Below are 56,620 nucleotides of genomic sequence, written 5' to 3'. Positions count from 1 at the left end.
TGTGCGCCCGGCACCGCGTGTTTGCCATCCACGATGAAGGTCGGGACCGACGAAATCCCCATCTCGCGCGAATGGGCATCGCGCGCGCGGATGTCTTCGATATCTGCATCCGATTGCAGCAGGCGCATAACAACAGACGCGTCCATGCCGATGCCATCAGCGATATCGGCCAGAACTTCGGTGTCGCCAATATCCGCGCCATCGACAAAATAGGCCTGAAACAATTGCGAAACCGCCGCAGTCTGGCGGCCTTCTATACCGGCCCAATGGATCAGGCGGTGCGCATCCAGCGTGTTGGGCGTGCGCTCCATCTTGTCCAGATTGATCACAAGACCGGCTTTTTGCGCATGTTCAACCACCGGTGCATAGGCTGCAGCGGCGCGTTCCTTGCCGCCAAACTTGCCCTCAAGATAGGCGCGCCGGTCCATACCCTCGCGCGGCATGTCGGGGTTCAGCTGAAAGGGGTGCCATTCGATGGTGAACGGATGGTCAGGGTGTTGCGCCAGTGCCTGATCCAGATAGGTCTTGCCAATATAGCACCACGGGCAAATCGGGTCGGACATGATATCAAGCTTGATCATCTGAAACCTCATAATAGGCGCGCAAGGCGCGGCGCAGCAATTTTCCGTTGGCCCCTGTCGGCAGCTGCGGCAGGTGCACAAAAGCGCGCGGTTGTTTGTAGCGGGCGAGTTTGGACCGGGCATACCTGTCCAGCGCCGCATCGTCCAGTCGCTTTGGCCCGGTGTAAAATGCCGCGATCAGTCGCACGTCCTGTTTCACCTCGACATCGATGACGCCGATCGCGTCGATGCCCGGCATGTCAGACAGCGCTGCCTCGACCTCAAGCGGGGACACACGATAACCGCCCGCGTTCATCATATCATCGGCGCGCCCCAGATAGGTGATCTGACCGTCAACCGCCATCGCGCCCTGATCACCGGTCATGAACCAGTCGCCGTGAAACCGCGCCGCCGTATCCTCGGGGGCGTTCACATATTCCAGCATCAGCCCCGGATCATCGCGGCGAATGGCAATGGTGCCTTCCTGTCCCTGTGGCGCCGGGCCGTCATCGCCCAGTATCGCAACGCAGCGCCCGACCTGCGGCGTGCCCAACGCATCTCCGCGCGCCGGACGCGCCGGACCCGATGATATAAAAGTGGAACATTCCGACATGCCGTATGCCTCGTAGACCTGCGTGCCGGTGGCCACATGCCACGCCTCGCGCACCCGTTGCGGCAGCTTTTCCCCCGCGCTCAGCCCGTGGCGCAGATCGGGTGCCACGATCACCGGCGTTTCCGACAGGATTTTCCGGTAGACCCCGGGCGCGGCCGCGAAAATGGTCGCGCGATGAACAGCGATCAAATCGGACAGGTCGTGCAGGGCCACGTCGGAACCGGGGATCAGGGCTGTGGCGCCAAGGGTCCAGGGATCCATCAGGCCGGTGCCCAGCGTATAGGTCCAGTTAAATGCGCCCGCGTGCAGCATCCGGTCATCCGGTTTCAGAGCATACCAGTCACGCATCATCATGCGCCGCGCCCAGATCGCCCGATGCGCATGTGCCACCGCACGCGGCTTGCCCGACGTACCGGAAGTGTAGATGATATATGCGATCCGGTCAGGATCAGCCATGTCAAAGGCGAATTTCCCGGCCTCGACCGGATTGTCAAAAAAAGTCTTTACCTTCTCCAGAAGCACTGTGCCGGAATGATCCGGGCAGGCAATTGCAGGATCACGCAGCACCGCCTGCGGTTCCAGATCGGACAGGATCGCCGCAACCTCGGGTTCGGTCAGCTGGCTTGAGGTTGGCACCGGAACCAGACCGGCGGCGATCGCACCCAGATAGACAATCGGGAAATCAACCGAATTGCCCAACCGCATCAGCACGCGTGCACCCGGTGCAAGACCTTGATCGCGCAACCCCTGTGCAACACCCAGAACGGCCTGTTCCAGTTGCGCATAGGTCCAGTCCTGCGATCCCGACAGCGACAGGATCGACAGGGCGGTTTTGTCCGGGACATCGCGGGCCGCGCCCAGAACATAGGCAGCAAGGTTGAACGGGGCGGGGCAGGGCGGCGGCGGCCCGTGATCAAAGACAGACAACATGCCCAACCGCTAGCCCGCAGGCGCGCCCGTTGCAAGTACCCCGATGCAGTTCTATAGACGCACGCATGAACGCAGATGACCCCAAAAACCTGATCCGGATTGCCCGTGAAAACGGCCAGGACGAGACCGCCGAACCTTTGGATCTGGGCGCGCGCGTGCGTCAGTTGCGCAAAGCCCGCGACTGGACGCTGGAACAGGCTGCCCGTCAGGCCGGGCTTGCCCGTTCGACACTCAGCAAGATCGAAAACGGCCAGATGTCCCCGACCTACGAGGCGTTGAAGAAACTGGCGACTGGTCTGGAGATATCGGTGCCGCAATTGTTCACCGCCCCGCAGAAAAGCCGCGTCAACGGGCGCATGGCCGTGACCAAATCAGGCAGCGGCGCAGTGCGTGCCACCACCACATACGAGCACGAGCTTTTGGGCGACACGCTGACCAAGAAACAAATGCTGCCCTACCGCGCCCGGGTGCGCGCCCGCAGCATGGATGAATTCGACGGCTGGGTGCGCCACGATGGCGAAGAGTTTCTGTATGTGCTGACAGGCGTGATCCGCCTTTACACCGAATTTTACGAACCCGTCGAAATGCGCCGTGGCGACAGCGCCTATTATGATGCGGCGATGGGGCATAATGTTGTTTCGCTCAGCGACGAGGACGCTTCGATTTTATGGGTGACATCGCTGTCCTGATGGCGCAGGTGGCCCCGCGTTGTGCGCGTGCGCCCTAGCTTGGATCGTACCACCAAACTTCGGGCATGAAATTCGGCCCGTCGCCATAGACAGGCAGGCGATCGGGAAAACGCAATTCCCTGACATGCGCGATGCGCCCGACCGTGAATTGCCAGAACGGAATGACATATCGTCCCGTCGTCAGCACCCGATCCAGCGCGCGCGCCGCTGCGACAAAATCATCGCGGCTTTCCGATGTCAGCAACACATCAATCATCGCGTCCGCCGCGGGCGATTTCATCCCCATCAGATTGCGCGATCCGGGCGCGTCCGCATTGGCAGAGCCCCAGTAAAACCTTTGTTCATTTCCCGGTGACAGGGACAGTTCGCGCCGGAACGATGTCATGTCGAAATCAAATTCGGTGGTGCGCCCGGTGAACTGGGCATTGTCCACGGTTTCGATATCGGCCTGAATACCCAGACGTGCCAAGGCCGAAACATAAAGTTCGGCAATCGACTGGCTTTCCGTATCCCCCTGTTTCAGAAGAATGGTGAATGAGAACGCGGCCCCTTGCGCATTGCGCAGCACACCGTTCTGCACGGTCCATCCCGCGCGTTCGAACAAATCGGTCGCCTTGCGCAGGTTGACACGGTTACGGGCTGATCCATCACCCTGGGGCAGGGCATATCCATCCAGCGCGTCAGGCGGCAGAGTGCCTGTAAACGGCGCCAGCAATTCGGCCACACGGCCAGTTGCCGCGCCCGATTGCATCGCCAGTTCGGAATTCGAGAAATACGAGGTGATGCGCGGCTGCGCGCCACCGGTAAACGTGTCGTTGATGAATTCGAAATTGAACGCGTGGATTAAGGCATCGCGCACATCCAGATTGTCAAATGGCGCACGCCGCGTGTTCATGACAAATCCCGTCATCCCCGATGGTTTGGAATGGGGAATTTCGGATTTCACCACATCACCGCGCTGCACCGCCGGAAAATCATACTGGCTGTCCCACTTTTCGGCATTGAACTCGCGCAAGACAGTCAGGTTGCCGGCCTTGAACGCCTCGAACAGAACGGAATTGTCGCCGAAAAAGTCGATCCGGATTTCGTCCAGATTATGGGTGCCGCGCCGCAACGGCAGATCCTTGCCCCAATAATCAGGGTTGCGGGTCAAGATGACATAGCGCCCCGCCTCGTACCGGCTGACGGAATAGGGCGCGCTGCCGATGGGAATGGTGTCCAGCGCCGCTTCGGCAAAATCAATGCCATCCCATTGCGCTTTTTTCAGAATGGGGCGAAGTCCGGCGATCAGCGCCAGTTCGCGGTCCGCGGTGTTAAAGGTCAGGCGCAGCGACCGGGGGCCGGTCTGTTCGATGGTTTCGATCTGGGATCGCAAACCGTGATAGCGCGGGTGGCCCTGGGTGCCCAACACCTCGTAGGACCAGATCACATCCTCGACTGTGACGGGGCTGCCATCCGAAAACCGCGCCTCGGGGCGCAGGGTGTATTCCACCCATTCGCGATTCGCTCCGACCTCAATCGATTCGGCCAAAAGACCGTAAAGCGTGAACGGTTCGTCCCAACTGCGCCCCATCAGAGACTCGTACGCAAAAAACCGAAGTTGCCAGGGCGGCGTGCCTTTGCGCACGAACGGATTGAGTGAGTCAAAGCCGCCGGTGTTGCCCAGAACGATACGCCCGCCTTTGGGTGCATCTGGATTGGCATAGGGCAGCGACACAAAATCAGGTGGTAGGTCGGGGGTGCCATACATAGCTATGGCATGTTGCGGCGCACCATGCCCGATGTTGGCGAATAACATAGCGGCAAGAATCAGCGCATAAAGACGCAGAAAACCGCCGACGGGTTGGAAATAAACTGATCGCACTTTGGCAACAATCCTGCTCTGCCCTTGTTTTGTTTGCGCAGACGGTAACGGCAGTTTCATGTCTTTTCAAACTTTTAGCTTGGATGCAGGCTCGGAATTGCTTATAAGGAAGGCACTGCTCGATAGGTTTCTTGCCTGTATGAAACCTGCCTCAATAACTTAACGCCCGCTTCGTGCGGGCGTTTTTTTTCGCCCGGACCTTTTGTTTACTGGCCCATCATTCAAGGGGCGGTTCTACACATACCGGCACGACACACCACAGAAATCGGACCTGCAGGGGCGCACAATACCGATTCTTTTTGCGACCCTGTGAGGCGCAGAAATCAGAACCGCGGCCCGCGCTGTGGTTCTGTCACGGTCTTTTGGGTTTATTTCGCATCTGCAGCATGACAGATTGCGGCAAACGCCACCGGCCCCATCCAAAGGAGAGATCGAATGACCCTGTCAGGAAAAACCGCTGTGATCACCGGATCAAATTCAGGCATCGGGCTGGGCATTGCCATCGAACTGGCAAAGGCCGGGGCCGATGTGGTGCTGAATTCCTTTACCGACCGCCCCGAAGATCGCGCCATCGCCGACGGCATCGCGCAGGATCACGGCGTAAAGGCGCGTTACATACAGGCCGATATGTCCAAGGGAGATCAGTGCCGCGCCCTGATCGAACAGGCGGGGGCCTGCGATATTCTGGTCAACAACGCCGGCATCCAGCATGTCTGCCCGATTGACAGCTTTCCGGTCGACAAATGGGATGCCATCATTGCCATCAACCTCAGTTCGGCGTTTCACACAACCGCCGCGGCCCTGCCGGTGATGCGCAAGGCCGGTTGGGGCAGGGTGGTCAACATCGCATCGGCACACGGACTGACGGCCAGCCCTTACAAATCGGCCTATATCGCCGCCAAACACGGCGTTGTCGGCCTGACCAAAACCACCGCACTGGAAACCGCAGAAGAACCGATCACGGCCAATGCGATCTGCCCCGGTTACGTTCTGACCCCGCTGGTCGAGGCGCAAATTCCCGACACGATGAAGGAATACGACATGAGCCGTGAAGACGTGATCAAGAACGTCATGCTCAAACGTCAACCGTCCAAGGAATTCGCGACCGTCGAACAAATGGGCGGCACGACGGTGTTTCTGTGTTCCGACGCCGCCGCACAGATTACCGGCACCACCATCAGCGTCGATGGCGGCTGGACCGCCTTGTAGAATGCACCTTCTCCTCACCGCCAACCCGGTCACTGACCTATTCACCGCGTATCGCGGCAGATGACCAAATTGCGCATCAATCTGGCGCTTCAGGGCGGCGGCGCGCATGGTGCGTTTACCTGGGGCGTGCTGGATCGCCTGTTGCAGGATGATGATATCGAAATTGCGGGCATTTCCGGCACGTCGGCAGGGGCGCTGAACGGCGCCGCGCTCAAAGCCGGAATGCTCAAGGGCGGCAAACAGGGCGCGCGCGACAATCTGGACTGGCTGTGGGGCAAGGTGGGTGCCGTTCAGGATAATGCGCTGACCGGCTGGATGTATTCGTCGGGCCCGCAAGCCTATTCGCGCATGATCGAAAATTCCCTGCCGTTCATGATGGCCGACACATGGTCGCGCATGGTGTCGCCCTACAGTTACGGCCCGTTCTATTCCAATCCATTGCGCCCGATTGTCGAAACGTTCGATTTCGCCTCTGTGTGCGCCCACGAAGGTCCGGCCCTGTTCATCTGTGCAACACGCGTGCGCAACGGGAAAATCCGCGTCTTTGACGGCGACGACATCACAACCGAAGCGATCATGGCTTCGGCCTGCCTGCCGACGCTGTTCAAGGCGGTTGAATTGTACGACAGCGAAACCGATCAGAACGAGGCTTTCTGGGACGGTGGATATACCGGAAATCCGGCGCTGTTTCCTTTGTTTGCCGATGACCTGCCCAGCGACATCGTGATCATCAACATCAATCCGCTGGAACGCAGCGGCGTACCGCGCACCCCGCAGCAGATCCAGAACCGCATCAACGAGATCAGTTTCAATTCATCGCTTTTGCGCGAATTGCGCGCGATTTCTTTTGTCCAGCGCCTGCTGGAACGGGGCACGCTGGAACAAAGCGAGATGAAGCGCGTGCTGATCCATATGATCGCCGACGACGCATTGATGAACGATCTGTCAGTGGCCACGAAACTGGTGCCGACACCCTATGTGCTGAAAACCCTGAAAACGGCGGGGCAGCAGGCGGCAGAGACATTCATCGCCAGCCACAAGTCAGCGCTGAACAAACGCAGTTCGGTGGATATGAAGGACATGTTCGGCTGACAAGCGGGCAAGAGCGCCGGACGTAAAAATCCCGATCAGACGGAATTTACACCGTAAAGTCCTGAGTTGCATCAATGTCATCTTTTTTTCCAGTCTTAAGGTGATCGACAGACCGCATGTTTACTCTGGATAACGGCAATGCCCTTTTCTCGTCGTACCTTTATCTATGGCGCAGCCGCATCTTGTGGTGCCCTGCTGTTTGGCGGCGGCTATGTCTGCGGTTCTTATGGCGAAGCCGTTCCAGCCGCGCATGCTCGGGTCGGCCAGAAAAGTAGGCTGATTTCCACCCGTTTCGGCGATCTTGAATATGCTGTCGAAGGCTGTGGCGCACCTTTTCTCATGATTCATGGAACAGGCGGCGGGTTCGATCAGGGCTTACGGTTTGCAGGTCGATTGATTTCATCGGGTTTCCAAGTGATCGCGCCTTCGCGTTTCGGATATCTGCGAAGCCATATTCCATCCGAACCGACGCCAGAAAGCCAAGCGGACGCTTTTGCCGAATTGCTTGATGCGCTCCGCATTGACAGGATTCCCGTTGCCGGTGGGTCCGCAGGCGCATTGACCGCGTCGCAGTTCGCCCTGCGTCATCCTGACCGATGTTCACATCTGATCTTGCTTGTTCCCGCCATGAACCTGAGCAACCGGGATCCGGTCGAGTTCACCCGGCTGCAACGGTACTTTGTCGGAAAACTATTGACGTCAGATCGCTGGTTCTGGACGGCTTTGAAGCTGGCGCCAAACCAGTTGATCCGCACGTTGCTGGCCACAGATCCGGCCCTGCTGGATAAGGTGGAGCTATCCGAGCGCAACCGGGCGCACCTGATACTTGGGGATTTGATGCCAATCAGCCGGCGTTCGATCGGGATGGTCAATGATGCCAGATTTTCGGGTCATCCGACCGAAATTGATTTCACGCAACTGAAAGTTCCCACTCTTGTCGTGTCAGCCCAGGATGATTTGTTCGGGACTGCGCAAACGGCCCGCACCATTTCCGAACGAACACCTGACGCGAGACTGGTTGTTTTTCCTTCGGGAGGGCACATTTGGCTGGGCCATGATCAGGAGTTATCCGAGTTGATCACAGAATTCGTGGCGCAACACTGATCTTCAATTCATGGGGCAGCGTGCCTAACGCGCTTACCTCTTTCCGCTTTGACCCAAAATTGCCATTTAATACCGCCGCCTGATGGCTAACGTTTATCCACAGGCGGCACTGTCGGATCTTTTCCGTTGGGATAAACCAGCCCTGCGGAAATCACCAGTTTGGCGGCATCTTCCACGGTCATGTCCAGTTCGATCACGTCCTCTTTGGGAAAGAACAGCAAAAAACCCGATGTCGGGTTTGGCGTTGTCGGCACAAAGATCGACATCAGCGCGCCACTTGTTTCCGCCCGCCGCGCCACTTCGCCCTTGGCGGTGGTCGAAACAAAGCCGATGGCCCAGATACCCTTGCGCGGGTACTGGATCAGACAGGCTTTTTCGAACGACCTTTCGGATTGCGCGAACACGGTTTCCGAAATCTGTTTGATGCCAGAATAGATCGACCTGACGACAGGCATCCGGTCAACCACACCTTCGCCAAAGCGGATCAGCGACCGCCCGATCAGCCCCTTGGCAACCCAGCCGACAATGACGGTGAACACCAGAAAAATGAATACGCCAAGGCCGCGCAGGTTGATCCCGATATATTGTTCCGGTCGCAGGTTGGCGGGCACCAGCGGCAGCACGAAACCATCAATCCAGCCCACGACGGACAGGATCAGCCAGATGGTCAGCCAGATCGGCGCGATCACCACGATGCCCGTCAGGAAAGACGCCCTCAGACCCGCAAAGCGCCCGGCTTTGCGCGGCTTTTCTTCATCATCGAAAGGGGTGTTCATCTTTGACCCGTTCACTTGGTTTGCGGGTAATTCTTAGGGTGTTTGGTTTCACGCTACAATGGGCGAGATTGCATATGGCTGATCAGTCTGTTTTGGCGCTGAAAGCTTTGGCAATCTCTGCGCCAAGGCGTGCATTGTTCAGCACCAGTGCGATATTGGCATCAAGCGAACGCCCGTCGGTCAGTTCGAAAATCCGTTGCAGAAGATAGGGCGTCACCGCCTTGCCGGTGATGTTGTGACGTGTCGCATCCTGTAATGCGGTCGCGATCAGCGGGGCCAGAATCTCTGCCGGTATTTCGTCCTGTTCGGGTATCGGGTTGGCCACCAGCTGCCCGCCCGGCAGGCCCAGGGCCGCGCGCAAATCATGAGCGCGCGCGATATCGGCAGCGCTGTCCAGCCGCAACGGCGCGGCCAGATCGGACCCGGCCAACCAGAATGCTGGAAACATATCCTGACCATAGGCAATCACCGGCACACCCAGCGTTTCCAGCACCTCAAGCGTTTTGGGGACATCCAGAATGGCCTTGGCCCCTGCGGCAACCACCGTCACCGGAGTTTGCGCCAGTTCATGCAGGTCGGCCGAAATGTCGAAATCCGCTTCGGCCCCGCGATGCACGCCGCCAATGCCGCCGGTGGCAAACACCCTGATCCCCGCCAGATGCGCCGCAATCATCGTGGCCGCCACAGTGGTCGCGCCGGTTTTACCGGATGCAAGGCACACCGCCAGATCGGCGCGTGACAGTTTGGCGACGGATCTGGCACGTGCAAGCGTTTCAAGCCGGTCGTCATCCAACCCGATGTGAAGCTGGCCCGACATAACGGCGATTGTCGCCGGAACGGCGCCATTCTGGCGCACGGTATCTTCAACCTTGCGCGCCACGTCCAGATTTTGCGGATAGGGCATGCCGTGGGTGATGATCGTGCTTTCTAGCGCCACAACGGGCGCGCCACTGGCCCGCGCCGCGGCAACTTCGGTTGAAAAGTGCAGATCAATCATGACGGTGTATCCCCTGAAACATAGACAGCAGCCGCCCGCAGCGCGCGCGACAGCGCATCGGCGCGATCCGATCCGGCATATTCGGCGGCAATGTGAGCGGCCATAAACGTATCGCCCGCACCTGTCACCCGCGTTACCAGAACCTCTGGCGGGGCCTGCGTGATCACGCCTTCCACGCTGCCGTCAGACGCGTCCTGACCGCCATTTGTAACCAGCGCGCGCATCGCTCCGCGCGCGACCAGCGCAAGGGCGGCCTCGTTCGAACTGGAAAATTCCGTGTGGCACAGCAATCCGGCTTCTTCCAGATTGACATATAAAACACCGCGCCGCTGCGCGATGAACGGCGCCAACCGCTCGGCCTTGCCCGGAGACGCGGGCGCCACCCGCAAGTCAGCGGCGCCAAACAGACCAGACGCCGCGATATGGGCCAGTAATTCGACGGTCAGGTTCCCGTCCAGCGCCACGGGGCCGCGATAGGGTGTGGCGGCCGTGCCCAGCGGCCCCACGATCAGCGGGCGCAGGATCTTGTCGCCCGCGGCCTCAAGCGAATGGGCATCGGCAATGGCGGCAATCAGGCCGTTCGCCCCTTCTACTGCCATATAGCGGTCTGTGGGCAGATCATCGGACCGGTAGACATGATCCGTGATCATACCGCGCGACGTGCATGCGGCGATCATTTCATCGCCTTCGGCATCGCGCCCGATCGCTGTCAGCAGCGCTGGGGTCATGCCAAAGCGCGCCAGCGTCATCGCGATGTTCATTGCCACGCCACCGGGCAGGCGGGTGATACGGCCGGGCACATCCGATCCCTGACGCATCGCACTGGGCGAACGCCCGATCACGTCCCAAAGAACGGACCCGATGCACAGGATGTCAGGCGAAACTGTCATGGCGCGTTTGTGGCGGGGATCAGGGCAGGGCGCAAGTCACTCTGGCACGGCAAATGTCAGCGCCGCCCACAATGTTTCCCAAACCGTTCCACTGTCCTTGGGCGCTTCGCGCAATACCACCGCATCCAGCAGATAGCTGTGCCCGTTTGTCACCGGCACCGTGGCAATGCCGGACGCGTCCGTTTGCGTGATACTGACCGTAACGCTGCCATCCGGCGACCGGTCAAAGATTTCGACCTGCGCATCTTCGCGCGGCAGCCCCTGATACAGGGCCTGCACACGCATGCCCCCATCCAGAACATCATTGTAAGGGTTGGTCAGCGCGACAAATTCGGTTTCCATACCTGTCGGTGCATCCTCGCCGGCACCGTCCCCGACCGCGACAAGCGCCTTGGCATAGCGGAAATAGGTTTCCTTGAACGTGTCGGTGGGAAATCCCAGCGCCTCGTGCCGCGCGCGCATGTCGCCAAAACCCTTGTGATTGGCAAATTCCTGGAATTTGTCCCATTCCGTATAGGTCAGCCGGCTGGCAGTGGTTTCATGCACGATGACCAGCAAACCTTCACCTTCCACCGGCTGTTGCAATGCCGGAGAATCGCCCATGCGACCCGCAACAGGGGCAACCACGCCGTTCAGGATCATATCAAATCGGGCGAACCGGTTTTCGAAAAACGCAAGGTCTATTCCTTTGAAATTCTGCCCGTTTTTCAGGTCGGCCTGCAGGATTGTGCCGTTTTCAACTTGAAAGTTTTGTGGTTCAATCCAGAATTCATGAGCAGACACAGCGCTGATGGAAAACATCAGCGCCAGAACGGACAGGGCAAGGCGGAACATGCAGAATCTAACCTTCTTTCGGATGTTCCATAAGCTGCGCCTGATCCTGATGTTGTCAACCCTCTTGGCACTGCTGTCGACCGCGTTAAGCGCGCATGAAGTGACACCGACCATCGCTGATCTGAGCGTGGAAGGCGGCGAAGTCACGCTGGTTTTGCGCCTGAATGCCGAGGCGTATCTGTCCGGTATTGATCTGGACGGCGTCGAAAATACCAATGATACCCCGCAATCCAATGATTACGATGCCCTGCGCGCCCTGACACCCGCAGAGCTTGAGGCGCGATTGGCCGCTTTTGTGCCCGGCTGGGCCGAAACGATCGAAATAACGGCAGACGGGCAGACAGTGCCCCTGACACTTGCCAGTGCCGAGGCCGGAGAGGTGGGCGATATCGAATTGCCGCGCATCACCCAGTTAACCTTGCGTGGCCCGATTGCAGAAAATGCAAAGTCCCTGACCTTTGGCTGGCCCAGGGGCGCTGGCGCGCTGGTATTGCGCCAGCAAGGCGTGGAACAGCCGTTTACGGATTATATCGAGGCCGGCTCCACCAGCCCCGATATCGACCTGCGCGGCGGCGGCGGGCAGGGGTCCTGGGCCACGTTTGGCACCTATATTCCAATTGGTTTCGATCACATCCTGCCCAAGGGGCTGGATCATATCCTGTTTGTGCTGGGGCTGTTTTTCCTGTCCACCCGCTTGCGTCCGCTGATCTGGCAGGTCAGCGCGTTTACGCTGGCCCACACGGTCACGCTGGCCCTTGGGGCGCTGGGATGGGTCGCAATTCCGGCCAGCATTGTCGAACCGCTGATTGCGGCCTCAATCGTCTATGTCGCTGTGGAAAACATCCTGACAGACGGGCTTAGCCGGTGGCGTCCCTTGGTGATCTTCGGGTTCGGGCTGCTGCACGGTCTGGGCTTTGCATCGGTGCTGGGCGAATACGGATTGCCCGACAATCAGTTTTTTCCAGCCCTGATCGGGTTCAACATAGGGGTGGAACTGGGGCAGCTGACGGTGATCGCCATTGCCTTTGCCCTGCTGGGATACTGGTTTCGTGACAAACCGTGGTACCGTGCGCGCATCGCGATCCCCGCATCGGTTCTGATTGCGCTGGTCGGCGGTTACTGGTTCGTGGAGCGTGTGTTTCTTTAACCCATCGCCGCCTGCATGGTCTTCAACATCGCGACCGGATCATCCGTGGACCAGATTTCATCGCCGATGCCGAAAAAATCGGTGAAAGGCGCAAGGCCGCGCACCAGATCAAGATCAAGCGCGCCCTCGGCAACGCAGGGTACCTCGACCACGTCGGACCACCATTCAAAGATTTCCTGTTCGGCGCGTGATCCATCGCCGAGCGCGGTTTCCCCGACAGGGCCGAAACTGATGTAATCCGCGCCCGCTTCGCCCGCAATCAGCCCGTCATGACGCGACGTGCCGCAAAAGCTGCCGATGATCGCATCTTCACCCAGTTGCTTGCGCGCATAACGCACGGATTTCGACGCATCCAGCAAATGCACACCGTCCAGCCCCAGACGTTCCACCAGAACCAGATGTTCCGACAGCACCAGTGCAACATCGCGGGCATGGGTGATCTCGCGCAGCGTGTCAGCGGCGCGGGCAATCGTATCTTCGGACTGACCAGCCATCGCTAGGCGCACGCAAGCGACAGGGCACTGGTCCAGCACCTGCGCCAGCAGGGGCGGAAAGGCCGACAATTCGAAATGGGCAGGGGTGATCAGATAGGTTTGTGGCTGCTCTTGTTCGGCCATGGTGAAACGTCCCTTTGGTCTTTGAAAACCGCATTTACCCTGTCTGGGCGCAAATGCAAACGGGCAGGTGAATATTGCGGCTGTCATTGAGGGTTCGGATTGCATGATACCGACGGGCCGCGTAGAGCAGGGGCGCATTTCTGGGGATTTCGCGATGCCGACCGACACGCCACAACCTGTCTTTATTCTGGTGCGCCCGCAAATGGGCGAAAACATCGGCGCGGCCGCGCGCGCGATGTGGAATTTCGGGCTGGACCGGATGCGGATCGTTGCGCCGCGTGACGGCTGGCCTAATCAAAAGGCGGTCGTGATGGCCAGCGGCGCAGGCCGCCTGCTGGACGAGGCCGGTGTTTTTGACAGCGTGGCCGATGCCGCGGGCGATTGTACCTATGTGTTCGCCACCACCGCGCGCCAGCGCGACCTGACGAAAACGGTCATGTCGCCCGAACACGCGATGCAGATCGCCCGCGACAGGATCGCAGGCGGGCAAAAAGTGGCGGTGCTGTTCGGGCCGGAACGCGCAGGTCTGGAAAACGAAGATATCGCCCGGGCCGATGCGCTGATCTCGGTTCCGGTGAACCCTGAATTTCCGTCGCTGAACCTTGCGCAATGCGTTTTGCTGACGGGCTATGAATGGCGCCGCCATGCCGTGGACGTTACGCCGCAAAGCGTGGAACTGGCCGGCACTGACTGGGCACCGGTGATCGAGATTGAAAAACTGGCCGAGCATTACGAGAACCGACTGGAAGAGGCCGGTTTCTTTTTTCCGCAGGACAAGGCCGCCAGCATGAAAATCAACCTGCGCAATCTCTGGGCCCGCATGGCGCTGACCCGTGCGGATGTGCAGATGTTGCACGGCATCCTGCGCCAGATGGTCCGCTGGAAAGAACGCGGGTCGTAACCGCTTGAAGCGGCCCTGACAGCGCCCTAGTCTTAGCCCCAACACAAGAGGTCGTCATGAGCGGTAAACGAAATATTTTTGAAGAAGTAGGCACGTCTGACGCAACTCGCCCAGCAGCGCAGACAGGCGTGATCGATCAGGGCCGGGGCGGCGCGCGCGGGGGCATCCGCATCTGGCTGTTGATCCTGTTCGCGCTTGTCGTGGTGATGATTGCCGTGGGCGGTCTGACCCGCCTGACAGACAGTGGCCTTTCCATCACCGAATGGCGCCCGCTGACCGGCGCGCTGCCCCCGATGAACGAAGCGGCGTGGCTATCGGAATTTGCAAAATATCAGGCGATACCGGAATTCCAGATCCAGAACCAGTGGATGCAACTGGATGATTTCAAAGTCATCTACTGGTGGGAATGGGGCCACCGCCAACTGGGCCGTGTGATCGGTCTTGTCTGGGGGATCGGGTTCTTGTGGTTTTTCCTGCGGCGCCAGATTCCAACCGGATGGACCGGCCGTTTGCTGCTTCTTGGCGGTCTTGGCGGGCTTCAGGGGGCGATCGGATGGTGGATGGTGTCATCGGGGCTAAGCGGGTCGATGACGGATGTGGCCAGTTACCGGCTGGCGATCCATCTGGGCCTGGCCTTTGCCATTCTGGGCATGATCGCGTGGTATGTGTTCCTGCTGGGGCGCAGCGAACGCGACCTGATGCAGGCCCGCCGCGGCAAAGAGGCAAAGCTGTTTTCACTGTCCACCGGCCTGATGCATTTCGCGTTCCTGCAAATCCTCATCGGCGCGCTGGTGGCGGGTATTGATGCGGGGCGATCCTATACCGATTGGCCGCTGATGGGCGGGCAGGTGTTTCCGGCCAGCGCGCTGGTGCTGGAGCCTTGGTGGCGCAACTTTTTTGAGAGTCCGGGTCTGGTACAGTTCATCCACCGGATTGCCGGGTATCTGTTGCTTGTGTTCGCCGTCATCGTCTGGCTGCGCGGGCGCAAATCGGCCCATGCAACCACACGCTTTGCCTTTAACGCGGTGATGGCGGCCCTGTCGCTTCAGATGGTGCTGGGCATCGTGACCGTTCTTTACGGCGCGCCCTGGCAAGTCGCCATTCTGCACCAGTTGCTGGCGGTGGCCCTGTGGGTTCTGATCCATCGCGCGCGCTACCTGTCGGCCTATCCCGTCGCAACCTCTCTCAGGACACAATAAATGACAGCCTATGATGAATTGATGGCGTTCCAGCGCGACACCGAAGCGTTGGGGCAGGTCGCGGGCCGGTTGGGCTGGGATCAGGAAACCATGATGCCACGCGGTGCAGCCGCACAGCGCAGCGAGGAAATGGCCGCGATGGAAGGCGTGTTGCATGCGCGGCGCATTGATCCGCGCATGGCCGACTGGCTGGCCAAGATCGATGATGCCGCACTGGGGCCGGTGGAACAGGCGCAAATGCGCGAAATCCGGCGCAGCTATGCCCGCACGGTCAAGGTGCCCGCCGCATTGGCCGCCGAAATTGCCCGCGTCACATCCCGTGCCCAGGGCCAGTGGGCCGAGGCGCGCAGCAATGATGATGTTGCAGCCTTTGTGCCGGTTCTGAAAGACGTGCTGCGCCTGAAACGCGAAGAAGGGCAGGCGCTGGCGGCTGGCGGCAATGTCTATGACGCGATGCTGGACGATTACGAACCGGGTATCACCGCCGATGATCTGGAAACGATGTTCACCGCAATGCGTCCACGTCTGGTGGCCCTGCGCGCTGCCGTACTGGACCGGCCCGCGCCCGCCGGTCTGACCGGCACCTTTGACGAACCCAAACAGATGCAGCTGACCCGTAAACTGGCCAAGGCATTTGGCTATGACATGGCGACAGGACGCGTGGACAAGGCGGTGCATCCGTTCAGTTCGGGCAGCGGGCAGGATGTCCGCATCACCACACGCACCTCTGAAACCGATCCGTTCAACTGTTTCTATTCCACCATCCACGAGGTCGGGCATGCCTGTTATGAACAGAATATCGCCCCCGATTTCCTGCTGACTCCGCTGGGGCGGGGCGTGTCGATGGGTGTGCACGAAAGCCAAAGCCGGATTTACGAAAACCAGTTGGGCCGCAGCCGCGCCTTTTGCGGCTTCCTGTTCGAACAGATGCAGGCGCAATTCGGCGATTTCGGCGTTGCGGATGCCGATGCGCTTTACGGGGCCGTCAATCGCGTATCGAACGGCTATATCCGTACCGAAGCGGACGAAGTGCAGTACAACCTGCATATCATGCTGCGCTTTGATCTGGAGCGCGCGCTGATTTCCGGCGATCTAGGCGCCGGCGATCTGGAGGCGGCGTGGAACGATCGCTTCAAGGCCGATTTCGGATACGAGGTTGATCGCGCCTCGAACGGGTGTTTGCAGGATGTGCACTGGTCTGTCGGTCTGTTTGGCTATTTCCCGACCTACAGCCTTGGCAATGTCTATGCCGGATGCCTTTATCAGGCGCTGCGCGCCGCCGTGCCCGATCTGGAAACGCAACTGGCCCAGGGCGATCTTGGTCCCGCAACCGGCTGGCTGGCGCAGAACGTGCAATGCCATGGCGGGCGGCATCTGCCCCGCGAGGTGATCGAACAGGCCAGCGGTATTGCACCTAGCGAAGGGCCGTTACTGGATTATCTGGATGGAAAGTTCGGCGCGCTTTACGAGCTTTGAACGAACAGCACCGGAGTTTGCGTAAAACTCCGGTGCCTTCTTTTTACCAACGTTTACTCTGTCCCGCCGTCTGCGATGTCGCCCACGACATCCTCATCGCCCTGATCGGCGATACGCGCAACGCTTACGACCACTTCGTTCTTGCCGGTGTCAAACACCTTGACGCCACCCGCGCTGCGCGAACGGAATGAGATCCCCTCGACAGGCACGCGGATCGACTGGCCCTTGGATGTCGCCAGCATGATCTGGTCATCCATATCCACGGGGAAGGATGCCACCAGCGCGCCGCCGCGCATGGCCTTGTCCATCGCGGCCACGCCCATGCCGCCGCGTCCGCGCAGCGGATAATCGTGGCTGCTGGACAATTTGCCCGACCCTTTGGCAGTGATTGTCAGGATCAGGTTTTCAGCCGCCGACATCTGCGCATAGCGTTCGGTCGAGAAATTGGGATCGGCCACGCCGTCTTCATCATCGGTTTCGCCATCATCGGCCAGTCCGGCCATGGCGCGACGCATTTTAAGATAGGCCACGCGTTCGTCCGCGGTCGCTTCGAAATGGCGGATCACCGACATAGAGACAACGCGGTCATCCCCCGTCAGGCGAATTCCTCGCACACCGGTGCTGTCGCGCCCCTTGAACACCCGAACATCCGTGCTGCGAAAGCGGATGGCACGGCCGGAATCGGTGACCAGCATCACATCTTCGTCTTCAGAACAGATGCGCGCATTTACCATTTCCACGGTTTCGGGCAGCTTCATCGCAATCTTGCCGTTGGATTTCACATTGGTGAAATCGCTGAGCGCGTTGCGCCGCACATCCCCAGCGCTGGTGGCAAACACGATTTGCAGATCGGCCCAGTTTTCTTCGGGCACATCCACCGGCATGATCGCCGCGATCGAGGTTCCGACCGGAATGGGCAGGATATTGACCACAGCCTTGCCCTTGGACGTGCGCCCGCCCTGCGGCAGACGCCACGTTTTCAGTTTGTAAACCATTCCATCGGTGGTGAAGAACAGCAACTGGGTATGGGTGTTGGCCACGAACAGGGTGGTCACAACATCCTCCTCCTTGGTCTGCATCCCCGACAGGCCCTTGCCACCGCGGCGCTGGCTGCGGAAATCGGCCAGAGGCGTGCGTTTGATATAGCCACCCGATGTCACCGTCACGACCATGTCTTCACGTTCGATCAGGTCTTCATCGTCCATATCGCCGGACCAGTCGACAATTTCGGTCCGCCGCGGCACGGCGAACTGGTCGCGCACTTCGCGCAACTCGTCCGAAATGATGCCCATGATCCGTTCGCGAGATCCAAGAATTTCCAGATATTCCCGTATCTTGCCTGCCAACTCCTGAAGTTCGTCCGTCACCTCTTTGACACCGATCTGGGTCAGGCGTTGCAGGCGCAGTTCCAGAATGGCGCGGGCCTGTGTTTCGCTGAGGTTATAGGTGCCATCATCATTGGCCGTATGGGTCGGATCATCGATCAGCGCGATATATTCCAGAATGTCACGCGCAGGCCAGCGGCGCGTCATCAGTTTTTCGCGCGCTTCGGCCGCATCGGCGGACTGGCGGATCGTCGCAACGACTTCGTCGATATTGGTGACGGCAACGGCCAGACCGCACAGGATATGGCTGCGTTCGCGCGCTTTGCGCAATTCAAAGGCCGTGCGTCGCGCAACGACATCTTCGCGGAAATCGATGAATGACGTCAGGAACCGGCGCAGTGTCAGCTGTTCGGGCCGTCCGCCATTCAGCGCCAGCATGTTGCAGCCGAAATAGGTTTGCATCGGGGTAAAGCGGAACAGCTGGTTCAGCACCACTTCGGCTGTGGCATCGCGTTTCAGTTCCACCACCACGCGCACGCCGTTGCGATCCGATTCGTCCTGCACGTGGCTGACGCCTTCGATCTTCTTTTCGCGCACCTGTTCGGCGATCTTTTCGATCATCGACGCCTTGTTCACCTGATAGGGAATCTCATCGATAATAATGGCATAGCGGTCTTTCCTGATCTCTTCCACGCGGGTCTTGGACCGGATGATCACCGATCCGCGCCCTTCAAGATAGGCTTTGCGCGCGCCGGACCGGCCCAGCATCATGCCGCCGGTCGGGAAATCGGGGCCGGGGACATATTCGATCAGTTCTTCGCTGGTGAGGTCGGGATTGTCGATCAGCGCCAGGGTCGCATTGATCACCTCGCCCAGATTGTGCGGCGGGATATTCGTGGCCATACCGACGGCAATACCGCCCGCACCATTGACCAGCATATTGGGAAACCGCGCCGGCAACACCGTGGGCTCACGGTCTTTCCCGTCGTAATTGTCCTGAAAATCGACCGTTTCCTTGTCGATATCAGCCAGCAAAAAGGCTGCCGGCTTGTCCATGCGCACTTCGGTATAGCGCATCGCCGCTGCGTTATCGCCATCCATCGACCCGAAATTGCCCTGTCCGTCCAGCAGCGGCAGAGACATCGAAAAATCCTGCGCCATCCGCACCAGCGCATCATAGATCGCACTGTCGCCGTGGGGGTGGTATTTCCCCATCACATCGCCGACGGGACGAGCGGATTTCCGGTATGATTTGTCGTGCGTGTTGCCGGTTTCGTGCATCGCGTAAAGAATGCGCCGGTGCACCGGCTTCAGGCCGTCGCGCAGATCGGGAATGGCGCGACTGACGATCACCGACATCGCATAGTCCAGATAGGACGTCTTCATTTCGTCTTCTATCGAAACCGTAGGGCCATCATAAACCGGGCGTTCCGGTGGCATTTCGTCTTCGTTTTCAGGTGTTTCTGGCGTGTCGTTCACGTAATTTTGTCCGTCTGTCACTGCGCGCTATATTTTGTGTTTCAGACTATATCAGAGGCAGGATGTAGGGTGCAATGGGTGACGTCCGATTGCTTTGGCAGCCACATCAATCAAGTGATAACATACTGTTTTTATTGAAAAGTAATTCGGATCAGGCATTGTAGGTTTCAGGGGGGGGTCGGAAAGGACCAAAGATGGATCGTCAGGAAACCGAATTGATGTTGCGGGGATACGGGCTGACCACGGCAGAGTTTTTCTATCGCATGCCCGATTACACCCATGTGCTGAACAGCTTTGTCTGGCAGGACTATGATATCGCACCGGATCACCCGAAACTGTTCGAGTTTGTCGAATTCTGGCAGTCGGAAATCGAAGGACCGCTGCATTCCGTGCGGTTTTCACACCGCAAATTGCTTCGCTCGGGCGAGTGGCGCAATGTCGTCGGAGAGTTTACCCTGCATTAGGCACAGGGCGAGACGTTCCGGGGCGCGCTGGCGGGCCGCTCGGGCCAGCTGACAGCCAGTTTGCGGGCAATATCCTTGTTGAACAGCGCACTCAGCGCGTTTGACAGACGCGGCGATTTTTCCATCAGGGCGGTCAGTTGATTGCGTTCCCACTGCACATAATGCGCCCCAGCCGGCGCGATTACGGTGGCCGTTGCCGGACCGTCGATCAGAAACGATATTTCACCGAGAAAATTGCCCGCACCGATATTAACGCTTTTGCCGTCACGGCCCAGCTTGATGGTGCCCGATGACAAAAGATAAAGATGCGTCGGCTTGACCCCCTGAGTGCAGATTTCGGTGTCTTGCTCTGCCACGATCCAGTCCCCAAGGCGCATGATCGGGCGAAACTGACCGGGGTTCAGCGTAGGAAAGGACTGGTACAAGGTCAGCATCTCGGGCGACATGCCCAAGGTTGAGCGTTCGCGCAAAATAACAACGATCATCAGCAAATTGGACGCTGCGATCGCGGAGCTGGCCCAGATTGCATCCCACAAAGGCGCGTCGGATGCGTTGTAGTAGTAGATGATGTAAAATCCCGAGCCGACCAGCAGAAAAAGCCGCAGGCGCAGCTCATTCCGTGTCAGCAACCCCAGAATATAAAACAGCAGTGCGAGCTGTACGAAGACGCCAGCGCCGGAAAAGTATGAAAAATCCATGAAATACTCGGGTCAAATAAAACGTAACCCTAAAAGCAAGTTTCGCTTATTTCAATCGGCAGCCTGTCCGGTACGAAATTTTGGCAATCCGGTTCACGCCGAACAGCTGGCGCCGCCAAGAACACAGAACTTTGCGCAATGGGGATGGTTCAGATACACATTGCGTTCCGCTGCTTCCAGCGTATCGCCCAGTTCGAATTCGGGCGCATAGGGCAGCAGGGTACAGGCCAGAACGGCCGGTTTTTCCGCACCCTTGCGTTTCACCACCATGCGCGAACTGGAACACATCACGTCACAAGGCGACTTGCCCAGAATATCCCAGCAGGCGGTGGTGATTTCGGGCACCGGCACGGTTGCGTCCATTTCCGGAAACAAGACCGTCTCGGCCGGGTTTTCGGCGTCAATATCAAACACGTGGCGCGCATAAAACGCGCCGTAGCCCTGCCGTGAACTCGCATCATCATCCCCCCAGACGGTGCGCCCGGCAACGGCCATCCTGATCCCCTGATCCCGCAGCCATTTCATTCCGGCCACGGTTCTGGAAAAACTGCCCGCGCCGCGTTCCTTGTCGTGAAAGGCGGCGGAATGGTGATCTACGGAAATCCGCAGCGTCAACATATCACCGAAACGGGTATTCAGATCAATCAGACCGTCATGAACACGGCGGCGCATCATCGGTTGCATCGCATTGGTCAGGATCAGCACCTTGTAGCCCCGTTCCAGCGACACGCGCGCCATGTCGATCATCTGTGGATTCATGAACGGTTCACCGCCGGTAAAGGCGATTTCCCTGACCGGCCAGCGCCGTTCTGTGATCTGGTCCAGAAACGCCGTCACCTCTTGTGCGGTGATGTAAACCAGACTGTCGTTTTCCGGGCTGCTTTCGATATAGCAATTGGCGCAGGTGATGTTGCACAGCGTACCGGTGTTGAACCACAGCGTTTGCGGGTCGCGCAGTGTCACGCTGGCACGCGGCGCACCCGTTGCCGTAACCAACGGGTGTTCGAACTTGCCGTCATTGCCCGATGTAGAAACATCTTTCATTGCGCACCTTGATTGAATTTGCCTGTTCCCCGTTCCTAAGGACTGAAAAAACCAAGGGAAAGTGCTACCTCGCGGTTTGACACCATTGTGATGCAGGCAGCAGATGCTAGGGTCGGCGCACATCATTCCGCAATGAGGGCGCACATGGTTTCTCGTATCATACCGGTCGAACCGTTCGATCTTGTCATTTTCGGCGGCACCGGTGATCTGGCGCGGCGCAAGATCCTGCCCGGCCTGTTCCGTCGCTATTGTGATGGTCAGGTCTTGCCCGGTGCGCGGATCATCGGCGCCGCCCGCAGCGAACATGACGACACCGAATACCGCCAGTTTGCGGCGGATGCGATCCGCGAATTCGGCGGCGGGCGCGCCTGCGAAGACGGCACCTTGGAGGCATTTCTTGAAAACCTGTCTTACGTCACAACCGATGCACGCGGCACCCAAGGCTGGGACGAACTGGCCAGCCGGATATCGAATGACGGGCGGATCAAGGCATTCTATTTCTCTGTCGGGCCCGGTCTCTTCGGCGATCTGGCCGAACGGTTGCACAGCTATGGCATGGCCGATGCGGACTGTCGCATAGTCGTCGAAAAACCCTTTGGCCGCGATCTGGCATCAGCCCGCACGCTGAACGCGACGCTGGCGGCGCATTTCAACGAAAGCCAGATCTACCGGATCGATCATTATCTGGGCAAGGAAACCGTGCAGAACCTGATGGCGGTTCGTTTTGGCAACATGCTGTTCGAACCGCTGTGGAATTCGCAATATGTCGATCACATCCAGATCACCGTGGCCGAAACCGTGGGTGTGGGCGGCCGTGGAGAATATTACGACAAATCAGGCGCCATGCGCGATATGGTCCAGAACCACCTGATGCAACTGCTGTGCCTGATCGCGATGGAACCGCCGGCCAAATTCGATCCGGACGCGGTACGCGATGAAAAGCTCAAGGTGATCCGCGCGCTTGATCCGGTGGAACCCCACCATATCGTGCGTGGCCAGTATGATGCGCATGCCGGACAGGAAGATGCCCACCCAAGCTATCGTGACGCCGTTGAAAACCCGCGCAGCAGCACCGAAAGCTTTGTCGCGTTGAAGGCCCATATCAGCAACTGGCGGTGGGCCGGCGCACCGTTCTATCTGCGCACCGGCAAACGGCTTGCAGCGCGGTCTTCGGAAATCACCGTCGTGTTCAAGGATACGCCCCACAATATTTTCGGCGCCGATGCGGGGCGCCACCGCAATGTCCTGTCGATCCGCCTGCAACCCAACGAAGGCATCACATTGGGTGTGACCATCAAGGAACCGGGACCGGGCGGCATGCGTCTGGTGGATGTTCCCTTGGATATGTCCTTTGCCGAAGCGCTGGCGCCGGATGGCGAAGATCCGCCCGACGCCTATGAACGGCTGATCATGGATGTTATCCGTGGCAACCAGACCCTGTTCATGCGCGGCGACGAGGTCGAGGCCGCATGGGCTTGGACGGACCCGATCATCGCAGGTTGGGAAGCGCGCAAGGAATTTCCCAAACCGTATGAAAGCGGCAGTTCTGGGCCAACGGATGCAGATCTTTTGATGCAGCGCGACGGACGCAAATGGCGAGGAGTGAGCCCATGACCATGATCGAGTATCCTGACCGTGATATGTTGGCCATCGATGTTGCCAACAAACTGGCAGGAGAGCTGGAAAACTGCCTGTTCAACCATGACCACGCATCTTTTGTCGTGCCCGGCGGAACAACGCCGGGGCCGATTTTCGACGTGTTGTGCGCCGCCGATCTGGATTGGTCACGCGTGCATATCTTCCTGACCGACGAACGCTGGGTTCCCGAGGATCACGACAGATCGAACACCAAACTGGTGCGCGAACGCCTGCTTGTGGAACGGGCGGCAGCCGCGCGGTACCTGCCGCTTTACGTCAAGGCCGACACACCCGAAGACGTTCTGCCCGAACTGGAATCCGAACTGGTGCCGGAATTACCAATCTCGATTGCGCTGTTCGGGATGGGCGCGGATATGCACACCGCATCCCTGTTTCCGGGCGCGGACCAATTGGCTGCCGCGCTGGACCCGCAAGCGCCGATCCTTGTTCCCATGCGCATTGATGGCCAGCCCGAAACCCGCGTCAGCCTGAGCGCGCGCGTGCTGGACGGCGCATTATCTAAACATCTGGTGATCTTTGGCGCAGAAAAACGCGCCGCACTTGAACGCGCGCGATCCCTTCCCCCAGAAGACGCGCCGATCAATGCGATCATGGATGACATGACCGTGCACTGGGCGGAGTAGGGACCGTGTGGCAAGACCTGAAATCGGAATACACGCGCGTCAGGGACCGCCCGATCCTTGATCTGTTTCAGAAAGACGGGCGCGCGCAAGACTTCAGCGTGACAGCGGGTGACATGCTGTTCGACTATTCAAAGACCAACATTGATGAAAACACCCGCGCCGCCCTGATCGATCTGGCAGTCACCGCCCGCGTTGCTGAAAAACGCGGCGCAATGTTTGCCGGCGCCCCGATCAACGACACCGAAGCGCGCGCGGTCTTGCACACAGCCTTGCGCAATCTGGATGGCGGAGCGGTTCTGGTCGACGGGCAGGATGTGATGCCCGAGGTCAGGGACACGCTGGCGCGGATGGCAGAATATTCCGATCAGGTCCGCTCCGGTCCCGTGACCGATGTGGTCAACATCGGCATCGGCGGGTCCGATCTGGGGCCCTCCATGGCCGTGCAGGCGCTGTCGCCCTATCACGACGGACCACGCTGCCATTTTGTATCAAACGTGGATGGTGCGCATATCGCCGACACTCTGCGCGGACTGGATGCAAAAACCACGCTGATCATCGTGGCCTCGAAAACCTTTGGCACTATCGAAACCATGACCAACGCGCGCACGGCGCGGGCGTGGATGCAGGATCATGGCGGCGATCCGAAGGCGCAGTTTGTGGCGCTGTCCAGCAATCTGGACAAGACCGGTGCCTTTGGCATACCGCGTGAACGCGTGTTCGGGTTTCAGGATTGGGTGGGCGGGCGTTATTCCCTGTGGGGGCCGATCGGCCTGTCCTTGATGATCGCCATCGGCAAGGATGCGTTTGGGGCATTCCTGCGCGGCGCACAGGCGATGGACATACATTTTCAGGCCGCCGACTGGCATGAAAACATGCCGGTTCTGCTGGCGCTGGTTGGGCTGTGGCACAATCAGGTCTGCGGCTATGCCACCCGTGCCGTTTTGCCCTATGACCAGCGGTTGGGGCAGTTGCCCGCCTATCTTCAACAGCTTGAAATGGAAAGCAACGGCAAGCGTGTGGCGATGGATGGCAGCGATCTGACGGTACCGTCGGGGCCGGTGGTGTGGGGCGCGCCCGGAACCAACGGACAGCACGCGTTTTACCAGTTGATCCATCAGGGCACGCGCGTGATCCCCTGCGAATTCATGATCGCGGCCGAGGGGCACGAACCCGAATTGCGCCATCATCACGATCTGCTGGTGGCCAATTGTCTGGCCCAGTCCGAGGCCCTGATGCAGGGCCGATCCCTGCAGGAAGCGCGCGCGCTTATGCAAGCCAAAGGCTATACCGGTGCCGAACTGGACCGGCAGGCCCGACACCGCGTCTTTCCCGGCAACCGCCCGTCGGTCACGCTGGCCTATCCGCAACTGACACCCTTTGTGCTGGGCCAGCTCATCGCACTATATGAACACCGCGTGTTCGTTGAAGGCGCGATACTGGACATCAATTCATTTGATCAATGGGGCGTCGAACTGGGCAAGGAACTGGCCACCTCGCTGGGCCCGATAATCGAAGGCCACGCATCCGCCGAGGGCAAAGACGGATCAACCCGCGCCCTTGTCGGTTTTGTCCACCGCTGGCGCGATTAGGCCTTATTCGGCGATCGCGCCATCCACGTCCAGAAACCGCTGTTTCAGCGCGTCCGGCAGCGGCATCCGGCCCGAACCATCGGGCATCAGCAGGACGCTGACACAGGTAAATACGGCCCGCAGATCACCTGACCACAACTGCTGTTCCATGGTGCAGGAGGTGTTGCGAAACGCCTTGACCCGGCAGGTGGTCACGTAATCCTCGCCCATCAGCATTTCCTTGATGTAGCGCACCGTGCCCTGTCCCAGAACAATCCGGGGGCGTGGCTGGTCGTCATCGTAATAAGGGCGCGCCAAACGGTTGAAATACTCGACCCGCAAAGTTTCAAACCACGTCATATACGCCTTGTTGTTGACGTGGTTCAGCACGTCCAGTTCGGCAAACCGAACGCGATCTGCAATGGCCATTGGCTGCGGTTCCTGCAAACCGGCGGCGCGTTGTTGATCGGGTGTAAGCGGGGTGTGATAGGGCAAATTCATGGCGGCAGGGCTAACCGTGTCCAAGGGGTGATGCAAGTGCAGTTCACAGCCGGTGCCGGGAAACGTGACGTCGTGAAGATGCCGCCAACTTTTCCGGAATTCGCCTTAAAGAAACCACCGGTGCAGCGCAGGGTAGTGACAGTCACGTAACCAGTCCCGATTTTGAAAGTATGTTCGTATGGCAAATGTGCGCCCCAAAACGCAGAATGATCTGCACCTTGAAATCATCGAAACCCCACCCGGTTCAAAACCGGCGCTGACCGCACTGGTGTTTCTGGAATTCGTCGCGGTGTTCTGCGCGATCTTTACAGTTGCGATGGTTGTCCTGACCTGAACGTCGCCGACGTCCTAGTCGCCGTCTGCAACCCCCTGCGCCCGCAGTCGGGCGCGCCGTGCGCGGTAACTGGGCAGGATGACCAGCAAAACAGCGACGCCCAGCAGGCCCATCGTCATCGGGCGTTCAAGAATGAAGCCAATTCCATCGTAGAGTTGCATCGAACGCGCGAAATTGTTTTCCAGCATCGCGCCCAGAATGAACCCGATCAGCAACGGGGCCAGCGGATAATCTGCAAAGCGCAACACCGTCGCGCACACGCCAAGGCCAACAAGGATCAACAATTCGGTTGCATTGTTCTGGCCGATATAAGCCCCCATCAGCGTGAAAAACAGAATGAACGGGATCAGGAAGGTGCGCGGCACGGCCAGAACCTTGGCGATATAAGGTATCAAAGGCAGGTTCAGGATCAGCAGGATTACATTGCCCAGATACATCGAAATGATCACCGCCCAGAAAATTTCGGGCTGGTCCACCATCAGGCGCGGCCCCGGTGATACATTCAACGCGATCAATGCCCCCAACAGAATGGCCGTAGTCCCCGATCCGGGTATGCCCAGTGTCAGCAGCGGTACAAACGATCCGGTGCAGGCGGCGTTATTGGCGCTTTCGGGCGCGGCCAGCCCTTTCAGGCTGCCTTTGCCGAACTGTTCCTGATCCGCCTTGGATGCGATATTGCGTTCTACTGCATAGCCCAGAAACGACGCGATTGTTGCACCGGCCCCGGGCAATACCCCGATCAGAAATCCCTGAACCGACTGGCGGCCGATCACAGGGGCGATGCTGCGCGCTTCATCAGCGGTAATTCGCAAATCCTTGATTTCGTTGGTGCCACCTTCGGTCCTTGACCGGTTGGGATCCAGCACCAGATAAATCGCCTCGGGCAGGGCGAACATGGCCATGGCCAGTGTGATAAAGCCAAAGCCCGACTGCAGATCAATCACACCCATGGTAAATCGGGGCAGGTTGAACAGGGCACCTTCGCCCACCGTGGCCATGATCAGGCCAAGCACCGTCATCAATACAGCCTTGGCCACCTGTCCCGTACCCGCAAAAGCCGCGATCGCCGACAACCCGACCACCATGAGGGCAAAGTATTCCGCCGAATGGAACAGCAGCGCGACCGATGCCAGCGCGGGCGCGAAGATCATCAGCAAAACGGCCCCGATTGTGCCGCCGCAAAAGGATGCAATCGCCGCAACGGTCAGCGCCTTGCCAGCCTTGCCTTGCCGGGTCAGCGGATAGCCGTCAAAGCTGGTCGCCACGGTAGACGCGACGCCGGGGGCGTTTATCAGGATTGAAGAAGTGGATCCCCCGAAAATCGCGCCGTAATAGACACCGGCCAACAGGATCAGTGCGGTCGAGGGATCGCCGATTGAAATGGCAACCGGAATCATGATGGCAATGATCGACATCGGCCCCAATCCCGGCAACATTCCGATGAAGGTGCCGATCAGGCATCCGCCGATCACCATCAGGATGTTGGTCAGGGAAAAAGCGGTTCCGAGCCCGATCAGAATACCTTCAAGCATGATCTATATCCCCATGAAAAACGGCCAGGGACGCAGGAAAATCCCCAGAACTTCCTGCACCAGATACCAGATGGATCCTGCCGCAACCGCAGCCACCGGGATCAGGATATGGAACCGCCGCTCGCCCAGAACAACCGCGCCCAGCACCAGAAACCCGACCGTAGATGCCAGAAAGCCGGCCGGGCGCAGCAACAGCGCATAAGCCACCATCAAGGCCAACAGGATCGCAGCTTGCCCGATCTTGTAATCCCCCAGACGGGTATAATCAATTTCGCCGTCCTTGGGGCCGCCTGACCCTTTTTCCAGTCCCAGCAGGATGATCAATGTGCAGCAAACCGCCATGACGGACAGCACTTTGGGAAAGGTTGATGGCCAGATCGGATTGCGCTGCATGAACGGGGCCATGCCCTGATCCATCGTAAAGAATGCGGCGTAGCCATAGACCAGACAGATCAAAAGGATAATCAGCGCGATCCAGCGGTCCAACGCCATGGGCTTATTCCTTTTGCTGCTGCGGGGATTATGCAGAACCGGCCAGCCTTACGCCCGCGTCAACAGGCGGGCGCAAGGGCGGGGCCGGGTTACAAGAACCCAAGCTCTTTCATCAGATCGCCGATCACCTGTTCCTGTTTTTCAAGGAAGGCTTCGAAATCAGCGCCTGAATTGTGGATGTTCACCCATCCGTTCTGGGCGCGCACGGCTTCCCATTCGGGGGTTTCATACATCTTGGTCAGGGCATCCTGATAGGCCGCAACCTTTTCTGCGGGCAGACCGGGTGCGCCAAAGAAACCGCGCCAGTTCACGAACGTGGCATCAATACCCTGTTCCTGCATTGTCGGCGCATCACCGTAAGCCGCGACACGGTCATCTGCCGTTACGCCGATGATTTTGACCTCGCCGGCGTTTGCCAGATCAACCGCTTCGGAAAACCCGGTGCTGAGCGCTGCAATCTCGCCCGACAACAGCGCCGCCATGGCCTTGCCGCCCGCATCATAGGGAATGTATTTGACCGCAGTAGGATCTTCGCCAGCCGCCTTCATGACCATCGCGGCCACAAGATGATCCATTCCGCCGGGAACCGATCCGCCGCCGATCGCCGTGCCACTGACATCCGCCTGATAGGCGGCGACCAGATCCGCCATCGAATTGATCGGACTGTCCTTGCTGACCACAATTGCCGCGTAATCGCCGATTGTGCCCGCCACCAACGTCAGATCGCGAAAGTTTTGCGGAAACACGCCGGTCAGGGACCGGATGATGATCGGGGTCGAGTTCACCATCAGCGTGCCGTGCTGGCTTTCGGCGTTTTCGATCAGGTAGCCGATCGCCTTTCCGCCGCCGCCGCCCGACATGTTTTCATAGCTCGCAGTGCCCACGAGGCCGGCCTTGGTCAGCGCTTCGCCAGTGCCGCGCGCCGTACCGTCCCATCCGCCACCGGCACCGCCGGGGATCAGAAAATGAATGCTGTCCACAACCTGATGTCCGCCCGCAAAGACCGGGGCCACGAACGACAAACTGGAAGCCGTGGCCGCCATCATCATGCGCCGTGTCCATTTCAAAGATGTCATGTCTCTCTCCCGTTGATGATCGCGACTTTGGCCGCTTGTTGATTTGAAAGAGAATGCAATGACAGGGCAGGGCTGTCACGATTTTTTTTTCCACAAGCCGCAGCCCGGCCTTTTGCAGCAGGGGGCGGGCACAAAAAAACCTGCCCGTGCAGCGCATCGGCCAGGTTTCAATGGGGTCAGGCGGAAGGGATCAGGCGCGCCGGCGGCGCCCGCCTGCAGCGCGACCACCGCGGCCACGGCCTTCTTCGCCGGCTTTGGGCGGCTGTTTGTTGAACTTGATCCATTCCCCGCCATGCGGATCATTGTTGGTCAGGAAATTGGCGGCGCGAATTGCTTCCATTTCCTTGCCCGCGCGCGGTTTGGTTGATCCCAGACCGGTTAGATTGGCCAGCACTTCGGGGTCGATATCATCAGGCACGATAATGCCGGCGGCGGCCAGTTCATCGCGTTTTTCCTGCAGCTTGATCGGCCCGACAGGCAGGGCGACAGGGTTCATGATCGCAGATGTCATTCCCGCCGCCATTGCCATCGGCAGAAACGCATTGTTGATGCCGTGACGGTTGGGCAGACCGAACGAAATGTTGGATGCGCCGCAGGTTGTGTTCACACCCAGTTCTTCGCGCAAACGACGCACAAGGGCAAACACCTGCAAGCCCGCCGTGCCCATCGCGCCCACTGGCATCACCAGCGGATCAACCACGATATCATGCGCGGGGATGCCGAAATCGGCCGCGCGCTGCACGATCTTTTTTGCCACTTCGAACCGCACATCGGGATCTTCGGAAATGCCGGTGTCGTCGTTTGAAATCGCCACCACCGGCACATTGTATTTCTTGACCAGAGGCAGGATCAGTTCCAGACGGTCTTCTTCGCCGGTGACCGAGTTCAGCAGCGGCCGGCCTTCGCAGACTTTCAAGCCTTCTTCCAGCGCACCCGGCACCGAGCTGTCGATGCATAAGGGCACATCCACCAGCCCCTGTACCAGTTCCAGGATCTTGCGCATCAGGGGAGGTTCGGTTTCGTTGGGGTTCGGGTTGGAATTATACACCACGCCCGCATTCACATCCAACACGGTCGCACCCGCCGCAACCTGCGCCAGCGCATCTTTCTCAACGGTCGAAAAATCACCCGCTTCCAGTTCGGCGGCCAGTTTCTTGCGTCCGGTCGGGTTGATCCGTTCACCGATCACACAGAACGGTTGATCAAATCCGATAATGGCGGTTTTGGTTTTACTTTCGACAATCGTACGGGTCATGCGCGCGTCCTTTTAGGCTTGATTTGCAGGACGGGCCGAAGCGCCGCCATTTTCGATGGCCCAGTTGGCATTGGTCTTGATGCCGCCCAGGGGAAAGAAGTGAACATTGGTGATGTTGAAATCGGGATTGGCCGCCTTGTGCGCCGCCAGTTCCGCGACCACGTCATTCGGTTCGAAGGGCAGCAGCAGTTTGCTGACATCCTTGGCCCGTTTTTGCAGCACTTTAAGCGACGGACCGACACCACAGGCAATCGCGAACTTGATCAGCGTCTGCAATTTGGCGGGTCCGGCAATGCCGATATGGATCGGCAGTTCGATACCCGCGGCCTTCAGGCTGTCGGCCCATGCGATGATCGGGCCGGCCTCGAATGCGAACTGGGTGGCAAGCGCCATCTTGGCATCGGTCTTTTCCGAAAACGCCTGCTTCCAGCGCAGGGCATCATCCACATTCTTGCTGCCACCCTTGGGGTCGATGTCGCGGTTGCCTTCGGGGTGGCCAGCCACGTGCAACCGTTTGAATCCGGCGCGATCAAACGCGCCATCCTCAAGCAGCTGCATGGAGCTGTGAAAATCGCCATGCGGTTTTTCCACGCCACCGGCCAGCACCAGTGCCTGATCGACACCCGCTTCACCCTGATAGCGTGCAATCCAGTCGGCCAGCGTGGCGCTGTCCTTGATGATGCGGGCCGGGAAATGCGGCATGACCGGAAATCCGTCCAGCGACAGGCGCCGGGCCGTGGCGACCATATCGTCTATCGGTGTGCCTTCGATATGGGCGATGTAGACACGGGTGCCTGCAGGCAGCAGATCGCGGAAATTCTCGACCTTCTCGGCGGTGCGGGGCATCACCTCGATCGAATAGTCCTGCAAAAACGCCTCGACCTTTGGATCGACCGGTTTCACGCCAACGTCTTCACGTTTCTTGAAATTGAACAAAGCCATTGCGGCCTCCCATATGGAACGGTGTCGGCTCAGCCCTGGGCCCAGCCATCATTGGCGATCAGCGCCTTGATCCGGTCGCGATCAAATTCGGTTTCCAGACGCACGGCCTCGGCCTCGGCGATCTGGGCGGGGTCGCCTTCGACCTCGTAGGGGGCGGCTTTGCGCCATTCGGCAAGATAGGCATCGGTATCTTCCGCGCCGATCTTCATGGCGGCGCGGTCAATTGCCTGCTCAAAGCGTTCTTCCAACTGGCGTTTGGAACCACGGCGGCCCTTGCCCACGATAACCTGCGCCGGAATATCGCGCCAATAAACAATTGTGACCTCTGGCATGTGTGATTCCCTAGCCGCGCCGAATTTACATCTATCTAGTGCAGACATCCCCTCCGGCACTGCCGTTTTTCGACAGAACGCGCCCTGTCCGCGACGTTGTGAACCTTGCACGATCACGGCACCACAACCAGACGCGCCGGCATGAAAGATATGCACCTTCTTTATGAGCCGCGCTATCGCGTGACGCTTGCGCGTTTAAACGCAAGGCGTTAGCGTGAACCCAACTCGAAAATGGAGGGCGTGTCACATGGCGCCCAAGCGTCCCACTGGTGCGGGCGCGTTCCCAAAGCCGGTTGACAGCCCCGCGCCGAAACCGCCTGATCCCGCCGCGCTTTATGCAGCGCTGGATTTGGGCACGAACAGTTGCCGTATGCTCATTGCCCAGCCCAAGGGCAGTGGGTTTCATGTTGTCGACAGCTTTTCCAAATCCGTCCAGCTTGGCGCGGGGCTGGAACGCACCGGTCGCCTATCGCGCAATTCGATGGCGCGCACGGTACAGGCGCTGCGCATCTGCCAGCAAAAGCTGAAACGCAACAACGTCCAGAACATGCGCCTGATCGCGACCGAAGCGTGCCGGCGCGCGCGCAATGCGCAGGATTTCATCCGGCAGGTACGGCGCGAAACCGGCATGCAACTGGAAATCATCCAGCCCGAGGAAGAGGCACGGCTGGCGGTAATTTCCTGCGCCCCGCTGGTCAGCACCAAAACCGAACAATTGCTGGTGGTGGATATTGGCGGCGGATCGACCGAACTGGTCTGGATCGACATCAGCTCTGTACCCAAGCGCGACCGCCCGCGCGCAATCATGCGCCTGCATGCGGGGTTTCATCCGCCCGAAAGCCCGTTTCCCGCCGCCAAGGTGATTGACTGGATATCGGTGCCTTTGGGCGTGGCCACCCTGCGTGACCAGTTCAACGATGTCGAAGACGATGCCGCACGCTTTGCGCTGATGAGCTGGCATTTTGAAGAGAATATGATGGATTTCGCACCCTACAAGGACGTGCAGGAGCGCGAACGCTTTCAGATTGTCGGCACATCCGGCACTGTCACCACCGTGGCGGCGACCCATCTGGGGCTGAAACGCTATGACCGCACCAAGGTGGACGGGCTGCGCATGACAACCGACCAGATCGACAAGGTGATCCGCGGCTATCTGGATCAGGGCCCCGAAGGGCGGCGCAACGATCCGCGCATCGGACAGGACCGGCAGGCGCTGATCATGTCGGGATCGGCGATTTTGCAGGCGCTGATGCGGGTGTGGCCGACCGACCGCCTGTCAGTGGCTGACCGCGGCCTGCGCGAAGGACTGCTTTATGCGCAGATGAGTGCCGATGGAGTCTTGGAAGACGGGCCGTTCTGACATAAAGACGCGTGTTCGCCGGGACATTTCGGCGGATTTCGAGTATTTCTGGACAAATGAAGCGGGCAGGGGCCCACATCGGATCATGGCAAAGACACCCACAGGCAAGAACACATCCGGACGCGGCGAGCGCGACCTGAAGGTCAAGGTCAAAAGCGCGCGCGGCCGCAAGCTGAGTTCGACGCGCTGGTTGCAACGGCAGCTGAACGACCCCTATGTGCGCCGCGCGCAGGCCGAAGGCTATCGAGGGCGCGCCGCGTACAAGATACTGGAGCTGGATGAAAAGTTCCGCTTTCTGGTGCCGGGGGCGCGGGTCGTTGATCTGGGCTGTGCGCCGGGCGGGTGGTGCCAGGTGGCAGTCAAGCGCGTCAATGCATTGGGCGAACGATCCGGCAAGGCGGTGGGGCGCGTGCTGGGCGTGGATCTTCAGGAAATGGAACCGATCGCGGGGACCGACCTATATCAGCTGGATTTTCTGGAAGACGATGCCGATGAAAAGGTCAAGCAATGGCTGGGCGGGCGCGCCGATGTGGTGATGTCGGATATGGCGGCCAGTTCATCCGGGCACAAGCAAACCGATCATTTGCGCATTATCTCGCTGTGCGAGGCGGCGGCCTATTTCGCCTTTGACGTGCTGGAAAAGGGCGGCACCTTTGTGGCCAAGGTTCTGGCCGGCGGCGCGGAAGGCGATTTGCAGAAGGTTCTGAAGCAACGGTTCGACAAGGTTGCAAACGTCAAACCGCCCGCATCGCGCGCGGACAGTTCGGAAAAGTTTGTTGTTGCCACAGGCTATCGCGGAGACCCGGAGGACTGATCAGGCGCGCATCTCGAACGAGCGTTTTGCCATCGCCTTGATCTCATCCGCTTCTTCGGCGCTGATCTTGCGCACCTCGAACCCTTTGACGCGGGCCACGGTGCGCGAGGCCTGATTCTGCTGACGCAGCATTTCGAACAGGCGTGCGTGGCGGATTTTGGTTGACTGGTCACTCATGCCCACGGTCCTCACAGATATCGACAGCTTCATCATGCGGTGAAATGCGGCAAGAACGGGACGGACTTGCGGTGTTTTCAAGGGGCAGGGGCGGAAACTGCCTAAAACCGGGCTGTTTTCCACCCGATCCGGTGCCAGGCAGCCAGTTCTGGGAATTGCCGCAATCCGCCTGACGCGGCCAAATTCAAAAACGGAAACAGAGTGTTTCGCATATCGCAGCAATCAAATCTGGGCACATCCGCCAGAAATCAAAACCATGCCGAAACCGCGCTTTTGTATCGCGACAAGAAACAATGCCAGCAATTTATGCCGAGAAATCCCAAGATACCGCCCGGCATCCGCCAAATTGTCTCCCCTACGGCATCAATTTCCGTTCTGCTGAACTCAGGCCGGCCACAACCCTGTCTTAAACCCGCCACAGCATGCGCCAAACCGGTCATATCCACACCTTGATTGTGCGGTGAAAGAACCCGGGTAAGATGTGTACCCGGTCGTGGCCGGTCTGGCCGCGCCCTTGTTGAGGTGTAACGATGACAACGAAAGGGTTTAAAATGGACCTGACGATTGAGTATGAGTACAAACCCGACGGCGCGCTTCTGGTGCATTCGGGCGGCATCAAGGAAGACGAGGGCGGCGCGTGGCGCCCCCTGGTGTTCCAGATCGGCCCCGGAAAATACCAGAGCGGCGTGATCCGGAAAGCGAAAGGCGCCAAACCCGTGCTGCACCGCGCCATTCTGGACGATCTGAGCTTTGCCCGTCACGTCGCTGAGGAACTGGCACGGCTGGCGGCAGCGTAAGCGGGCCGGTAGCCGGAAAATCCGATTGCAAAAGGTCTTGTGGCGGTGCTGGGAGACCAATGCGAACCAGTCTCTACTAAAATAGCGGCGCACGAGAACACCCCGGGAACTCCGGACGATTTTCTAACTTTCTGAATTTTCTCGGTTTTGGTCGAGCGAAGCGACTTCGAACTGAATGTCGCTCTACTCAGGAGTGCCGCATACCTGGCGCGAAACGCCCCCTACTCGTTTTCACCAGCCCCTGCCTCGGAAATTCCGAGATGGCCGTCCAAGACCTGGAGCACCTGAAGAAGGGTTTCGCGAGTTTCATGAAGTCCCGCCCCAATCTTCAACTCGCCTCGCCCGGCCAACACAAGCACCGCAGCCAACACCTCGTTCGAATTCCGCATGAGCTCGACCAGGTGCTCACCAGCCGGGCCGTGGGAGCCCGCGAGCCAGTTCTTGGCCGTTCGTTCCGAGACGCCTGTCCAACGCATCACAAGCTTGATCGCCCGATGAGATCCGCCGAGCTCCCGCTTCAGAGCAGCCGCAATGGCCATTTGGTATTTTAATCGATCGACCTTCCCTTCGTCGTCATCTGGAAAAGTCTTGCCCATCTTAGGAAACATTTTTCCGAACCTCCGCGTCTATGCTTCGGCCCCATGGAATCACATGCATTCCCAGCGACTTGGCAAAGACGAAAAATGAAAGGCTCGGTTCTTGAGCTGGAGGGACGGACATGACGGAGGCGCAATGGCGCCAAAGGGAGCGCAGCCTCGGCGCGCTGCTCAATACGTCCGCATGTCGACCGAGCATCAACGCTATTCGACCGAGAACCAGTCTGACGCGATCGCGCATTATGCTGTGCAACGCGGGATCGAGATCGTCCGTACCTATTCGGATGAGGGAAAGAGCGGTCTAAGGATCCATGGCCGCGACGGACTCAAGCAACTGATTGACGACATTCAGTCCGGTCGCACGGATTTCGAAGTGGTGCTCGTCTACGATATCAGCCGCTGGGGCCGGTTTCAGGATGCGGACGAAAGCGCGTATTACGAGTACATCTGCAAACGCGCCGGCATCTCCGTCATCTATTGCGCCGAGCAATTCGAGAACGACGGCAGCCCGGTCTCTACGATCGTCAAAGGCGTCAAGCGCGCCATGGCAGGCGAGTACAGCCGGGAACTCTCGCAAAAGGTCTTCACCGGTCAAAGCCGTTTGATTGAACTGGGCTATCGCCAAGGCGGCCCACCCGGCTTCGGCCTGCGGCGCATGCTGATCGACGAGCATGGGGTAACGAAGGGCATCCTGGAGCGCGGCGAGCACAAGAGCATCCAGACGGATCGCGTCACCCTCGTCCCGGGGCCCGCGGAAGAGATCGCTGTCGTCCAAGAGATTTTCCAAGCCTTCGTTGAAGACCTGAAATCCGAGACCGAAATTGCCGAAGCTCTGAATGCCCGCGGCATCCTGACGGATCTCGGTCGCGCCTGGACCCGCGGGACCGTCCACCAAATCCTGATCAACGAGAAGTATATCGGGAACAACGTCTGGAACCGCAGCTCATTCAAGCTGAAGAAGCGGCGTGTCCAAAACGATCCCGAGATCTGGATCCGCGCCGAGGGTGCCTTCGAGGGGATCGTCGATCCGGATCTGTTTGCAGCCGCCAGCGCCATCATCAGCGCGCGATCTAGCAAGCTCACCGACGACGAAATGCTCGAAGGTTTGAAAGAGGTGTTCAAGGCCCAGGGCTTTCTGTCCGGTCTCGTCATCGATGAGGCCGATGCGCTGCCCTCGAGCAGCGCGTACCGATCACGGTTTGGCAGCCTGCTTCGCGCCTACCGGCTGGTCGGGTTCAAGCCCGATCGAGACTACAGATATATCGACATCAATCGACGCTTGCGCGATCTCCATCCGGATATCGTTTCTGAGACGATTGCCGGCATCGAAGCTTCGGGCGGCAGCGTCGAACGACACGCCAAGACAGACCTGCTCACCATAAACGGTGAATTCACCGCGTCTCTTGTCATCGTCCGTTGCAACGAAACCAATGCGGGCTCTTTGCGGTGGAACATCCGCTTCGACATGAGCCTCAAACCCGACATCACGATCGCCGTCCGCATGGATCGGCCAAACCAACGGCCGCTCGACTACTATCTGCTCCCCAGCCTCGACATGACTCTTCCCCGCATCCGGCTGGCCGAGCACAACGGCTTGTCGCTCGATGCCTATCGCTTCGAGACGCTGGACCCGTTGTTCGACATGGCGATCCACGTCCCAGTACCGGAGGTGGCCTGATGCCAGATCCGCAACCCCAGACCGCCGAATTGATCCCGATGGATCGCATCACTGTGGTGAACCCGCGGGTTCGCAATCGGAAAGCATTTAGGGAGATCGTCGACAACATCGCCGAGCTCGGACTGAAACGGCCGATCACCGTCGCAGCCCGCCAGACCGATGATGGCTTGCGATACGATTTGGTCTGTGGCCAGGGGCGCCTCGAGGCCTTCCAAGAACTCGGACAAACAGAGATCCCTGCGATCGTGATTGATGCCAGCAGCGAAGATTGCCTCGTGATGAGTCTCGTGGAGAACCTGGCGCGTCGCCAACATCGCGCCCTTGATCTTCTGCGCGATATCAAAGGCTTGAAGGAGCGTGGCTATTCTGGCCCGGAGATCGCGCGCAAGACCCAGCTTTCTCTCAAGTATGTCCGCGGTGTCCTTCGGCTCCTCGAGAGCAGCGAGCATAGACTGCTCAGAGCCGTTGAGAGCGGAAAGCTTCCGGTCAGCGTCGCCGTTGATATCGCTGAGGCAAAAGATACGGAAGTGCAGGACGTTCTCCGCGAGGCCTATGAGAACAACCAGCTGCGCGGAGGTCGACTGATGGCCGCGAAACGCCTGGTCGAGGCACGTCAGCAGTACGGAAAAGGACAACCAAGTGCAGACCGGAAGAAAAGGCGCTCGCTGTCAGTCGAAGTCTTGATCCGGACCTATCAGAACGACGTCGAAAAGAAACAAGTCCTTCTGCGTAAGGCGACAGCAACGCGCAACGAGCTGATGTTCATCACGGAGGCCCTTCGCAAACTCTTGAATGACGAAAACTTCGTCACCCTTCTCAGGGCCGAAGGATTGGCGACGATTCCGAAGAACCTCTCTGACCGCCTGGCCGCTCGAACGGGAGACCTCTGATGGCACGATCCGGACGCTCCAAATCGATTAACATGGCGTTTGAAAAAGATCTCATTCAGCTGCCTCTCGAACAGATCTGTCCGCTCTACGCCGTTCGAAAAGAAACCAAGGATACGGTCAAATATCGCCAGGTCGTCGCTTCCATCAAAGAGGTTGGACTTGTCGAGCCCCTCGTCGTTGTCCGCGACCAATCCGATCCCGAGAAATACATGCTGCTCGATGGGCACGTGCGCCTCGCGATACTGACGGAACTCGACGAGAAGGATGCGCCGTGTCAGGTTTCGACGGACGACGAGGCCTTTACCTACAACAAGCGCATCAGCCGCCTTGCCACCATTCAGGAGCACAAGATGATCCTGAAGGCGCTCGAACGTGGTGTGCCGGAGGAGCGGTTGGCGCGCGCCCTCAATGTGAATGTCAAATCCTTGCAAGACAAAAAGCGACTTCTGGATGGGATCTGCCCGGAGGCAGCTGAGCTTCTCAAGGATAAGCAGGTCGCGCTGACCGGGTTCCAAATCCTGAAGAAAATGAAGCCGATGCGTCAGATCGAGGCTGCGGAACTGATGGTGACGATGAACAAGTACACCGTCAATTACGCCCGCTCACTTTTGGCTGCGACGCCGGCCAGCCAGCTGAAAGATCCGGAGAAGCCTAAAGCTGTGAAAGGGATCTCCCGCCAGCAACTCGAGCTGATGGAGCGTGAATCCGCAAACCTGGAGCGAGAATTGCGCTTGGTCGAAGATACCTACGGCAGTGATCACCTCGATCTGGTTCTGGCCCGCGGCTACGTTTCAAAGCTCATCACCAATGCGCGCATCACACGGTATCTCGAGATGTATCATCCCGAGTTTCTGCCTGAGTTCGAAAAGATCACGGAGACGGAGGCCTTGGCCTCCTAATCCGAGCAGTTCGGTCAATTTCGGCTGAGCTGCATTTGGGGACCCGGACCCATAGAAGCGCGGGGACCGCAGGAGACGCCGCACGGTGGGGCGGATCAAGCGCGGCGGTGGGGATGGCGGCGATCCCGCGCGGGGCCCACCAAGCCGAGATTATCCACTCGGCCAGACTTGCGAGAATTACCTCGCATGGGAGCCGGAGCGACTGACCCAAGGGAAAGACGTTCCGGTTCACCAGTTTTCCATGCCCGATGTGAATTGTTCCGAATTCAATGGGTTGGAGGAATCATTTGAACCGCTAGACTGCTTGCGAGGTGACCGGAATGGCGCGCGAGCGAGCAGACAGTTTCATATCAAGGTTTTTGTTTCGTGGTTCCAAGGAACGCGAGCAAGAGGCTGTGGGCGCCGATGTCGAGCCTACGCCCACGTCCGAACGCGCCACCGAGCATGAACTGGTCTGGGCGACAAACGGTGAGCAATCAGTCCAAAAGCTCGTTGAGCACACTCTGAATGGATCGCACGCTCTGGTCGTGACCGGATACCAGGACTTTCTGTCCGCGATGTCGATCATACTTCGCGTTCGGCCAAGCATCGTGGCGGAGCGCCCCGACACGATCCGGATCATATTCGGAACGAATACCGATAATCAAAGCCGCATGGACGGTGATGGGCGTGAGCTTTCGGAAGAAGCCCGTGACTACTTCCTTGAAACGCGCGGGCTTTCGCTACGTTCCCTCGACGAGTTGCGGGCTGTCCTGGCTTACGATGCGATCGCATCGGGAGCTATCTCGCTTCGTATCTTCGATAGTGATTTGGCCTGGGAACGGTTCGGTCGTACCCATGCGATGCTTCACGCGAAGCTCTTCATCAGTGACGCAGGGGGGCTCGCCGGCAGCGCCAACTTCTCGGTTGGCGGCCTTAGACGCAACCTCGAGTACGTCGACGATCTTCAAGCTTTCCCTGATCTTGCCACAACGCGTCGCGCAGCTGCCGAAGACTTCTGGACGCTTGGTACCGACTGGACTGAACAAGCTCTCGAGATCCTTAGGGCACTTCTGAGGCCTGTAAGCGCCGAAGAAGCCCTCGCCCGAACAGTTCACGAAATGATGTCCTATGCGCCGTGGCGTGTTGGCGGTGACGGCGCCGCTGGGCGATCGCCGCTGCCGTTCCAGACCGACCTCGTCTACGAGGCCGCAGGGACTGCCTACGAACACGGGTTTGCATTTGTCGAAGCACCGACAGGTGCAGGTAAGACAGACATCGGCAAGCACTTGGCGACGGTCCTACCGACGATGCATTCGAGCGTTGTTCTAAGACATGGAAATGAACGTCCGGATCAAACGCGCAATGGTGCGCTCGGCATCATTCCGGCAAGCGTTCTCAGCAATTGGACCAAGATCAAGCCTCCCAATCTCGATCTCATTAAGCATAGCCAATTATCCCAAAAGAAGGGCGATCAGGCCGAAGAGCTGGCTGAGATCAATCGAGGCGCACGATCGTCAGCGTCCATGATCGTGGACGAGAGTCACCGATTGAACTCCCGGTATCTCGCCCCGTCGAGACGTTCTCTCGTCTTTGAGCAAAGCCCGGCGATCTGGACGTCGTGCCTGTCAGCGACATTGATGGGAAACCAGGGCTTGGACGGATTGCTCGCCTTCCATGAACGACGCGCCTCGATCTATGTGCCCCCCGAAATCACCGCCAGGATCAACGGCAACCTCAAACGGGGACGCGAGAGAGCGCTGGAGTTGAACGCACTCCGCGCTCTTCGGCAAAACTTCGAGGATCGTCAGCGGTCTGGCATGGAAGACATGTTTCTCTCTGAAGCAGACCTCGCGCAACCAATCGAGGAAGCCGAGGAACGCCTAGCTGGAAAGCGGCTCGATCCGCGCGAAATCCAGGCCGACATGGTGTTGAATGTCACTCAGAACTGACCCGGTGTTGTCACCGAGATTTGACCCGCTCAGTCGTTATGCTTTCTTCGTCATGATGTGGTCAATGCTGTTGTTTCCTTCCTTTTCTGTTTCGCAATTTCTGAGCTGGCTTTGAAGCGATAACTATCATTGCCGGTCTCGAGAATGTGGCAGCGGTGGGTGAGCCGATCGAGCAAGGCCGTGGTCATTTTGGCATCACCGAAGACCGTCGCCCATTCGCTGAAGCTGAGGTTGGTGGTGATGACAACGCTGGTGCGTTCGTAGAGTTTGCTCAAAAGGTGGAACAGCAGCGCGCCGCCTGATGTGCTGAACGGCAGGTATCCGAGCTCGTCAAGGATGACGAGGTCCGTTTTGACCAGTGCCTCAGCGATTTTCCCAGCCTTGCCGAGGGCCTTTTCTTGCTCCAGCGCGTTGACCAGTTCGACCGTTGAGAAGAAGCGCACACGTTTGCGATGATGCTCTATGGCCTGAATGCCGAGTGCAGTCGCAACGTGGCTTTTCCCCGTACCTGGCCCACCGATCAGCACGACATTCTCAGCGCCGTCTATGAACTCGCACCGGTGTAGTTGGCGGACCAAAGCTTCGTTGATCTCACTGGCGGAGAAGTTGAAGCCGGAAAGATCCTTGTAGGCCGGGAAGCGTGCGGCCTTCATGTGGTAGGCGATTGAGCGCACCTCGCGTTCGGCCATTTCAGCCTTGAGCAACTGCGAGAGCACCGGGACGGCTGCATCAAATGCAGGTGCCCCCTGTTCAAGCAGATCGCCGACAGCCTGCGCCATTCCGGGCATTTTCAAGCTGCGCAGCATGATGACGATAGCCGCACCGGCGGGGTCATGACGCATGACGCGTTCCTCCTTGCCGCAGCCCGTCGTAGCGGCTGACATTGGCCTCAGGTTCCTTATTCAGAGCTAGGGCTGAAGGCGGGGTCACATCGGGCTGGTCTGTCGGAGTGCCGTCCACCAGCCTGTGAAGCAGGTTCAGCACATGGGTCTTGGTTGGCACACCTGCCTCCAGCGCCATTTCTACCGCACAGAGCACGGCCTGTTCATCATGGTGCAGAACGAGTGACAAGATATCGACCATCTCTCGATCTCCTCCGGGCTTACGCAGTAATTGATCCTGCAATTGTCGGAAGGGATCGGGCATTTCCATGAATGGGGCACCATTGCGTAGCGCCCCCGGTTTGCGCTGGACCACCGCCAGGTAATGCCGCCAGTCATAGATGACGCGCCCAAGCTGGCGGTGGGATCTTTCAATGATGCGCTGGTGGGCGCAAATGACCTGCCCCTCGGTAACAACGACCAATTTCTCAGGGTAGATGTGCAGGCTGACACGGCGGTTTGCGAAGCTTGCGGGCACAGAGTAGCGGTTGCGATCAAAGGTGATCAGACAGGTTGGTGACACGCGCTTGCTCAGCTCAACAAAGCCGTCAAAGGCTGTTGGCAGCGGCATCAGCGCGGCTTTCTCGCCTTCCCAGGCATCGGCAATACTGCCGGGCAAACTGCCGTGCGCCGTCTCGGCCCACAACATCTTGCAGCGACCTTCGAGCCAATCATTCAGGGCTACAAGGTTTCGGAAGACAGGCGCGACCTGCCACAGACGATGGCGCGCATCGCGGACGTTCTTTTCAACCTGGCCTTTCTCCCAGCCCGCCGCTGGATTGCAGAACTCTGGCTCGAAGACGTAGTGGCTGGTCATCGCCAGAAAGCGCGCATTCACATCGCGCTGCTTGCCGCGACCGACACGGTCAACAGCCGTCTTCATATTGTCATAGATGCCACGGCCCGGAATGCCGCCAAACACACGGAAAGCATGCCAATGCGCGTCAAACAGCATTTCATGCGTCTGCAACAAATAGGCCCGCACCAAAAACGCCCTGCTATGTGACAGCTTGATATGGGCGACCTGAAGCTTGACACGCTCGCCGCCGATCACGGCCCAGTCCTCGCTCCAATCGAACTGGAATGCTTCGCCAGGTTGGAACACCAAAGGCACAAATGTCCCGCGCCCAGTTGTTTGCATCACATGCTGCCGCTCTGCTTTCCAAGCCCTGACAAAAGCTGCGACCCGTTCATATGATCCATCAAAGCCAAGCTGCACCAGATCTGCGTGCATCTGCTTGGCCGTGCATCGATCTTTGCGCGATTTGCGCTGCTCCGTAATCAGCCAGCCTGACAGTTTCTCCGCAAACGGATCCAGCTTGCTTGGCCGCTTGGGCGTCTGGAAACTGGGCTCCACTATGTCAGCCCGCAGATACTTCCTGATGGTGTTGCGAGACAGTCCCGTCCGCCGTGAAATCTCGCGAATGGGCATCTTGTCCCTCAGTGCCCATCGTCGAATTACGCTCAAAAATCCCATGTCTATCACTCCAATGACCCCCGACAAATCCCGTCAGGGGCACGGTTGCACATGGGTCATTTCTCAGTGACAATTCTGGCCCTTACCGGGTCAGTTCTGAGTGACATTCAACACCCTGTTCCTGAGGGAAATTTCCCTGATAATCGCGAAAATGTTCCCTGTTACTTAGCGCAGGGAAATCTTGTGTAACTCATTGATAAAGTGTGAGTATTCAGGGCAAAAAACTGCTCAAAAGGTCGAAATCTGAGGAATTTCCCTGTTAATTGCCTGTTAGCAGGGAAATTTGGACCTAACCGAAGCGCGTGATAGTGCGTCCGGAGACAATACGCAGAAATCGCGCTAGCTCGGGGAATGGCGGGTGTCTCTCTGGCAGATGGCACAATCCAAGCGCCCGATAAAACGGGGAAAAACAGGGAAAAAAAGGCTGTGCTGACAGAGATAGGGGTGGGTGGCGGAGAGACAGGGAAACTTTATCTCCGCCTCAATATAGCCCCTAAGCTATTGATATTAATTACGTATAGAGCATTCTGCGTGGTGTATTTTCGTGTGGTAAAAGATACACTACGGGGGCATGGGGAGCAAATCTACCGGTTTAACGCTTCCACCCTTTTCACTCGTTTTTGGTATTTGCCGCCTTCTCATGCCCTGATTCTGAATCTGAAACCAATCACCTCAAGCCGCTGGATTCGTTCATCTATCAGGGTGCCTTTCATGGCATTAAAGCAAGCCGCCTTTAACCTGATAAATATCCGGCAGCCCGAAAGTAGTTCCAGCACTCTTGCGGTGAGTACATGTCGCAGATTTCGGCAATTGCTGTGAACATGTCCACGAAGGAGCGCGCACCAATCCGGCGCAAGTGGGCTTTGAGTTTGGAAAAGGCCATTTCGATCGGAGCGAGATCTGGACTGTAGGGTAGGAGGAACAAGAACCAGCATCCGGCATTCCGCAGGGCTGTTGCCGCTTCGTCGTTCTTGTGGGTGGCGAGATTGTCCAGAATGACTACGGTTCCGGGCGACAGTTCAGGTACCAGTACCTTTTCGACATAGGCCGTGAAAGCGGCACCGTCCATTGCGCCCTTGATCACCCAAGGTGCGATCATCGCGTCGGCGGTCAGCCCAGCCATAAAGGTCTGAGTGCCCCATGAACCGAATGGCGCATCCATGACAAGACGATTTCCGCGTCGAGACCATTCCCGCTCTCTAGTGAGGTTGGTTTTCACTGATGTTTCATCAATGAAGGACAACGCGTTCCGGCCGCTCCATCACGGGTGGTATGCGGTGCTTGAAGCAGTCGGCGCGTTTTTGCCTTACCCAGGCGCGATAGCGCTCGGTAGCAACCAGTGTCTTTTGTTACACGAAGATGTTTTCATAGTGCTAGATATTTAGTCCCATAGTGTATCCTTCTGATGGTCACAGTTTAATAGACCACCACACAATGGGACTAAACACCTAGTGATGGAACCACACGAAACGCTGCTCCGTTACTGCACTAAGGCATTCATTACAGAGAAAGCCTGTCTAACGTCGGCACCAGAGGGACAGTTTAAGTCGAATTCATAAGGGGGTTTTCTAGCGCATCGTAACCACCAAGGTGTTCACCGGAAAGTTTCAAAGCTGTAGGCCGGACAAAAAAGAGATGGCAAATTGATCGATATTTCTCCAATGACAAAACTATGGGTGACCACGGTGAATTACGGAAACTACCCAGAACAAATCGTAATTTCAGCCTGCTTTCAGCGTAGAAAAACGCATTGTAAGGCATCGAAACTTTCTTCGAGAGATCAGAAAGGGAACTCTTCAGGGTAAACAAAAATGATCCTCAGACGAAATCGTTATTTGTAGGTATACTGGACTACGAGCAAATTGCGACGGTAATGCCGAAGTGTCCACGTCTTGCGTCGAGCCCTACAAAAACCATTGCGCGGCATTTGTTCGAGACTGTAACTTGTTGCTTGAAAAATCAAATATATTCAGAATAAAGCATCTCGGAATTCCTGGGCTTCCTTTGAGATCACAAACGCATCTGGTCCGAAACTTAATATGAACTCGTAAAGCTCTTTGGCACGCTGGGGGTCGCCTGCCTTGGTCTCAGCTTGCGCCAAATGATGAGCAATAAGAGGACCAGACGGTCCACCAATCTCATGAGCTTTTCGTAAATAAGGCAATGCCGCTTCGACATCACCGATCTGAAAGAGTATCCAGCCTAGCGTGTCTAGAGATGGGCCATCGTCTGGAGCTAGCTCTAACGCCTTTCTCGCAAGCAATTCTGCCTCTTGCAAATCGCCACCACTTGACACCAAAACCCAAGCGAGTTGGTTATACCCGATATGACTGCTTGGCAACTCTTCGATCAGGAAGCGATAAGCACGTATCGCTGAGTTTGTTGCTCCGACAACCTCAGCCGCCGCTCCAAATCGTATCGCATGGGCCGCGGTTGGCATCAATTCGAAGGTGGTCTCAAATGCGACGAGGGCTTCCTCGAAACGGGCTCTTCGCGACAGAATTTCTCCAAGAAAGAAGTGCGCGGATACAAATTCTGGGGCGGCGTTCAGTGATTGCGCCAAAGCCCGCTCTCCCGCCAATTGATCGGCTGAACGAAGAAGGGCTGCGGCACGTAGGTAGTGCAAAAACGCTGCGGCGGAGGGACTTTCACCGGCGTCGATATTCTCAACCGCAGTTGTCAGAGATTCGGCTGCAGGTCCGTTCATTCCCCGCTCGAGAAACAGCAACCCACGCACAAGCGAACTACGAACCGCCGGCTGCTGCAACGCAATTGGGGTTTCCAGCGCAAGACCTGCTATCAAGTATCCAGGGACAAAATCTTCGCTGTTCGCCCACAATCTCTGTTGCTGAGAAGTATCCGATGCGGCCAATGCGCCAAACAGCGCATCCATCGGACGATCTGGCAGCCGTGACCTCATTTCGCCTTCAGAATTCAGGATTTCCAATCCCTGCACAAACGAGGAAACAGTGGGATTACCAGCGTAATGTGGGGCCACGGTATTCATCTTTTGCAAAGCAACAGAAAAGTCTTCGTTCAAAAGATGAGCATATGCTTCGCTCATCAGTTTGACAGGCGCCGGAAGGTTCGTTTCCGAAAGCGCAGCAAGCGCGTCAGAGGCCCTCCCTGAACGCAGAGCAATCTCGGCAAGAAGGACATACGCCTGATTCCCAAGCACATCACGGTAGCGTGCAACCGATTGCTCTGCGCGTTTCAATTGTGACGCCGCGGTTTGCGCGACTACCAATGCGCGTGCCGCTTTGGTATTTGCTTCTGCCTCAAGACACGCCACTAAGTCAGCCTCAATCCCGTTCAGATCTCCTTGAATATCGTACAAAGTGGCTCGTGCTAGACGCGGGGCACAGAATGTTTGGTTCAACTCAATCGCGCGCTCAAGCGGTTCGCGCGCCCCAAAAAAGTTGCCGGCTTCGACATATGCCCCTCCAAGGTTGGCCAAATATATCGCTCCGTCGGGCGCCAGCTGCACCGCTTGAGAAAAATGCTCTATCGCCGCATCCCATTCGCTGCGCACAGCTGCAATTGTGCCTGCTACGTTGTGCGCATAAGCATTATCAGGTGCTTGCGACAAGACTTTTGAAATGGCGCTTTCCGCGCTTAAGAGATCGCCGGCCTGCCGTGCAATCAGTGCTTCTGCTATCATTGACCACTCCGAATACCGTTGCTCAGTCATTGAATCCAACAGTGTACGTGCCTGCACGGGATCGCCTGCTGCAGCAAACGCGGCCGCACGTACGCTTTGCAGAACTGCACTTGTGTGAAGTTCGGCATCGAAATACTTCAAAACAGCACGAAAATCACCGTAGTCCTGCAACACTTTTAAAAGCGACACAGTTTTAACGGCTTGCCGGTCAATGATCTGTCCGGATGCATCAAAGTCTGTAAGGGGATCAAGAGTACGCGCATCGGGCGCTTTAACGAACAGGGCAATGGAAAAGGTTGCCGACAGGCAAAGCACAAACATCGTAAAGCGTGGCATTAAAACACCTGTAAAATAACAGTGTCAAAAAAGACGCAGGCCGGTTTCCCGGCCCGTGTCAGTATCGTGGGCGCAGAACTTACACGCCTTTATGTCTTTCTGAAGCGCCGCAAAGCACCAAGGCCACCAAGCCCGGCAAGCAAAAGCCAACCCGCCGCTGGAAGTGGAACCACGTTTGTTCCTACCGCGGTACCAAAAACCGTCAAGTTGGCTGATTTGCTCGTGTTGTCATCAAAAAAAGCAGTTACTTTCCATGTGTTTGCGCCAAGCTTCAAAGCGTAGTTTTGTGGCACTTTGAACGTACCAAGCCCGGAGGTCAGGCCAATGTCGCTGAGGACTGTGCCGTCAGGCAATACAACATCGATCTGGCTGATGCCGACAAGGTTGCCCGCCGTGCCGTTGAATAAGTCAATCAGAGCCTGAGGACTGGTAGCAGTCACGAATGTTCCACCGCCAGCAGTCGCGATGTCTTGCTGGTTCCCAAAGGGGGTACTAGGTATGCCCACGGTGTTGACCTGAACAGGAACAGTACCAGAGTTCGCGTTCGTTGCTGCTTGTACAGCAGCGGTTTGGCTATTCGGTACACCGTCCGAAATCACGACCATCTGCTTCGAAGCGCCGTTGTCGTCGGCCTTGAGCATACTTGCAGCGAGATTAATCCCCGCGTCCGTTTGTGTACCACCACCAGGTGAAACTGTAGTCGAGGCCAAAAGCGTGGCTTGGTTCGTTGCAGATTGCAAGGACTGCACAGTCGTAGCGCTGCTATCAAAATGTACAATCCCAATTCTCGAGGACGCCTGCGGAACCGATGCGATAAGCGCGTTCGCGGCATCTCTCTGAGTCTGTACGCGACCCGACGGACTAGAAAACCCCATCGAACCCGAAGAGTCGAGGACCAAAACAAGGTCCAGACCACTTCCGGTCGCACCGGAGACGTTGGCGATACCTTCCGGCATCACCAGCGTCCCAACCGGAGCGCTCGAGTTGTTCGGTGGAGATGTCCAGCTTACCGATGACGCAGCCTGCGTTTCGCCTGCTGACAGAAGCCCTGCCAACAAAGCCGTTGCGGCGGTAAACAGCAGCGGCTTTCTTATTAGTTTTTCTATTAAAGAAAATTGGCGATCTGAAGACGCCTTATGTTTGAAGAGCATAATGATTTCCCCCTTACCCTAGCTAAAAATTAAGGCCAAAAACGGAGCCAAACATCCTTCACACAAATTAACTAACACAATTAAACACTTAAAATCTCTTAGTTCAAAATTAATCCAAAATCAACTTTTTTGACAGAGCTTTCCGCCATTCAATTTGGATTTGCTCTACAGGGATTCCATGCTTTTGTCATTAAAACAACTATCTGGACGGAAATGCTAAAGTGATTCCTTTTACACACAGCGCATAGTGCCTGAGGTGCTTTTGAGCAGATGTGACGCTTCAATGCCAAAGTCGCAAGCATTTCCCAATTCAGCTTCCCGCTCCGGTAGATCACCCGATTTTTCTAGCGTTTTTCTCCAAACCTGCCTAATTCCTGCTAACGAGACATTTATATTTGTATATTTGCTCGGTGTTCAGTCTTCGGACTAATAAAGCACAAAACAAACGTCCTTGGCTTCTGCAACCTCCAAATGTAACCTTTTGAAAGTATTGGAGGCCAACCGAATGAAACGTACTTTTCAAGCACTGACTTTGGCTGCGGCCCTGACCGTCTTTGGGCCAACGGCTAGGGCGCAGTACTACGACAATTACGAAAAGGGGTTGGCGGCTTACAACAGCGATGATTACGCCACCGCCTTGGAAGAGTTGAGACCTTTGGCCGAAGATGGCGTTCCTGTCCCGCAATACTATCTGGCCCTGATGTACGACTTCGGCAATGGCGTCGCAGAGAACGATGCGGTCGCGGTAAAATGGTATCGCTTGGCCGCGGAACAGGGCTATGCAGAAGCGCAGCACAATCTGGGTGTGATGTACGACGACGGTGACGGCGTCATCGAAAATGACATTTTCGCATATATGTGGTGGAACATTGCAGCTTCGCTTGGGATTGAAGATGCTAAGAAAAATAGGGACAAGGTTGCCGACGAGATGACCCGCGAAGAGATAGCAAAGGCGCAGGCATTGGCGGCAGAATGCGTTACCAAGAACTACAAGGGCTGCTGAACGGGGCATGGCATCTTTCCAAGTGAAATTCGCGCCAGCCTAAATCGAAGTGATTATTAGTTTTATCCAGCTTTGTGATTGGTGCAGTGTCAGCTGTATTGGTGATGATACTTTGCGCTTTTGCAGCTTTCATGATCTTCCTCTTCGCCCCCAAAGCTGAATTGATTTCACCGCAAAAATGTGAGCCTCCGAGATATATAAGAGGGAACGCGCATACCCCCCGTACGGCCTACGGTAAACTTTCTCCAACAACACAAAAACTCCTTTAACGTATACATTTCAATATCGTGAAGTGCTTTCCTCACGCACCCAAGTTCCAGTCACTGCGACCCATAAGAAACCCTTTCATGCACTTCACATCCCTACGCCTCGGTCGCTTTGAGTTCTTCGCCCAGCGCGAGACATTACCAGCCCGCTTTGCTGTTGATCGCTCGGACAAGGGTGAGGTCATCATTTACCTGCCACTGCGCGGCATAGCTCTGGTCAATCAATCCACCTTCGGAAAACAGCATCGGCAAGCCTGACATGACCCAAAGGTTTCCCACTGGGCAAGGTCTTGTGGGAACTCCAACACGCCCCAATAATCTTCCCATATAAATGGCGTTGACGTTCTGGGAACAATATCCCATAAAGTCTTAGGCTCTTATTGGAAGGATTGAACCATGATCATCGGTTACGCACGGACCTCTACCACAGACCAGAAGGCAGGACTTGAGGCGCAACTCAGGGACTTGAAGGCGGCTGGCTGTGAGAAGGTATTCACGGAGGAGGTGTCGTCTGTCGATGTTGTGGCAAGGGTGCAGCTTAAGGCAGCCCTTGAGTTTGCCCGTGAAGGGGATGTTGTGGTGATCACGAAGTTGGACCGCTTGGCCCGTTCGGTGGCGCACCTGCTACAGATTGTCGAAGACATGGAGAGTGCTGGGGTGTCCCTTCGCATCCTTGATCTGGCCATTGATACGGCAACCCCAACAGGACGCCTCATGCTCACTATGATCGGAGGCATCGCACAGTTCGAACGCGAGATAATGCTTGAACGCCAGCGGGAAGGCATAGCCAAGGCCAAGGCGGCTGGGAAGTATCTCGGACGCAAGCCCACAGCACGGGCCAAGACGAAGGAGATCAAGGCCCTTTCTGCCCAAGGGGTGAAGCCGATGGAGATTGCCAAACAGCTTGGGATTGGGAAGTCTTCTGTGTACCGCATTCTTGAGGAGGCATGATGGGGTGACTCCCACACATCGGCTCTAAGGTCGCTGAGGTAGGGTGGGCAGGCTCAAGGCTCTAACGCCCACCCTGAGAAGCATCAGGCGGTTCGATTAGCGCATCAAAAGAAACACTTGCGTGAATATTTCGTCAATCCGCTTCCGCATAAACTCAAGGGAAACCTTCACTGGCACCCCTGTGCTCAAGCGACTCCCAGCGAGCGCCTTAATGCTATGATTCATTTGGAGTACTGTATTGCGGACCTCTAGTTGGTGCTAGCGTCAGGACCTGCGACTGACTTGAAGCAGCCATTCTGTGCGTCTGTCTTCAATGATTAAAATGCGGACAGAACCGACATCATTGCTTGCACGTCACTTGCAGATTTTACCGTAGCGCCCCTTTATTAATTTGTGTCCACTAAGCGCGGCGTCGGACTGATTGTGTTGAAAAACCCGAAAAATCCGTACTCTCATTTTTTCGCTAAAATCCGTTGCTCCGGAACAATTTAGTCAAAGCCAAGCGAAGATTACCCAACCTCCCCAGGCTACAAGACCGACTCCGGCGGCTTGGCTTAGAACGATGCCCCAAGGTGTCAGCTTTTCAAGCGCTACAAATACAGTAAGAGCTACAATCCAGTAGAGGTTCATGATGCCACCCACAAAAAGCAGCGCCATCAGGAACCAGCAGCACCCAAGACAGTAGGTCCCATGCTCAGCGCCCATTCTGAGGGCACCGGCGACCCCAAAACGCCGCCTCTCAGTGAGGAACTTTGCAGGTGATCGACAGTGTTCAAGGCACGCTACCTTCAGCGGAGTGAACTGGTAGATCCCTGCCGAGATCAGCACGAGCGCGCCAGGAACTGTATCAATCAGGGTCATCATGGTGGCAGAAACAACGCCTGCCACCTCGAGTGTCCATTGCACTGCGGTGGCTGCCAGGCTGAAACCAGCCCACGCCAGCAAATATCCGGAAAGAAAGGCAGCCGAGACCGCCTGCACAGAATTTCCTCGGCCCGCGTGACGCATCAGAGAGGCCTGTAGCAGGACAGTGGACAAGATGCTCGGAAGCATCATAGCCACCATCATTACCCACCACATCAGAAACACGAGTAGGAAATAACTGGCACTCCAAACACCAGGCTCTCCCGCACCCGGCATATCTCGCATACCGCGCATTGAGGTCATTTCGAGGGCGGTCATTCGCATGCCGACACCGAAAACAGTGTACATACCTGCAAGTACAAACAGAGACCCAACCAGTGCCACAAGCAGCAACCTGTCGCGACGGAGGACACGCTCAGTCAGACTGAACTCAGCCATAAGTTACAAGCACACCAAAGTCAGGCGACTTCGAGCACGCCGGCGTTATTCATGTGAATTTCGCAAAAATGTGCGTGGCTGCTGTCGTTGCCCTTCAGCGAAATCGCCCCGTGAGTCTTGGTTGTTCCTTTCGCAACCTCTGCAACGTGGTATTCAAACCCGTTCGGCAGGTTGATGCGAGCGCGGTGCTCAGCGCCCGTTACCGGATTGGAAAGCGGCTCCCATGTTGTCTCGAATACACCCGGTACATTTGCTGAACCAGTACGGGCTTCAAAATCCATCGTCACGTCAACCGGCTTATACAGCGTCTCAAGCTTGTTTGGGCTCATAGCGGAATAGACCCACCAGAAAGTGGCCATCTCTTCTGTGTCTGCACCTGTTACAATTTTTTCTAGAGCTTCGCGTTGTTCGGCAGATGCATTTTCATCAACGATGGTTTGCATCGTGCCGTCACCCTCGTGAACCGCGCCCGGCCACTTGAACATCTGAGCGACTTTGGTTCCGCTAAGATCGACGTCACCGTAGTGGCCTTTCTCTATAATCAGGGCCACTGCTGCTTCGCAGGTACCTTTTGTCGGTAGTGACATGAACTGGCACGGGCACCCGGTATCACAATTACAATTCGCCAGTTCGAAGCCATGAATTTCCCAAGGTGTCATCCAAAATTCCCCCAAAAGTATTGATCCAATTCAAGATCAATAGCATAGAAACATGAAAAAATCACGGTTTTCGGAATGCCTAAGATCGACGGTCCCCTGAACACGGCTTTTTGCAACTCAGGATTTTCCACGCTTACGATCCGTTTCAGTATGTCTATTCTGGCTTAGAGCAGCTTATCGGTGCGTACGTCTCTTAGGTCTGATTTGGGCTCTGCCCGGTCAATCGCCGCAATTTGCCCTAATGTCTGCACAGCGGACTTTCCCGCCATTCGTTGCAACGCAGCAGTTTGCATAAGGTAGCCGTTTACGAAGCGACCCTGTCTGGCATAGCAGGTGACAATCTTGATAAGTTCTATGATTATGAGATCTTCAGGTGGCCTGTGGAGTGGAAAGATGCTGATCCAAGTAAATGGAATTGACGTCAACTTCGAGGAACGCGGTTCGGGGTGGCCGATCCTCATGCTTCATGGCGGTTATCTTGACCATCGACATATGATGGACGAAATGGAGCCTGCGTTCCTAGACCGCGCGGGATGGCATCGGATATATCCCGATCTGCCCGCCCATGGACGCACTCCGACCTTACCAAGGCCGATGACTTTTGACGCACTTCTAGACCACGTGATTAGGTTCATTGATGCTGTCGCGCCCGGAAAACGATTTGCGGTTGCAGGAATGTCGGCTGGCGGACACCTTGTTCGGGGGCTTGCGGCCAAATACCCGGACAGACTTCTTGGGGTATTTATCAATGCCACCCCCTTTGTAATTGACTATGAAAAGCGTGACTTACCCGAACCTTCGACCATCTTCGAGGAGGATGGGTTCGCAAAGAAGGCTGGAGACCGAACCGATACGTTGCGATTCATTCAGCCTGTTCGCGACGCCGCTCTCGTTGATTGGGACACTTCATGCTTGCGCCCGGCGATATCACTGCTCGATGAGGAGGCCGCTTTGGAAAGCTGGCGCCCTGAAAACTACGCTTTCAGTTTCAAACCGGACGAAGTCGGCGCACCATTCACTGCCCCATCGCTGATACTCGCGGGCAGGCAAGATACTATCGCCGGATATCGTGACACGTGGATATCTGTTGAGCGTTTTCCCAGAGCGACGTTCGCCACGCTCGATGGCTGCGGACATTTCATTGCTCCAGCCAAAAGGGAATTATTCCGATCGCTGGTCATCGACTGGCTGGACCGCATGGAACTTGACGGTGACGAGTAGCGTCCGCTCTAGGCGGCGGTTTCAACGGGTCGCTGCAACTTGCGCCGATGACTGCAATGCGGACACTGCTGCCGGTCGACCTCCTTTGGCGAACGGCTGTTGTCTGCGCTTAGCGTCCGAGTCGCCTGGGGCCTGCCAAAACAAGCTTCAATTTGCTGCAGGCGCAAACGAGAACACCGGGCAGGCTCAAAAGCGGCCGCTCATGAACGAAGTACCTGATTAAATGCATCGGGTGACCGAGTCGAGCCCAAAGTCGCTGTTTATCAAGTCAGTAAAGGCGTTGCTCTTCGTCGTCTGTATGAATGTGCTGTACCTCTCTGACAGTTTGTTCTCGTTCCACCGTGCCAACCACCCATTCCGCAAGTGTCGGGGCGGTGCCGCGAGCTGGCCAAGAATCAGGATGCCATAGGCGCGAGCGAATGAAAGACTTGGAGCAGTGCATGAAGACTTCTTCCACGTCCACGATCAGAGCAAGCAAAGGCTGTTTGCCATTCACGGACAAGCGTTCACAGATCTTTTGATCTTTCACTATCCGGGCCTTCCCAGCCACTCGTAGTGTGTCTCCATGTCTGGGGACAACAAAGATGAGCCCCACATTCGGATCGGTCAGTATGTTTACGAACCCGTCCACGCGGTGATTGCCAAGCCGGTCTGGGATAATAAGTGTCTTCTCGTCGTAGACTTCGACAAAACCCGCTGGATCACCCTTAGGGGAGACATCGATCAGTCCCCCTGATGCTTTGGTCGCTACGACGACAAATGGTGCCGTAGCTATGAACCTCTTTGCAACGGAATTGATCCTATCTGTCACTTTCAAGTCAGTGTTTGAACCTTTGAATTCTGGCAAGAGCTCTCGAAGTCGCTCAATATCCTTGATCTCTTCTTCGACCTGCAACATGCACCATCCCTTTCTCTGAACAAAAAGAATGCTAGGACAGATGCGCTTGCCAAACAACTCGAGCGTCCGCTCTGTCCCGCAACCCGGTCGGACAGCGTCGGACACCAGCACAATTCCCGATAGAATCAGTCGGGTGGCGGCAGCGAGCCCGATGCAGACTTTGTCACGACCTGGGAGTGGCAGCCGCAAGATGTTGCGTGACCGGTTGAACGCATCTTCATTTCGTCGAACTGGCCTTCAAGCGCAGATGCGATGCTTCCGCCGATCGCCGCGCTCGCGCTTCTAGGAGCAGGACAAGCCTGTACAGACCATCGGCCACAAAGGCGCATGCGGAATTCGTAATGGCGAAGCCGAAACCTGTTTGAGCCATAGTTTCCAACTCGGCCTCGGTTCGACCATCGGCACGTATAATCATCAGATCAAAGTTGGTAAGGCGACTCTTCGGTATTCTCTGTGTCATCATTTTCTCCATCGTTTGATTAAGCCAAGTCTGACTTCAGGGTACTGCTTTTCGCGAATCCGATGGAATGCGTTAAGGTCGAAACGCAGTATTCCAGTTTCCGGATGGGTGGACAGATGGACAGGTTCAAAGCCATCAAAGTGTTTCAAGAGGTCGCTTCGCAGGGCGGTTTTGCAGCGGCGGCACGACGTATGAACAGCTCTCCGCCGTCTGTGAGCCGAATGATCACGGAGTTAGAGGCCGATCTCGGAGTTCGTCTTTTTAGCCGTTCGTCTCGGGGTATCAGCTTGACTGAGGAGGGCGAAGAATTTCTTCGGAAGGGGGCGGTGCTTGTAGACGAGCTTGAGGCGGTTTCAGAGGAAATCCGCGAAAGAAAGCGCGTTCCGGCCGGACATCTGCGCATTTCCAGCGTTGTAGCCTTTGGACAGGAACGCATTGCACCGGCCATTCCGGGTTTCATACGAAAATATCCCAAGGTTTCAGTGGAACTCGAGATCTCGAACCGTAAAGTAGATCTAATTCAAGAACACTTCGATCTGGCGGTTCGCATCGGGACATCCGGAGAGCTTGAATCCTCATCCCTGAAGGCGAGAAAAATCTTTTCCCAGCGCCTCTTCTTTGTAGCGACACCTGAATATTTGGCACGTCATGGGATGCCAGCCGCGCTTGACGACTTGGATCAACATTTGCTGGTCAAGCAAATCAGCGGCACTTGGGGACGCACAAACCAGTTCCTCGTTGCAAGCGAAACGGTATCTTGCTCCTTGCCAGAGGGTTTTGTCGTCAACTCTCCCAACGCTGCGAGGAACGCGATCCTTACAGGCGGGGCCATGGGATTGATCGCGGACTATCTGATAGAGGACATGATTTCGGACGGCCGAGTAGTCCGCATATTGCCCGATTACGAGACTCTGGAACAGCCAATCTATGCAGTATTTGTGCACAGAAATTTTATGCCCGCGAAGGTCAGGGCGTTTATCGATCACATGA

General features: G+C 57.3%; 53 protein-coding genes (2 of these 53 running past the window's edge). 25 read left to right on the top strand and 28 right to left on the bottom strand.

Annotated features, from left to right (window positions below; all coding sequences use genetic code 11):
* Together OLX72_RS16555 and OLX72_RS16550 are read right to left on the bottom strand one after the other, a co-directional pair.
* On the bottom strand, nucleotides 1-581 hold the 5' portion of the coding sequence (locus OLX72_RS16555) for a DsbA family oxidoreductase (RefSeq protein WP_205389222.1). The gene continues 58 nt to the left of window position 1, outside the view; only the first 581 of its 639 coding nucleotides appear in the window; the start codon lies at nucleotides 579-581; its stop codon lies off the left edge, out of view.
* The gene (locus tag OLX72_RS16550) at nucleotides 568-2,103 is read right to left on the bottom strand and encodes an AMP-binding protein (RefSeq protein ID WP_433989130.1); all 1,536 of its coding nucleotides are present in this window, start codon (nucleotides 2,101-2,103) and stop codon (nucleotides 568-570) included. Before OLX72_RS16550 ends, OLX72_RS16555 begins: the two co-directional genes overlap by 14 nt.
* Before the next feature lie 65 nt (nucleotides 2,104-2,168).
* Here OLX72_RS16550 and OLX72_RS16545 point away from each other — a divergent pair, with 65 nt between their 5' ends.
* Nucleotides 2,169-2,792, top strand: a complete 624-nt coding sequence (locus OLX72_RS16545) for a helix-turn-helix domain-containing protein (RefSeq protein ID WP_114870097.1) — start codon at nucleotides 2,169-2,171, stop codon at nucleotides 2,790-2,792.
* 34 nt (nucleotides 2,793-2,826) lie between these two features.
* On the opposite strand, the gene OLX72_RS16540 is transcribed toward OLX72_RS16545, so the two are convergent.
* Nucleotides 2,827-4,542 (bottom strand): extracellular solute-binding protein, encoded by a 1,716-nt coding sequence (locus OLX72_RS16540; protein WP_433990472.1) that lies wholly within the window; start codon nucleotides 4,540-4,542, stop codon nucleotides 2,827-2,829.
* 549 nt (nucleotides 4,543-5,091) lie between these two features.
* On the opposite strand from OLX72_RS16540, the gene OLX72_RS16535 reads away from it, so the two are divergent.
* From OLX72_RS16535 to OLX72_RS16525, 3 genes are all read left to right on the top strand, one after another.
* Nucleotides 5,092-5,865: a 3-hydroxybutyrate dehydrogenase gene (locus OLX72_RS16535; protein WP_433989129.1), complete on the top strand. Its 774-nt coding sequence runs from the start codon at nucleotides 5,092-5,094 to the stop codon at nucleotides 5,863-5,865.
* Nucleotides 5,866-5,925: 60 nt separating this feature from the next.
* On the top strand, nucleotides 5,926-6,957 hold the full coding sequence (locus OLX72_RS16530) for a patatin-like phospholipase family protein (RefSeq protein WP_433989128.1): 1,032 nt from the start codon (nucleotides 5,926-5,928) through the stop codon (nucleotides 6,955-6,957).
* Nucleotides 6,958-7,095: 138 nt separating this feature from the next.
* Nucleotides 7,096-8,061 carry an alpha/beta fold hydrolase gene (locus tag OLX72_RS16525; RefSeq protein WP_433989127.1) on the top strand — a complete coding sequence of 322 codons (966 nt, stop codon included), beginning with the start codon at nucleotides 7,096-7,098 and terminating at the stop codon, nucleotides 8,059-8,061.
* An 86-nt stretch (nucleotides 8,062-8,147) separates the two neighbouring features.
* On the opposite strand, the gene OLX72_RS16520 is transcribed toward OLX72_RS16525, so the two are convergent.
* The 4 genes from OLX72_RS16520 to OLX72_RS16505 form a co-directional block, all read right to left on the bottom strand.
* On the bottom strand, nucleotides 8,148-8,837 hold the full coding sequence (locus OLX72_RS16520; RefSeq protein ID WP_114870101.1) for a DUF502 domain-containing protein: 690 nt from the start codon (nucleotides 8,835-8,837) through the stop codon (nucleotides 8,148-8,150).
* Between the two features lie 82 nt (nucleotides 8,838-8,919).
* A complete protein-coding gene (locus tag OLX72_RS16515) occupies nucleotides 8,920-9,834 on the bottom strand; it encodes a pseudouridine-5'-phosphate glycosidase (protein ID WP_114870102.1) in 915 nt (304 codons plus the stop codon).
* On the bottom strand, nucleotides 9,831-10,724 hold the full coding sequence (locus OLX72_RS16510; protein WP_114870103.1) for a PfkB family carbohydrate kinase: 894 nt from the start codon (nucleotides 10,722-10,724) through the stop codon (nucleotides 9,831-9,833). Before OLX72_RS16510 ends, OLX72_RS16515 begins: the two co-directional genes overlap by 4 nt.
* A 36-nt stretch (nucleotides 10,725-10,760) precedes the next feature.
* Nucleotides 10,761-11,558 (bottom strand): DUF4198 domain-containing protein, encoded by a 798-nt coding sequence (locus tag OLX72_RS16505; protein WP_433989126.1) that lies wholly within the window; start codon nucleotides 11,556-11,558, stop codon nucleotides 10,761-10,763.
* On the opposite strand from OLX72_RS16505, the gene OLX72_RS16500 reads away from it, so the two are divergent.
* Nucleotides 11,557-12,705 (top strand): HupE/UreJ family protein, encoded by a 1,149-nt coding sequence (locus tag OLX72_RS16500; protein ID WP_254684762.1) that lies wholly within the window; start codon nucleotides 11,557-11,559, stop codon nucleotides 12,703-12,705. The two genes, OLX72_RS16505 and OLX72_RS16500, sit on opposite strands and share 2 nt — an antisense overlap.
* On the opposite strand, the gene OLX72_RS16495 is transcribed toward OLX72_RS16500, so the two are convergent.
* Nucleotides 12,702-13,322 (bottom strand): thiamine phosphate synthase, encoded by a 621-nt coding sequence (locus OLX72_RS16495; RefSeq protein WP_114870105.1) that lies wholly within the window; start codon nucleotides 13,320-13,322, stop codon nucleotides 12,702-12,704. The genes OLX72_RS16500 and OLX72_RS16495 overlap by 4 nt on opposite strands.
* Nucleotides 13,323-13,476: 154 nt before the next feature.
* Here OLX72_RS16495 and OLX72_RS16490 point away from each other — a divergent pair, with 154 nt between their 5' ends.
* The 3 genes from OLX72_RS16490 to OLX72_RS16480 are packed head-to-tail and all read left to right on the top strand — an operon-like array spanning nucleotide 13,477 to nucleotide 16,898.
* Entirely contained in the window at nucleotides 13,477-14,223 is a 747-nt protein-coding gene (locus OLX72_RS16490) for an RNA methyltransferase (RefSeq protein WP_114872244.1), read from the top strand.
* Between the two features lie 56 nt (nucleotides 14,224-14,279).
* A complete protein-coding gene (gene ctaA / locus OLX72_RS16485) occupies nucleotides 14,280-15,422 on the top strand; it encodes a heme A synthase (RefSeq protein WP_114870106.1) in 1,143 nt (380 codons plus the stop codon).
* Nucleotides 15,423-16,898, top strand: a complete 1,476-nt coding sequence (locus tag OLX72_RS16480; protein ID WP_433989125.1) for a carboxypeptidase M32 — start codon at nucleotides 15,423-15,425, stop codon at nucleotides 16,896-16,898.
* Between the two features lie 53 nt (nucleotides 16,899-16,951).
* Here the strand turns inward: OLX72_RS16480 and gyrA are convergent, their stop codons facing one another.
* The gene (gene gyrA / locus OLX72_RS16475) at nucleotides 16,952-19,702 is read right to left on the bottom strand and encodes a DNA gyrase subunit A (protein ID WP_205389223.1); all 2,751 of its coding nucleotides are present in this window, start codon (nucleotides 19,700-19,702) and stop codon (nucleotides 16,952-16,954) included.
* A 194-nt stretch (nucleotides 19,703-19,896) separates the two neighbouring features.
* Here gyrA and OLX72_RS16470 point away from each other — a divergent pair, with 194 nt between their 5' ends.
* Nucleotides 19,897-20,166, top strand: coding sequence for an usg protein (locus OLX72_RS16470; RefSeq protein ID WP_114870108.1), 270 nt, complete (start codon nucleotides 19,897-19,899; stop codon nucleotides 20,164-20,166).
* Here the strand turns inward: OLX72_RS16470 and OLX72_RS16465 are convergent.
* Nucleotides 20,163-20,864, bottom strand: coding sequence for a cyclic nucleotide-binding domain-containing protein (locus tag OLX72_RS16465; RefSeq protein ID WP_433989124.1), 702 nt, complete (start codon nucleotides 20,862-20,864; stop codon nucleotides 20,163-20,165). The genes OLX72_RS16470 and OLX72_RS16465 overlap by 4 nt on opposite strands.
* Before the next feature lie 93 nt (nucleotides 20,865-20,957).
* Nucleotides 20,958-21,908: a radical SAM protein gene (locus tag OLX72_RS16460; RefSeq protein ID WP_114870110.1), complete on the bottom strand. Its 951-nt coding sequence runs from the start codon at nucleotides 21,906-21,908 to the stop codon at nucleotides 20,958-20,960.
* 144 nt (nucleotides 21,909-22,052) lie between these two features.
* On the opposite strand from OLX72_RS16460, the gene zwf reads away from it, so the two are divergent.
* From zwf to pgi, 3 genes are read left to right on the top strand one after another with little or no spacing between them, the layout of a single operon-like run.
* Nucleotides 22,053-23,522: a glucose-6-phosphate dehydrogenase gene (gene zwf / locus OLX72_RS16455; protein ID WP_433989123.1), complete on the top strand. Its 1,470-nt coding sequence runs from the start codon at nucleotides 22,053-22,055 to the stop codon at nucleotides 23,520-23,522.
* Nucleotides 23,519-24,190, top strand: coding sequence for a 6-phosphogluconolactonase (gene pgl, locus OLX72_RS16450; protein WP_114870112.1), 672 nt, complete (start codon nucleotides 23,519-23,521; stop codon nucleotides 24,188-24,190). The genes zwf and pgl overlap by 4 nt, the downstream gene beginning before the upstream one ends.
* 5 nt (nucleotides 24,191-24,195) lie before the next feature.
* On the top strand, nucleotides 24,196-25,779 hold the full coding sequence (pgi, locus tag OLX72_RS16445; protein ID WP_433989122.1) for a glucose-6-phosphate isomerase: 1,584 nt from the start codon (nucleotides 24,196-24,198) through the stop codon (nucleotides 25,777-25,779).
* 3 nt (nucleotides 25,780-25,782) lie between these two features.
* Here the strand turns inward: pgi and OLX72_RS16440 are convergent, their stop codons facing one another.
* Nucleotides 25,783-26,187, bottom strand: coding sequence for an acyl-CoA thioesterase (locus OLX72_RS16440; protein ID WP_368073738.1), 405 nt, complete (start codon nucleotides 26,185-26,187; stop codon nucleotides 25,783-25,785).
* Nucleotides 26,188-26,437: 250 nt separating this feature from the next.
* On the opposite strand from OLX72_RS16440, the gene OLX72_RS16435 reads away from it, so the two are divergent.
* Entirely contained in the window at nucleotides 26,438-26,593 is a 156-nt protein-coding gene (locus tag OLX72_RS16435) for a hypothetical protein (protein ID WP_433989121.1), read from the top strand.
* A 14-nt stretch (nucleotides 26,594-26,607) separates the two neighbouring features.
* Here OLX72_RS16435 and OLX72_RS16430 read toward each other — a convergent pair whose 3' ends face one another.
* The 6 genes from OLX72_RS16430 to OLX72_RS16405 all read right to left on the bottom strand — a co-directional run bounded on the left by OLX72_RS16430 (nucleotide 26,608) and on the right by OLX72_RS16405 (nucleotide 32,222).
* A complete protein-coding gene (locus OLX72_RS16430; protein WP_433989120.1) occupies nucleotides 26,608-28,125 on the bottom strand; it encodes a tripartite tricarboxylate transporter permease in 1,518 nt (505 codons plus the stop codon).
* 3 nt (nucleotides 28,126-28,128) lie between these two features.
* On the bottom strand, nucleotides 28,129-28,617 hold the full coding sequence (locus OLX72_RS16425) for a tripartite tricarboxylate transporter TctB family protein (RefSeq protein ID WP_114870116.1): 489 nt from the start codon (nucleotides 28,615-28,617) through the stop codon (nucleotides 28,129-28,131).
* 89 nt (nucleotides 28,618-28,706) lie between these two features.
* Nucleotides 28,707-29,693, bottom strand: a complete 987-nt coding sequence (locus OLX72_RS16420) for a Bug family tripartite tricarboxylate transporter substrate binding protein (protein ID WP_114870117.1) — start codon at nucleotides 29,691-29,693, stop codon at nucleotides 28,707-28,709.
* 190 nt (nucleotides 29,694-29,883) lie between these two features.
* On the bottom strand, nucleotides 29,884-30,948 hold the full coding sequence (locus OLX72_RS16415; protein ID WP_114870118.1) for a methyltetrahydrofolate cobalamin methyltransferase: 1,065 nt from the start codon (nucleotides 30,946-30,948) through the stop codon (nucleotides 29,884-29,886).
* 12 nt (nucleotides 30,949-30,960) lie between these two features.
* A complete protein-coding gene (locus OLX72_RS16410) occupies nucleotides 30,961-31,890 on the bottom strand; it encodes a methylenetetrahydrofolate reductase (RefSeq protein WP_114870119.1) in 930 nt (309 codons plus the stop codon).
* Nucleotides 31,891-31,919: 29 nt separating this feature from the next.
* Nucleotides 31,920-32,222 carry a virulence factor gene (locus OLX72_RS16405; protein WP_114870120.1) on the bottom strand — a complete coding sequence of 101 codons (303 nt, stop codon included), beginning with the start codon at nucleotides 32,220-32,222 and terminating at the stop codon, nucleotides 31,920-31,922.
* 247 nt (nucleotides 32,223-32,469) lie between these two features.
* On the opposite strand from OLX72_RS16405, the gene OLX72_RS16400 reads away from it, so the two are divergent.
* Both OLX72_RS16400 and OLX72_RS16395 read left to right on the top strand, forming a co-directional pair.
* On the top strand, nucleotides 32,470-33,582 hold the full coding sequence (locus tag OLX72_RS16400; protein WP_114870121.1) for a Ppx/GppA phosphatase family protein: 1,113 nt from the start codon (nucleotides 32,470-32,472) through the stop codon (nucleotides 33,580-33,582).
* Between the two features lie 85 nt (nucleotides 33,583-33,667).
* Nucleotides 33,668-34,396 carry an RlmE family RNA methyltransferase gene (locus OLX72_RS16395; RefSeq protein ID WP_433989119.1) on the top strand — a complete coding sequence of 243 codons (729 nt, stop codon included), beginning with the start codon at nucleotides 33,668-33,670 and terminating at the stop codon, nucleotides 34,394-34,396.
* On the opposite strand, the gene OLX72_RS16390 is transcribed toward OLX72_RS16395, so the two are convergent.
* A complete protein-coding gene (locus OLX72_RS16390; protein WP_162797979.1) occupies nucleotides 34,397-34,573 on the bottom strand; it encodes a hypothetical protein in 177 nt (58 codons plus the stop codon).
* A 551-nt stretch (nucleotides 34,574-35,124) separates the two neighbouring features.
* Here OLX72_RS16390 and OLX72_RS16385 point away from each other — a divergent pair.
* On the top strand, nucleotides 35,125-35,370 hold the full coding sequence (locus OLX72_RS16385) for a hypothetical protein (RefSeq protein WP_114870124.1): 246 nt from the start codon (nucleotides 35,125-35,127) through the stop codon (nucleotides 35,368-35,370).
* Between the two features lie 221 nt (nucleotides 35,371-35,591).
* Here OLX72_RS16385 and OLX72_RS16380 read toward each other — a convergent pair whose 3' ends face one another.
* A complete protein-coding gene (locus OLX72_RS16380) occupies nucleotides 35,592-35,966 on the bottom strand; it encodes a hypothetical protein (RefSeq protein ID WP_433989118.1) in 375 nt (124 codons plus the stop codon).
* Nucleotides 35,967-36,102: 136 nt separating this feature from the next.
* Between OLX72_RS16380 and OLX72_RS16375 the strand changes: the two genes are divergently transcribed.
* The 4 genes from OLX72_RS16375 to OLX72_RS16360 all read left to right on the top strand — a co-directional run bounded on the left by OLX72_RS16375 (nucleotide 36,103) and on the right by OLX72_RS16360 (nucleotide 41,364).
* Nucleotides 36,103-37,644, top strand: a complete 1,542-nt coding sequence (locus OLX72_RS16375; RefSeq protein ID WP_433989117.1) for a recombinase family protein — start codon at nucleotides 36,103-36,105, stop codon at nucleotides 37,642-37,644.
* Complete coding sequence (locus OLX72_RS16370; RefSeq protein ID WP_433989116.1) at nucleotides 37,644-38,534, top strand: plasmid partitioning protein RepB C-terminal domain-containing protein; 891 nt, start codon at nucleotides 37,644-37,646, stop codon at nucleotides 38,532-38,534. Before OLX72_RS16375 ends, OLX72_RS16370 begins: the two co-directional genes overlap by 1 nt.
* Nucleotides 38,534-39,433 (top strand): plasmid partitioning protein RepB C-terminal domain-containing protein, encoded by a 900-nt coding sequence (locus OLX72_RS16365; protein WP_433989115.1) that lies wholly within the window; start codon nucleotides 38,534-38,536, stop codon nucleotides 39,431-39,433. Before OLX72_RS16370 ends, OLX72_RS16365 begins: the two co-directional genes overlap by 1 nt.
* A gap of 320 nt (nucleotides 39,434-39,753) precedes the next feature.
* Complete coding sequence (locus OLX72_RS16360) at nucleotides 39,754-41,364, top strand: phospholipase D family protein (protein WP_433989114.1); 1,611 nt, start codon at nucleotides 39,754-39,756, stop codon at nucleotides 41,362-41,364.
* Between the two features lie 50 nt (nucleotides 41,365-41,414).
* Here OLX72_RS16360 and istB read toward each other — a convergent pair whose 3' ends face one another.
* The 5 genes from istB to OLX72_RS16335 all read right to left on the bottom strand — a co-directional run bounded on the left by istB (nucleotide 41,415) and on the right by OLX72_RS16335 (nucleotide 48,870).
* Nucleotides 41,415-42,206: an IS21-like element helper ATPase IstB gene (gene istB / locus OLX72_RS16355; RefSeq protein WP_114870387.1), complete on the bottom strand. Its 792-nt coding sequence runs from the start codon at nucleotides 42,204-42,206 to the stop codon at nucleotides 41,415-41,417.
* A complete protein-coding gene (gene istA, locus OLX72_RS16350; RefSeq protein WP_114868709.1) occupies nucleotides 42,196-43,722 on the bottom strand; it encodes an IS21 family transposase in 1,527 nt (508 codons plus the stop codon). The genes istB and istA overlap by 11 nt, the downstream gene beginning before the upstream one ends.
* A 733-nt stretch (nucleotides 43,723-44,455) precedes the next feature.
* Nucleotides 44,456-44,965, bottom strand: coding sequence for an IS630 family transposase (locus tag OLX72_RS16345; protein ID WP_433989113.1), 510 nt, complete (start codon nucleotides 44,963-44,965; stop codon nucleotides 44,456-44,458).
* A 726-nt stretch (nucleotides 44,966-45,691) separates the two neighbouring features.
* Nucleotides 45,692-47,719: a tetratricopeptide repeat protein gene (locus OLX72_RS16340; RefSeq protein ID WP_433989112.1), complete on the bottom strand. Its 2,028-nt coding sequence runs from the start codon at nucleotides 47,717-47,719 to the stop codon at nucleotides 45,692-45,694.
* An 89-nt stretch (nucleotides 47,720-47,808) separates the two neighbouring features.
* On the bottom strand, nucleotides 47,809-48,870 hold the full coding sequence (locus tag OLX72_RS16335; RefSeq protein WP_433989111.1) for a vWA domain-containing protein: 1,062 nt from the start codon (nucleotides 48,868-48,870) through the stop codon (nucleotides 47,809-47,811).
* Between the two features lie 451 nt (nucleotides 48,871-49,321).
* Between OLX72_RS16335 and OLX72_RS16330 the strand changes: the two genes are divergently transcribed.
* The 3 genes from OLX72_RS16330 (at nucleotide 49,322) to OLX72_RS16320 (ending at nucleotide 51,090) form a co-directional block, all read left to right on the top strand.
* Nucleotides 49,322-49,873, top strand: coding sequence for a tetratricopeptide repeat protein (locus OLX72_RS16330; protein ID WP_433989110.1), 552 nt, complete (start codon nucleotides 49,322-49,324; stop codon nucleotides 49,871-49,873).
* A 347-nt stretch (nucleotides 49,874-50,220) separates the two neighbouring features.
* Nucleotides 50,221-50,397 carry a hypothetical protein gene (locus OLX72_RS16325; protein WP_433989109.1) on the top strand — a complete coding sequence of 59 codons (177 nt, stop codon included), beginning with the start codon at nucleotides 50,221-50,223 and terminating at the stop codon, nucleotides 50,395-50,397.
* A 138-nt stretch (nucleotides 50,398-50,535) separates the two neighbouring features.
* Nucleotides 50,536-51,090 (top strand): recombinase family protein, encoded by a 555-nt coding sequence (locus OLX72_RS16320; RefSeq protein WP_433989108.1) that lies wholly within the window; start codon nucleotides 50,536-50,538, stop codon nucleotides 51,088-51,090.
* Nucleotides 51,091-51,582: 492 nt separating this feature from the next.
* On the opposite strand, the gene OLX72_RS16315 is transcribed toward OLX72_RS16320, so the two are convergent.
* Both OLX72_RS16315 and OLX72_RS16310 read right to left on the bottom strand, forming a co-directional pair.
* Nucleotides 51,583-52,272, bottom strand: a complete 690-nt coding sequence (locus OLX72_RS16315) for a DUF2182 domain-containing protein (RefSeq protein ID WP_433989107.1) — start codon at nucleotides 52,270-52,272, stop codon at nucleotides 51,583-51,585.
* Nucleotides 52,273-52,412: 140 nt separating this feature from the next.
* Complete coding sequence (locus OLX72_RS16310; RefSeq protein ID WP_433989106.1) at nucleotides 52,413-53,051, bottom strand: DUF1326 domain-containing protein; 639 nt, start codon at nucleotides 53,049-53,051, stop codon at nucleotides 52,413-52,415.
* A gap of 393 nt (nucleotides 53,052-53,444) precedes the next feature.
* Here OLX72_RS16310 and OLX72_RS16305 point away from each other — a divergent pair, with 393 nt between their 5' ends.
* On the top strand, nucleotides 53,445-54,272 hold the full coding sequence (locus OLX72_RS16305; RefSeq protein WP_433989105.1) for an alpha/beta fold hydrolase: 828 nt from the start codon (nucleotides 53,445-53,447) through the stop codon (nucleotides 54,270-54,272).
* Between the two features lie 268 nt (nucleotides 54,273-54,540).
* On the opposite strand, the gene OLX72_RS16300 is transcribed toward OLX72_RS16305, so the two are convergent.
* Entirely contained in the window at nucleotides 54,541-55,170 is a 630-nt protein-coding gene (locus OLX72_RS16300) for an MSMEG_1061 family FMN-dependent PPOX-type flavoprotein (protein WP_433989104.1), read from the bottom strand.
* Nucleotides 55,171-55,746: 576 nt separating this feature from the next.
* Between OLX72_RS16300 and OLX72_RS16295 the strand changes: the two genes are divergently transcribed.
* Nucleotides 55,747-56,620: the 5' portion of a LysR family transcriptional regulator gene (locus OLX72_RS16295; RefSeq protein WP_433989103.1), read on the top strand. 23 nt of this gene lie beyond the right edge of the window; 874 of the gene's 897 nt are visible here — the first part of the coding sequence; the start codon lies at nucleotides 55,747-55,749; its stop codon lies off the right edge, out of view.

The sequence above is a fragment of the Sulfitobacter sp. TBRI5 genome (assembly GCF_051013555.1).
In the GTDB taxonomy this organism is placed as follows: domain Bacteria; phylum Pseudomonadota; class Alphaproteobacteria; order Rhodobacterales; family Rhodobacteraceae; genus JL08.
Note: the sequence above shows the minus strand (reverse complement) of the source record. Positions and strands in the feature narration are given on the sequence as shown.

Bases quoted from the DNA above. Each gene is read 5' to 3' on its own strand.
- OLX72_RS16550 (WP_433989130.1), bottom strand. From the start codon at position 2,103: ATGTTGTCTGTCTTTGATCACGGGCCGCCGCCGCCCTGCCCCGCCCCG.
- OLX72_RS16545 (WP_114870097.1), top strand. From the start codon at position 2,169: ATGAACGCAGATGACCCCAAAAACCTGATCCGGATTGCCCGTGAAAAC.
- OLX72_RS16540 (WP_433990472.1), bottom strand. From the start codon at position 4,542: ATGTATGGCACCCCCGACCTACCACCTGATTTTGTGTCGCTGCCCTAT.
- OLX72_RS16535 (WP_433989129.1), top strand. From the start codon at position 5,092: ATGACCCTGTCAGGAAAAACCGCTGTGATCACCGGATCAAATTCAGGC.
- OLX72_RS16530 (WP_433989128.1), top strand. From the start codon at position 5,926: ATGACCAAATTGCGCATCAATCTGGCGCTTCAGGGCGGCGGCGCGCAT.
- OLX72_RS16525 (WP_433989127.1), top strand. From the start codon at position 7,096: ATGCCCTTTTCTCGTCGTACCTTTATCTATGGCGCAGCCGCATCTTGT.
- OLX72_RS16520 (WP_114870101.1), bottom strand. From the start codon at position 8,837: ATGAACACCCCTTTCGATGATGAAGAAAAGCCGCGCAAAGCCGGGCGC.
- OLX72_RS16515 (WP_114870102.1), bottom strand. From the start codon at position 9,834: ATGATTGATCTGCACTTTTCAACCGAAGTTGCCGCGGCGCGGGCCAGT.
- OLX72_RS16510 (WP_114870103.1), bottom strand. From the start codon at position 10,724: ATGACAGTTTCGCCTGACATCCTGTGCATCGGGTCCGTTCTTTGGGAC.
- OLX72_RS16500 (WP_254684762.1), top strand. From the start codon at position 11,557: ATGCAGAATCTAACCTTCTTTCGGATGTTCCATAAGCTGCGCCTGATC.
- OLX72_RS16505 (WP_433989126.1), bottom strand. From the start codon at position 11,558: ATGTTCCGCCTTGCCCTGTCCGTTCTGGCGCTGATGTTTTCCATCAGC.
- OLX72_RS16495 (WP_114870105.1), bottom strand. From the start codon at position 13,322: ATGGCCGAACAAGAGCAGCCACAAACCTATCTGATCACCCCTGCCCAT.
- OLX72_RS16490 (WP_114872244.1), top strand. From the start codon at position 13,477: ATGCCGACCGACACGCCACAACCTGTCTTTATTCTGGTGCGCCCGCAA.
- ctaA (WP_114870106.1), top strand. From the start codon at position 14,280: ATGAGCGGTAAACGAAATATTTTTGAAGAAGTAGGCACGTCTGACGCA.
- OLX72_RS16480 (WP_433989125.1), top strand. From the start codon at position 15,423: ATGACAGCCTATGATGAATTGATGGCGTTCCAGCGCGACACCGAAGCG.
- OLX72_RS16470 (WP_114870108.1), top strand. From the start codon at position 19,897: ATGGATCGTCAGGAAACCGAATTGATGTTGCGGGGATACGGGCTGACC.
- OLX72_RS16465 (WP_433989124.1), bottom strand. From the start codon at position 20,864: ATGGATTTTTCATACTTTTCCGGCGCTGGCGTCTTCGTACAGCTCGCA.
- OLX72_RS16460 (WP_114870110.1), bottom strand. From the start codon at position 21,908: ATGAAAGATGTTTCTACATCGGGCAATGACGGCAAGTTCGAACACCCG.
- zwf (WP_433989123.1), top strand. From the start codon at position 22,053: ATGGTTTCTCGTATCATACCGGTCGAACCGTTCGATCTTGTCATTTTC.
- pgl (WP_114870112.1), top strand. From the start codon at position 23,519: ATGACCATGATCGAGTATCCTGACCGTGATATGTTGGCCATCGATGTT.
- OLX72_RS16440 (WP_368073738.1), bottom strand. From the start codon at position 26,187: ATGGCCATTGCAGATCGCGTTCGGTTTGCCGAACTGGACGTGCTGAAC.
- OLX72_RS16435 (WP_433989121.1), top strand. From the start codon at position 26,438: ATGGCAAATGTGCGCCCCAAAACGCAGAATGATCTGCACCTTGAAATC.
- OLX72_RS16430 (WP_433989120.1), bottom strand. From the start codon at position 28,125: ATGCTTGAAGGTATTCTGATCGGGCTCGGAACCGCTTTTTCCCTGACC.
- OLX72_RS16425 (WP_114870116.1), bottom strand. From the start codon at position 28,617: ATGGCGTTGGACCGCTGGATCGCGCTGATTATCCTTTTGATCTGTCTG.
- OLX72_RS16420 (WP_114870117.1), bottom strand. From the start codon at position 29,693: ATGACATCTTTGAAATGGACACGGCGCATGATGATGGCGGCCACGGCT.
- OLX72_RS16415 (WP_114870118.1), bottom strand. From the start codon at position 30,948: ATGACCCGTACGATTGTCGAAAGTAAAACCAAAACCGCCATTATCGGA.
- OLX72_RS16410 (WP_114870119.1), bottom strand. From the start codon at position 31,890: ATGGCTTTGTTCAATTTCAAGAAACGTGAAGACGTTGGCGTGAAACCG.
- OLX72_RS16405 (WP_114870120.1), bottom strand. From the start codon at position 32,222: ATGCCAGAGGTCACAATTGTTTATTGGCGCGATATTCCGGCGCAGGTT.
- OLX72_RS16400 (WP_114870121.1), top strand. From the start codon at position 32,470: ATGGCGCCCAAGCGTCCCACTGGTGCGGGCGCGTTCCCAAAGCCGGTT.
- OLX72_RS16395 (WP_433989119.1), top strand. From the start codon at position 33,668: ATGGCAAAGACACCCACAGGCAAGAACACATCCGGACGCGGCGAGCGC.
- OLX72_RS16390 (WP_162797979.1), bottom strand. From the start codon at position 34,573: ATGAGTGACCAGTCAACCAAAATCCGCCACGCACGCCTGTTCGAAATG.
- OLX72_RS16385 (WP_114870124.1), top strand. From the start codon at position 35,125: ATGGACCTGACGATTGAGTATGAGTACAAACCCGACGGCGCGCTTCTG.
- OLX72_RS16380 (WP_433989118.1), bottom strand. From the start codon at position 35,966: ATGGGCAAGACTTTTCCAGATGACGACGAAGGGAAGGTCGATCGATTA.
- OLX72_RS16375 (WP_433989117.1), top strand. From the start codon at position 36,103: ATGGCGCCAAAGGGAGCGCAGCCTCGGCGCGCTGCTCAATACGTCCGC.
- OLX72_RS16370 (WP_433989116.1), top strand. From the start codon at position 37,644: ATGCCAGATCCGCAACCCCAGACCGCCGAATTGATCCCGATGGATCGC.
- OLX72_RS16365 (WP_433989115.1), top strand. From the start codon at position 38,534: ATGGCACGATCCGGACGCTCCAAATCGATTAACATGGCGTTTGAAAAA.
- OLX72_RS16360 (WP_433989114.1), top strand. From the start codon at position 39,754: ATGGCGCGCGAGCGAGCAGACAGTTTCATATCAAGGTTTTTGTTTCGT.
- istB (WP_114870387.1), bottom strand. From the start codon at position 42,206: ATGCGTCATGACCCCGCCGGTGCGGCTATCGTCATCATGCTGCGCAGC.
- istA (WP_114868709.1), bottom strand. From the start codon at position 43,722: ATGGGATTTTTGAGCGTAATTCGACGATGGGCACTGAGGGACAAGATG.
- OLX72_RS16340 (WP_433989112.1), bottom strand. From the start codon at position 47,719: ATGCCACGCTTTACGATGTTTGTGCTTTGCCTGTCGGCAACCTTTTCC.
- OLX72_RS16335 (WP_433989111.1), bottom strand. From the start codon at position 48,870: ATGCTCTTCAAACATAAGGCGTCTTCAGATCGCCAATTTTCTTTAATA.
- OLX72_RS16325 (WP_433989109.1), top strand. From the start codon at position 50,221: ATGCACTTCACATCCCTACGCCTCGGTCGCTTTGAGTTCTTCGCCCAG.
- OLX72_RS16320 (WP_433989108.1), top strand. From the start codon at position 50,536: ATGATCATCGGTTACGCACGGACCTCTACCACAGACCAGAAGGCAGGA.
- OLX72_RS16315 (WP_433989107.1), bottom strand. From the start codon at position 52,272: ATGACCGCCCTCGAAATGACCTCAATGCGCGGTATGCGAGATATGCCG.
- OLX72_RS16310 (WP_433989106.1), bottom strand. From the start codon at position 53,051: ATGACACCTTGGGAAATTCATGGCTTCGAACTGGCGAATTGTAATTGT.
- OLX72_RS16305 (WP_433989105.1), top strand. From the start codon at position 53,445: ATGCTGATCCAAGTAAATGGAATTGACGTCAACTTCGAGGAACGCGGT.
- OLX72_RS16300 (WP_433989104.1), bottom strand. From the start codon at position 55,170: ATGTTGCAGGTCGAAGAAGAGATCAAGGATATTGAGCGACTTCGAGAG.